Raw genomic sequence first — 57,671 nt, forward strand, 5'->3', positions numbered from 1 at the left:
GCACAGTCTACCGCAGGCGAGTACACCAGTAACATGTTCTGGATTGTCGGTATCGCCCTGATCGCATCCTGGGTGGTTGCGGTGATCTTTACGCCTTATCTGGGGGTGAAGATGTTGCCGAACATCAAACAGGTCAAGGGGGGACACGCGGCTATCTATAACACCCGCCACTATAACCGCTTTCGTCGGTTGTTGACCCGTGTTATCACCCGCAAGTGGACAGTGGCCGCTACGGTGATTGCCGCCTTTATCCTGGCAGTTGTCGGCATGGGGCTGGTCAAGAAGCAGTTTTTCCCTACCTCCGATCGTCCTGAAGTACTGGTCGAGGTACAAATGCCCTATGGAACCGCAATTGAGCAGACCAGCGCCGCCACCGCCAAGGTTGAAACCTGGCTGAAGAAACAGCCTGAGGCCAGGATCGTCACATCGTATATTGGTCAGGGTTCGCCGCGTTTTTATCTGGCCATGGCGCCAGAGCTACCCGATCCTTCGTTCGCCAAGATAGTGATACTCACGGACAGCCAGCAAGCCCGTGAAGCCCTTAAGTTCCGTCTTCGCGAAGCCGCAGCTGAAGGGCTGGCCCCAGAGGCTCGTATCCGGGTCACTCAATTGGTATTTGGTCCGTACTCGCCATTCCCTGTGGCTTATTACCGTTATTCCCGATCATGATCGCATTGACGCTGTTGATTATCATTTTGCAGGTCCGCTCAATGTCCGCGATGGTCATGGTATTCCTCACGGCCCCATTGGGACTGATCGGTGTAGTGCCCACTTTGCTGCTGTTCCAACAGCCGTTTGGAATCAACGCTCTGGTCGGGCTGATCGCGCTATCGGGTATTTTAATGCGGAATACCCTAATCCTGATCGGGCAAATCGATCACAATCAGCAGGCGGGGATGGATCCGTTCCATGCGGTAATCGAAGCCACGGTGCAGCGTGCCCGGCCAGTGTTGCTTACCGCGTTGGCGGCCATTTTGGCCTTTATCCCGCTGACCCATTCGGTATTCTGGGGCACTCTGGCCTACACCTTGATTGGCGGCACCTTCGGAGGAACCCTGATGACATTGGTGTTCCTGCCGGCGATGTATGCCATCTGGTTTAAAATCCGTCCTGGCAAAGTGTAATTAATCTGACTGCGCAGGTTGGAAGCCGCAAAAGGCGGCATCCAACCTGTCAGTTCGCCTGGAGGGGGCCAGAGACAAAATAGTGCTAACAAAATAAATGATGATTGACATCTATTATAGATGACATGCATCATTCAATGAATGAAGTATGAATCATTTCCCATCACAGAGAGGCAAGCATGACAGACATCAGTTCGGTATTGATCACCGGTGCCTCCACCGGTATTGGCGCAGTTTATGCAGATCGTTTCGCCCGCCGCGGGCATAACCTTATCCTGGTTGCGCGGGATGTTGCCCGTATGGAAGTGCTGGCCGGTCGCCTGCGCGCAGATTATGGCGTGGCCGTGGACATCCTGCCGGCAGACCTCACGCAGCGAGCGGATGTGCAAGCCGTGGCGCAGCGGCTTCGTGACGATGAGAACATAACGGTGCTGGTGAATAACGCCGGGATGAGCCTGTCCGGTTCGTTTGCGTCTCAGGAGGCGGCGGATATTGACCGACTGATAGCCCTGAATCTGTCAGCGGTTGCCAGTCTGGCCCACGCGGTGGCTCCACGCCTGGCCGCGGCCGGGAAGGGTGCCATTATCAACATCAGTTCAGTGGTCGGGTTGGCGCCGGAATTCGGCCTGACCATTTATGGTGCCACCAAAGCGTTTGTACTTTATCTGTCTCAGGGGATGAGTATCGAGCTCGCGCCGCAGGGCGTGTATGTACAAGCCGTATTGCCTGCCGCAACGCGCACCGAAATCTGGCAGCGTTCGGGGACGGACATTAATACCGTGAGCGGCGTGATGGAAGTCGATGAGCTGGTAGATGCAGCGCTTGTCGGCTTTGACCGCCGCGAGGTGGTGACCATCCCGCCTCTGCATAACGAACAGCAGTGGCTAAACTATAATCAAGCTCGCCAAGCGATGCTGCCGGAGTTTCGGCAGGAACATCCAGCAGCGCGCTACATTAGTGAGTAACTTGCTCCTCCCGTCCCACCTGCGGACGGGATCTTTACCTTTAAAAACAGCGAATAGCACCATGAAAGCTTTACTACTGCAAGACTATGGTAAAACAGGCCGACTGAGCTTTGAAAATATCCCACGACCGGGGATCAGAGACGATGAAGTCCTTGTCAAAGTGTATGCCGTGGGGCTAAACCCGATCGACAATATGATCCCAAAGGGAACATTCAAACCGATACTTAGATTTACTCTGCCAGCGGTCATCGGCAGCGACCTGGCCGGCGTGGTGGAAAATATCGGAAAAAACGTCACGCGTTTTCGGCCCGGCGATGCAGTGTTTACCAGCGTATTTGATATGGACAGAGGAGCACTGTCTGAATATGTGGCGGTCCCAGAGAGTGCGGCAGCCCTGAAGCCAATGAGCCTCAGCTTTACGGAAGCAGCCTCGCTCCCGATGGTAGCGCTTACCTCATGGCAAGCTTTTGAGCATGCCAAGCTGAAGCCGGGTCAGAAAGTCTTTATCCCTGCAGGTTCTGGCGGGATTGGTACCTTCGCCATCCAACTGGCAAAATATTTGGGGGCCAGCGTCACCACCACCACGAGCGCGGCGAATACCGGGCTTGTGACATCTCTGGGAGCCGATCACGTCATCGATTATCGACGTCAGAACGTTGAACAGACCCCGGCTGACTACGATCTGGTTCTGGGCACAGTTCGTGGCGACAGCCTTGAAAAGTCCCTTAAGATCCTTAAACCTCATGGCGAGATCGTGTCGCTCATCGGACCTCCGGACCTTGCATTCGCCCGTAAAAGAGGGATGAATATTATGATGAAGGCTGTTTTTTGGCTGCTCAGCAGAAAAATAATCTCTCGTGCGGCCGATCGGCAGGTTAATTATTCGTTTTTTTTCGTTCGTCCTGATGGGAGCCAGCTGACGCAAATAGCGACACTAATTGATGCCGGGAAACTGAAACCGGTGATCGACAGGACATTTCCGTTTGATGACAGCCTAAGCGCACTGGCTTATCTGGCAGACGGACACGCGAAAGGGAAAGTTGTGGTACAAATTGTGGAGCCCTGATTTAGTGACATTGTCACTAATTTTTTGAGTATTAGGACTTCAACGTGAAAGAACAATCCCCAGGTTAACTCATCGATGGAGTCAGTTCAGATGATGACGAATATATTCAAACACTTTCCTGAAGCCGCACTTCAGGCAGAAGCTGAAACCTTCGAAACATTGCTATCACAGCCTAATGTGAAAATTGAACGTATCATTTCTACCGGACAATCGAGCCCGCCGGATTTCTGGTATTGCCAGCCGCAAAGTGAGTGGATCATGGTATTGCAGGGTTCCGCGGGGTTAAGGTTTGATAATGAGTCTGATATCCGGGTGTTAAACAGCGGTGACTTTGTGAATATTCCCGCACAATGCCGCCATAGAGTTGAATGGACCGATCCCAACGGGCCGACTGTGTGGTTGGCTGTTCATTACGGGGTATTTAATGGTGCGTTTTGACGAAATCTGCAGGGTGATTACTGCCAATTGTTTTCAGATTTCACGTAGCGCGATCAAAAAAAGGAGGGCGTTTTGACCCATTCGACAGAGTTGTTGGCGGTGATCCAATCGCGGGAAGTTAAACTGCATCAGCCGGCAACGCGCGGTGACTTAGCTGCAGTCAGTGAATTGCTGCATGAAGAGTTTGAAGAAATTGGGCGTTCTGGCCAACGCTATGACAAACCGCAAACTCTGGCAGCTTTGCAGATGGAAAGTGACCCGACAGAAATTTTTGCTGACGGGTTTAAGTTAGCTGCAATTGCCGAAGGTATAGTGTTGCTGACATACCGAAGTTATCAGCGTAGTGCCGATGGCGGTGTTGCTCGTTGTACATTGCGATCGTCGATCTGGTTGTTAACCTCAGAAGAGAATGGCAGTCGATGGCAGATGCGTTTTCATCAGGGCACGCCGACTGATGATTGAAGCCAGCGATGTTGAGCAAACGCTGATAGGTCTTGGTGACGAGACCGGTAATGATTGAAGGTGAGGTGAGTTATAGCCAGGATGGCCAGCCCGGTGCGTAACCACCAATGTAATTTAACATAATATACATTATGCGCACCTAGGTAGGTTTACGTAGAATCTGAGGTTCTGGCCTTTGTCATGGGACGTTATACATATGCGTTATATCAAGCTTTTTGCCAGCCACACCGTACGTCCCCGGCATTCAGGATCTTCAACGACCATCTTCACAACGGTAAAACCATTTTCATACAACAGCTGTTTATATTCTTCCTGCGCCAGACTTGAATGATACAACGCCTCACCTTGGAACTCCCCAATGGCTTCACCATCACTTGTCCCGCTGGTAAACATCAATGCGGCTTTGCTCCTGGCATGCTCTCGAAAAGTTTTGAACATGCGACGTTGGTCATCACGTGTCAGGTGAAAAAAACTGTCCCATGCAAGTAAACCATTGTACGTTTCATGCAGCGCTAATTTGCGCATATCCATTACGCGCCACTGTTGATGTATGAATTTTTTCTGGCATGCATTAATCATCTGTTTTGAGCTATCAATCCCCATAACATCAAATCCACGTTGAATGAAATACGCAGCGATGGGTATTCCATTACCACATCCGATATCCAACAGCCTCCCATTATCCGGCACCAAACCCAGGAATCGGTCCAACCAAACCTGTTCAAAAAGATCCGTGGGTCGCAACCTTTCCCAGGCTTCAGCGTGCTGTTCATATAAACTGATAATCTTCTCAGCTGATGAATGCGTCATTTTCTCCTCACTGTTTGTCATTATTCATTGGTTTAGGGAGTTTGAAATCAATTCATCCCCCCTTTTTTGATCGCGCTACGCGAAATCTATAGAGAGGTTTGGCTGTCATGGGCCTTGCAGAACACACCAAAACACGCCTTAATTGTGACAATGTCACCTCTAATTATCCCGATATCGCTCTATCCCATAAACTTATTGTACTCAAATAACATATGAAAGCAGGAAGGTCATGCCCAGCGCCAGCACCGAGGCGATAAAGGTGGCCGTAGTGTAATACTTGAAGGTTTCATTCAGCGTAGCCCCGCAATACTGCTTCACCAACCAGAACAGGGAATCCGTCACAATGGTGCAGCCGATGGCGCCAGAACCGATGGCAATGGTCACGATCTCCGGGCTCACATTAGGATAAAGCGACAACATCGGCGCGACTATTGCCGTAGCCCCCATCATGGCTACGGTGGCGGAACCCACGGCAGCATGCAGGATCAGGGCGACCAGCCAGGCCAACAGGATTGGGTGCATATGCAGGTTGGACAGCATCAGTGCCAGGGTATCGGCCAGGCCGCTGGTCTTCAGAATACTGTTGAATGCCCCGCCTGCACCGATAATCAGCAAGATATTGGCGATGGAGGAAAAACCGGACTCTGTGTGGCTTAGCAGAGCGCTCATCCCCATATGTCGGCGCAGCCCCAGCACGTAATAAGCCACAAACACGGCGATAAACATGGCGATGATCGGGTTACCGATAAACTCCATAACGGTAAACAAGCGCCCTTCTTTATCCAGGTTCAGCTCTGCCAGCGTTTTGGCCAGCATCAGCACGATGGGTAGCAAAACGGTAAACAACGTTGCCCCCAGTGATGGCAGTGAACGCTCTTCCCGCACGGCCAGATTAGAAAACTCGGGCGGGACTGCCTTAAACGGCAAACGCTTGCCGACTAATTTCAGGAACAGCGGCCCCCCTACCAGTGATGCCGTCAACCCGACGAGAAGACCATAAACAATCACCGTGCCCACGTCTGCGCCCAGCTTGTTGGTAACAAACAACGCTGCTGGATGAGGAGGAACCACGCAGTGCACTGCCATCAATGCAGTACACAGAGGAATGGCCAACTTGAGCAAGGAGGTCCCGGTTTTTCTGGCAATGGAAAAAGCCAATGGGATCAATAGCACCACGCCCACTTCAACAAACAGCGTGATGCCGCAAACCAAACCGACCAGCACCATAATCACGTCAACGGACAGCCAGCGGCAACGCTGGAGCGCAATACCAATACGCTCTGCCGCGCCGGAAACCTCCATCATCTTGCCCAGAATGGTACCCAGCCCGATGACGGCGGCTAAAAACCCTAGCGTACTGCCAATGCCGTTTTCTATGGCATTAACCATATCAATCGGGCCCATGCCCATCATGCCGCCGACAAAGAAGCTCGCCAACAGTAATGCTAAAAAAGGGTGAAACTTAAACTTCACGATGGTCAAAATGATGATCGCGATACTGGCGATCAGCGTGCCGGCAACCCAAATCTGCGAATCCATAGCCCATACTCCCCGCAATTAACTTACCTTCATTGGACAGGAAAACGACGATCGGTGACAAACGATAAAAATCCGCTCTCACATGAGTGAAACAGAATCAAACGAGTGACTTACGCCAAGAAATGGTGCAATTTAGCGACATGGGTCAACTTTGCTCACCAAACTGGTGCGAAGAACGCCGTTTTTTTTAAATCTCAGGGGGAGTTTATGGCAGTGAATCATCTGTTGGCGGGTCCACACCGGTCGCTGAATGGCTGGCAGTTATCGCGGTTATTTACCTTTGAAGTTGCTGCACGGCATGAGTCTTTCGCCATGGCCGCCGATGAGCTGTCTGTCAGCCCCAGCGCCGTCAGCCATAACATTAATCAGCTTGAGGCCAATCTGGGGATCCAGCTGTTTGTCCGCTCTCATCGCAAGGTGGAGCTCACGACCGAAGGCAAACGGGTTTTTTGGGCGTTAAAATCCTCTCTCGGCACCCTGAACCAGGAAATTCTGGATATCAAGAATCAGGCGCTATCCGGCTCGTTAACCATTTACTCACGGCCTTCCATTGCTCAGTGTTGGATTGTCCCGGCGCTGGCGGATTTCTCCCGCCGTTATCCCGCCATTAATCTGACCATTCTGACCGGCAATGAAAATGTGAATTTCCAGCGGGCGGGTATCGATCTGGCGGTTTACTTTGACGCCACGCCGTCGTCGCAACTTCATTATCAATACCTGATGGACGAGTCGATCATTCCGGTATGCAGCCCGGAATACGCCAGGCAATTTGAGCTGGTCAACTTTCCCGGCAACCTCTCCCACTGCACCCTGCTCCACGATCGACAAGCCTGGAGTTATGACTCAGGAACAGACGAATGGCACAGTTGGGCACAGCATTTCGGCGTGAATCTGGATACCTCGCCGGGAATTGGCTTTGATCGTTCCGATCTGGCCGTCACGGCAGCCATCAATCATGTCGGCGTGGCTATGGGCCGCAAACGGCTGATCCGCAAGCAGCTTGATTCCGGCGAACTGGTAGCTCCCTTCCCGAAGATGGAGCTGAAATGCGACCAGCACTATTATGTATCGACGCTTTCCGATCGCCAGTGGCCGAAGATTGACGCCTTCATCGTTTGGTTAAAAGCCCTGGGAGAACAACCCGCGTAAGCACCGATTCTACATGGATTAGGATCCCATACGTTGCCCCCGCCGCCACCGTCCCGGTGTCTGTCCCATGATTTTGTGAAATGCTTTACCGAAGGCCGCTTCGGATTGATACCCGACGGCCTCGCCAATATCTGCCTGACCCAGAGCGGTGTTAGACAGTAGTTCACACGCGCGCATTATCCTGATTTGGGTAAGAAATCCCCCCACCGTCATGCCAGATCTATCCTGAAACTGCCGGGCATAGGTGGCACGCGACATAGCAACCATTTTACCGAGCGATGAAATCGTCCATGGCTGCGCTGGAGATTCCAGGATGGCCTGAATCGAAGGGCCTAACCTTCTGTCCGCGGCTAACGCCAGTAAGTTAGGCGATATATTTGTGCCTTGGCTATAAGTGCGCAACGCAAAAATGAGAAGAACCTGCCCAAGTGTATTCACAATGGAGTGAGCACCGGGCTGAGCATCATCGGTTTCTGTGCGTAATAGAGAGATCAGGGCTTCCAACTGATCCACCCCGGAAGAATCTCGCAAACAGACATGCAGTACTTGGGGTAATGACTGCATCAACAGTGTCCCTGCACCACGAGTAAAAACAAATCGTCCACAAAGCAAATCCACGTCAGCCAGGTTGGCTGCATCCTGGTTGCATTTGATCGGCAGAGACTTGCCTGTTTGTATGCGTATATCGCGGGTTATCTTCCGAACTGAATGGGTATCCTTGGTCACGTTTAGTAATTCGTGGGCGGAGCCATGGGGCAATAAAACAAAATCCCCTGCATTCATCTTCAGTGTCAGGCCTTTGCTCAGGCGCAATTGGCACTCACCGGAAAGCAGGAAATGGAAAGCCGCTTCCCCCGGACACATGATCTCATGAGGGATAGAAAATGCCCCGTCCAGCAAGCAGCGTACATCTAAGCTGACCTGCGTTTGGCTAAGTGAAAGTAGTTGACTTAAAGTATCCATGAGACGAATGAGCTAAAAATAGAGACTCCACATCATGCATCAAATCACGAGCAAAGACTATTATCTAGACAAGTTTTTATGCGATCTGGCTTTGCGCAATGATCGCCCTATCAAAGAAAGGAGAGACCATGTTGGATTGGAATGAATACCGCAAGCAGTTGATGAGCCGCGTCGGCGAATTGGGCAAGCTGGCCCCTGATACCGTTTCTGGCTATCAGGCGTTGTCGCTAGCGGGGAAAAAAACCTCTCATCTGGATGCCAAAACTCGTGAGTTGATCGCACTGGCTGTCGCTGTTACGACACATTGCGATGGCTGTATCGCGGTACATACCGCAGAAGCTGTGAAACACGGCGCGACCAGAGAAGAGATAGCGGAAGCACTGGGCGTAGCGGTGGCTTTGAATGCGGGGGCCGCGATGGTGTACTCAGCTCGTGTGATGGATGCTTTGGCTGCAACGCAGCCAAACTAAAGTGAGGCTTGAATATGATCTCCGTTTCTTCTGCCCGGCTGTCCTGGTTACCCGTAGCTTTGTTTGGTTCCGTCATGGGATTGGCCGGTTTAGGGCAGGCCTGGCGAATGGCTCATACACAGTGGGGGACACCCTTGTGGATTGCGCAAATAATTAGTGGTGTTGCGGTGATCGTATTTGCGCTGCTGGTTGTGGCATATGCCATTAAAGCGGCGACGGGATTTGAACACGTCAAAGCCGAGTTTACTCACCCTATCGCGGGTGCGCTATTTGGGACGCCGCTCATTAGCGCATTGCTGTTGCCCGCTATACTGGCCGAAATCAGTATGCCCCTGGCTCGCACGCTATGGATATTGGGGGCAATAGGCATGACGGTATTTGCGTGGTTAATGGCCGGTCGCTGGATTGGCATTCGCCAACAAAGGGTTCATGCCGTACCGGCCTGGATCGTGCCATTGGTGGGAATGCTGGATATCCCCCTGGCAGTCCCCGCATTGCATTTTACCGAACCGCCACATGCCTTGATGGTGTTAGGGGTGTCGGTTGGGTTATTTTTTGCAATCCCCCTGTTTACGATCATTCTTTCGCGATTGATGTTTGAAGAGCCGATGCCTGCGGCCATGAGCCCGTCACTGTTGATTATGCTGGCCCCTTTTGCCGTAGGGTTTTCTGCCTACGTGATAACAGTAGGACACGTAGATTTGTTCGCAGAAGGATTGTTTGCTCTGACACTGCTGCTGCTGACAGTCCTGCTTTCACGCCTGCGTGACCTCAGACACTGCTGCCCGTTTAGGGTCTCCTGGTGGGCCGTCAGTTTTCCGCTATCCGCCGCCGCAGGTGCCGGTCTACGTTATGCCGCCTTTGCTCAGGCAATTTGGGCCGATGCCATCGCCGTTGCGTTACTGGCTCTGGCAACCACGGTGATAGCTGCGTTATTCATCCGCACTATTACAGGGATTGTGCGTGGTGAGATGCAAAAGCTGGCAGGTTGAGGTTTTCTGGGCACTTCGGCGAACGGATCTACCCAATGCTTTTAGCCTGTCCATGATATTTACGCTGGAATATTCAGCCGTCGGGATATAACACTACCTTTACTGCCAGTATTATTTCACAGCGAGGCCAAGATATATCCTAAAGGTTAAATGGGTTGAGAATGTGAGACAAACGGCAATTCACTTTAGCAATAGGCTAACCCTGAATAAAATGTTTTAACATTTGCCGTATAAAACAGTACAATTCCGTCCGTTAATTTCGCACTATTTTAGGATATATGTGTCGTTAATTCGGACTGCTACATCGCGAAGCCGTCTCCCTGCCTGTCTGGGGATTTTTGCGATCCTGATGTTGTTCATTGCCCCGGTGATCTCACGGTCGCTGGAGCATGCGCGCGTCGGGCAGTCTGAACCTGCCAGCATGGCAGACTGCGGTATGGATATGTCGATGCATAGCCATCACCAGCCGCCGTCAGAGCCATCCGGCAAGGCCAGCATGCCGGGCATGTCAATGCCCATGCAGACCGGCAGCCACAATATGGCGATGATGATGGATGACAGCGCCTGCGGGTACTGCGTCTTGCTGATCCATGTCCCGCTGCTGGATCTGGCCTACTCGCCATTATTCTGGTCAGGTTCATTGCTGTCCCGCGCCCCACCAGCACATTATATCTTCCCGTTATTCGCTCATGTGATCCACTCTGAGTCACAGCCCCGCGCTCCACCAGCATCACTTCCTCTGATTTAAAAATTAATAGACTGCAGCCAAATTATTCCTGTTGAGATGATTCAACCAGGAGGTTGACGCACGCCTGTCATATTTACGGCTGCAGAACATTATTCATCGCAACCCGATTGGCGTTATTGATTCGTCATGACGGAACCCAACCCCTATTTACGGCGGCATGATGCTCCGGGTGTTACTGCGCCTAAATAATAGCCGGTTGCGATGTGAACATATTTTTAGCGTCAAAATTTGCATTAAGGAACGATGATGTTTGGTACAACCAAGAATTATAAAAAACGCCCTTTGCCACTGCATATTACTGCGGCGATGCCACTGTTTGTCCTGGCCACCTTCAGCGCTCATGCCACTGAATCGCACCAGCATGAGGTTGCAGTCAAAGCCAATGATGGCGACGTGATCACCGTAACGGCACCACTCTATTCACCAATGACCATTGTGACATCACCGAAAACGCCGCGTCAGCCGGTGCCGGCCAGTGACGGTTCGGATTACCTGAAAACCATTCCAGGCTTCTCGCAGATCCGTAACGGTGGCACCAATGGCGATCCGGTGTTTCGCGGCATGTTTGGCTCACGACTGAAGATCCTGACCGACGGCGGCGAAATGCTAGGTGCCTGTCCTGCAAGAATGGACGCCCCTACCTCGTACATTTCACCAGAAAGCTACGATCTGTTGACCATCACCAAAGGCCCGCAAACGGTGCTCTGGGGGGCCGGTTCTTCGGCAGGCACGGTGCGCTTTGAACGTGAACGCCCTCGCTTTGAACAGCCCGGTATCAAGGGAAATGCCAGTCTGCTGGCCGGTTCTAACGGGCGCTGGGATGAAAACATCGATGCCAGCCTGGGTGGCGAACAAGGCTATCTGCGTCTGATGGGCAATAAATCGCGTTCCAATGATTATCAGGACGGCGATAGCCAACGCGTCCCTTCGCGCTGGGATAAATGGAATGGCGATTTGGCGCTCGGCTGGACGCCAGACAGTGACACCCTGTTGGAGGTGACCATGGGCCGGGGTAATGGCGAAGCGCGCTATGCCGGACGCAGCATGGATGGCTCACAATTCAAACGTGAAAGCCTGGGTATGCGAGTAGAGAAATCCAACATCGGCGAGGTATTGGATAAGCTAGAAGCTCAGGTTTATTACAACTACGCCAACCATATTATGGATAACGTTACCCTTCGTTCCCCCGGTCAGGGCGGCATGGCGATGGGACATATGGGCATGGGACACATGAATATGGGCATGACGATGCAGTTGGATCGCCGCACCGTCGGCGGGCGCGTGATGGGCACCTTCCTATGGGACGATTTGAAGTTGGAAAGCGGTATGGATACCCAGACCAACACCCACCGTAATAAACAGGGGGATGCCTGGCAAAAAGATGCACAATTCCATAACTACGGCGCTTTTGGCGAGTTGACCTGGACCGCAACCGAACAAAGCAAAGTCATCAGTGGTGCACGCCTTGATCGTAGCCTGGTAGATAACTATAAATCCGCTAATGACAGCGAACGTTCCGACACCTTGCCGAGCGGGTTTACCCGTATAGAGCATACGCTTGCCGGCATGCCGTTAATGGTTTACGCCGGTATAGGCTATACCGAACGTTTCCCTGACTACTGGGAGTTGTTCTCCCCGACACTTGGGCCGGACGGCAGTAAGAGCCCGTTTGATAGTGTGAAGAGTGAAAAGACCACGCAGATCGATATCGGTGCTCAGTACACGGATAAACGTTTTAACAGTTGGGTTTCAGCGTATCTGGGTCATGTGAATGACTTTATCCTGTTCAAGTACGATCCCAACCACGCCCGCATCAGCCAGGCCGATAACGTCAACGCGACAATTATGGGCGGTGAGATGGGCATGGGTTATCAGCTGACCGAGCACTGGAAAACTGATGCCAGCCTGGCCTATGCCTGGGGTAAAAACACCACGGACCATCAACCACTGCCGCAAATTCCACCGCTGGAAGCGCGTTTGGGTTTAACTTACGAACGTGGGGACTGGAGCAGTACCGGCCTTTGGCGTTTGGTCAGCAGCCAGCACCGCGTGGCGATCAATCAGGGCAACGTGGTGGGTAAAGACTTTGCCGACAGCCCGGGCTTTGGCGTGCTTTCCGCCAATGTGGCGTACAAGGTGAGTCCGCAGGTCAAACTCAGTACCGGTCTGGACAACATTTTCAATAAAACCTACAGCGAGCACCTAAACCTGGCGGGTAACAGCACCTTTGGCTATTCCTCGAATACTTCGGTGAACGAACCGGGGCGCACTCTCTGGGCCAAGGTTAACGTCACCTTCTAACTAAAGGGGCCGGGTGGTGGAATATATCGCCCGGCAAAGTCCTTTCTGAGCCTGTCCTCACTCCCTAAGTATTATTGCTTCCGCCCGTCAAACTCGTTAAGATCGCTTAAAATAAATTTGAAAATATAAACAAAATGATTAAATCTGATTTGAATCCGGGTTCCCGTTACCTGAATTTGCCCGCAGGCTATTTTGGCATGGTATTGGGCATCATTGGCGCAGGTTTTGGCTGGCGTTATGCGGCCACCATCCTGCCTGTCCCCGCTGTCATCGGTGAGGCGTTAGTGGTCATCGCGATCACCCTGTGGTTTCTGCTGGCCTGCGCTTTTTTATACCGCCTGCTGCGCTTCCCCCAGAGTGTAAAAGCCGAAATCACCCACCCGCTGATGAGTAGCTATGTCAGTTTGTTCCCGGCAACCACCCTACTGGTCGCCATTGGCGTGGTGCCCTGGTGGCGTTCACTGGCCGTGGCACTGTTCGTGGTGGGCGCTCTGGCACAACTGAGCTATGCCGCCTGGCAAAGTGCCGGCCTGTGGCGTGGAACGCACCCTGGTGAGGCCACCACGCCCGGGCTCTACTTGCCAACGGTCGCCAACAACTTTATCAGTTGCATGGCCTGCGGCGCATTGGGGTATCAGGATCTGGGCCTGCTGTTTCTGGGCGCCGGTGTTCTTTCCTGGCTGAGCCTGGAACCGGCCATTTTACATCGCCTGCGCAGTCAGGGCGAAATGCCGGAACCGGTACGGATCTCTCTCGGTATCCAACTGGCCCCCGCACTGGTGGCTTGCAGTGCCTGGCTGGCCGTGAATGGCGGTGAGGCCGATGTGCTGGCCAAAATGCTTTTCGGCTATGGTCTGCTGCAGTTGTTATTTATGATCCGCCTGCTTCCCTGGTATCTGAAGGGGCCTTTTAATGCCTCATTCTGGAGCTTTTCGTTCGGCCTTTCTGCTCTGGCGACCACCGCTCTGCATCTGGGGCATGCGAGCCATGAAGGGATACTGTCTGCGCTCGCATTACCGCTTTTTGTCTTCAGTAATATCCTGATTGGCTTGTTGTTGGTTCGTACGCTGATTCTGTTGTTCCAGGGCGATCTGTTGAAATACACCCAGCAGCCCTGACTCCCTCAGCTTACCGCGGCGACGATATGCTCGCGCAACCATTGATGTGCCGGATCGCGGTGAGAACGCTCATGCCACAGCATGGTCATTTCGAACCCCGGCACCTCGACCGGCGGTTCGACTACCTGCAGCGAGCTATTGTTGCGTACCAGCCGTGAAGGCAGCATCGCCACCAGATCTGAATTTGCCAGCACCGACATCACAAACAGAAAATGCGGAACGGAAAGCACCACACGCCGGGTTAAGCCGGCTTCCGCCAGCACTTTGTCGGTAATACCGAAAAATCCCCCGCCGTCCGGTGAAACCATTACATGTTCCAGCTCGCAAAACTGGGCCAGCGACGGCGGTGTTTGCAATTCTGGGTGCCCTGCACGCCCGACCAGTACATAGCGTTCGCTAAATAGAATGCGCTGTCGCAAATTGGGCGGTGAACCTTCTCGAGTATGAAAGGCCAGATCGATTTCACCCTGTTCCGCCTGCCTGGCAATGCGTGAAGGCACGGTTTCGATCACCGCCAGTCGACTGTGCGGCGCGGCTGCCCGTAACCCGAGCAACGCCGGTTGAACAATGGTCGACTCACCGTAGTCGAAAGCCGCCACGCGCCAGGTATTGTCCGCCACCCTTGGGTCAAAGGGTTCCGACGGTGATACTGCACGTTCCAGAGCCTCAAGCGCCAGGCGTAATGGCTCACGCAGCTCGTCACCCCGGGCGGTCGGCCGCATGCCGCGTGGCCCCGGCATCAACAAGGGGTCGTTAAAAATATCCCTGAGTTTGGCAAGATGCACACTGACCGAAGGCTGCGAAAGGTGTAATCGCTGCGCCGTCCGGGTCACATTATGCTCGGCCAGCAAGGTGTCCAGCGTCACCAGCAGGTTGAGATCCAGGCGTCTGATATTATTCATGGTAATACCTGTAATATTAGAAATTCATTTCCAGTATACCTGACATCCGCCTACCCTGACCTTCATCAACCCATGGAGGTCACACTATGAATGTTTTACTGGTCTATGCTCACCCTGAACCGCAGTCATTGAATGGCTCACTGAAGGATTTTTCTGTCCAACGGCTTGAAGCTGCCGGCCACGAGGTACAAGTATCCGATCTGTATGCCATGCAGTGGAAAGCCACGCTTGATGCCGCCGACAGTACAGCGCAACCCGGGGATCGTTTTGATCCCTCGCGTGATTCCCAACATGCATTTGCCCATGGCTTACAGAGCAAAGACATTGAGCTGGAGCAGGAGAAATTACTGTGGGCCGATACGGTTATCCTGCAGTTTCCCCTGTGGTGGTTTTCTATGCCGGCAATCCTTAAAGGCTGGGTAGAACGCGTCTATGCCTACGGATTCGCCTATGGCGTGGGGGAGCACTCTGACTCACGCTGGGGTGACCGCTATGGCGAAGGTACCCTGGCCGGCAAACGCGCGATGCTGATTGTCACCACCGGCGGTTGGGAATCGCATTATGCCGAACGCGGCATCAATGGCCCGATCGATGACATTCTGTTCCCTATTCAGCATGGCATCCTGCATTACCCCGGTTTCGAGGTGTTGCCACCCTTTGTCATTTATCGCACCGGTCGGATTGATGAAACCCGGTTTGCCGAGATCGGCAGCGCTCTGGGCCAACGACTCGATGACCTGACGGACACCGCACCGATCCCCTTCCGTCGACAGAATGCGGGAGAATATGAGATCCCGGCATTAACCCTGAAACCGGCTATTGCCCCTGGGCAGTCTGGTTTTAGTGCACATATCGAATAATGTTCAGGCCCGGTAAACCGGGCCATCAGCCAAATCATTTTTCCAGCGGATAAATGGTGCCGGTGTTCATGATGCCGTTAGGATCGTAAACCTCTTTCAACGCCTTCAGGATGTAATAGGCACTGCCGTGCTCGTCTTTGGTCCAGTGGGTACGGTGCTTGCCGATACCGTGGTGATGCACCATTGAACCGCCCTGTTTAAGGGTTTCCTCGACGATAATCTTGTTCAAAGGATTGTGGTACTTGTCGATCTCCTCTTCCGGCTTACAACCCACTACGTTGTAATCGTAAACGAAGTACATATTGGTGCCATTGATATAGCTGTGGGACGAGTGCCCACCCAGCATGGTGATGTCAGCAATAGGGGGGAATTCGGCCCGTATCCGACGGATCACGTTTTCATAGATGGTATGGATACTCGCCCAGTCGCTGGAAACCTCGGTGGTGAAGCCCATATTGTTGGTTTTCATGATCTGCACGCGTTCGGCTTCTACCTTCTCCGGCCCCCAGTTCAGGTTATTGAACCAGGCTTCAATCAGTTTACTGTCCACCTTATGGCATTCGGCATGGCGTTGTACGATCGCCTCAATGCCCGCGCCGGTCGCCTGTGCTATCCCTTTTGCCCCTTCAGCCATAAAGATCAGCACACATTTCCCTTTGGCAAAATGGGTAAAATGCTGGGTGCCGTCCTCGGCATCGTAGAGCCGGGCGATCGACGGGCGATAACCCTCAACCATGACCTCTCGCAGGATGTCGAAACCGGTTTGCATGTTATCGAGGGTATAGCCGTAAAACAGGTTGTTCTCCGGCGTGTATTTGAAGATTTTCACCGTCACTTCGGTTATGAAGCACAGCGCCCCTTCATTGCCGATAATCACGTGACGAATATCCGGCCCGGCCGCCCGGCGCGGCACATTTTTGATCCGGGTAATGGTACCGTTAGGGAAGACTGCCTCCAGTCCAACCACCATGTCCTCTATTGCCCCGTATAACGTAGACAGCTGGCCAATGCTGCGTGTCGCGACCAGCCCGCCCATTTGCGCCAGCGGTTTGGACTGCGGTGAATGCCCGGTGGTGTAACCCTGAGCCCGCAACTGATCCTCCAGCACTTCCAGCGGGACGCCGCACTGGGCCGTGGCTTGCATGTTGCGAATATCAATCTTGACCACCTGGTTCAGCCCTGAACCATCCAGCACCACCGAGTTTTTCACCACCGTCTCCAGCCCACCCTCAGTGGCGGACGCGCCAGTCCGTGGTACGCAGTTGATGTGATTTTCATTCATAAACTTCAATACGTCTGACACCTGCTGGGTATTCTCCAGTTTGACTACCGCGGCGGGTAACGGCTGGGTGAAGACACCGTGGATATCAGCATATTTGCGGAAGCGGTCTACGCTGTTTTTTTTCAGCACTTCTTCATCAGTAATCACCCGTGCCGGGCCAACGATTTCTTTTAAATGAGCGATAATAGCTTCACGAGTCAGAGACATGATTATTCCTTCCTGATAATAAGAATATAAATTTTGTTGCTTGAGATGAAATGGGAAGTCCCGCTTATTTAACGAACCAGATAACCACCGTCTACCACCAGCAAATGGCCGTTAACATAATTAGACGCCCTGCTGGCTAAAAATACCATGGCCCCCATTAAATCCTGAGTATCACCCCATCGATTGGCGGGAATATGCTCCAGTACCCGGCGATTGGTTTCCGGATTACTACGGGTCTCAGCGGTGATATCTGTAGCATAATAACCAGGAGCAATACCGTTGACCTGAATATTATATTGGCCCAGCTCGTCACAATAGGCTTTGGTAAATCCGGCCAGGGCGTGTTTGGTGGCGGCATAAGCCGGTGACCACTGCCCGCCAAGATAAGAGAACAGCGAACAAATATTGATGATCTTGCCCTGCTGGTTGGGGATCATTACTTTGGCGGCTTCATAGCTCATTTCAAAGGCGGCAGTCAGATTGATGTCGATCATCGGATCCCAGTCACCACGACCAAAATCCAGCACCTTGTTCAATTTACAGATGCCTGCATTGTTGACCAGAATATCTACACCACCGAACTTCGCCAGACATTGGGCAATAACCCTTGCGGGAGCGCCTTTCTCGGTAATATCGACCTGCATGAACTCAACCCGAACGCCCTGCTGCTCAATGATTTCGCGGGTTTGTCCCTGATCCATCACAAAGCTGGGAATAAACAGATTGGCGCCTGCCTTGGCCAGTGCTATGGCAAATGCCTGCCCCAGGCCGCTGTTGCCGCCGGTGACAATTGCCGTTTTCCCCTTCAGTGAAAAGAAATCCAGTGAGAACGCATTCAATTTATCCAGTGACATGTACTAACTCCTTAGCCTGAAAAAAATGCAAAAAAAATGAGAAAAGTAAGCTCCTCTGCGTGTAGCAAAGAAGTTACTTTTCTCATCGGCTCTAGTAACTGAGGAGCAAGCTAACATGGCCCACCTGGACTATTCAGTGACTTACATCACAAAATCATTTCATGCCTAAAATACAGTGTCTAACATCATTCCAAACAATTAATTTATTAAAAACCGGGCAAACCAACTTTAATCTTTTGTGATGGTGGTCGCTTTTATTATTAGTATCACCGTGCTATTTCTTAGTGTAGTTACTGAATGAGCCGAAGAGAAAAGTAACTTCCCGTAATGCGGGGAGCTTGCTTTTCTCTTTTTTATTTTATTTTTTAACAGGGTGCCGCATGAAAAAAACCAATCCCCACCGCTGGTTAACGCTGGCGATAATAAGCGTCAGTGGCGGCGTGAGCTTTGACCTGGCCTATCTGCGTTATATTTATCAAATCCCCATGGCGAAATTTATGGGGTTTTCCAATACCGAAATAGGGTTAATCATGAGCACCTTTGGTATTGCCGCGATTATTCTTTATGCCCCCAGCGGTATTATCGCCGACAAACTCTCCCATCGGAAAACAATGACTTTTGCCATGATCGCTACCGGGTTACTGGGCGGATTGATGGCGTTATACCCTCCCTTCTGGATGATGATCCTGATCCAGGTGGCATTCGCCATTACCACCATTCTGTTGCTGTGGTCCGTTTCCATCAAGGCAGCATCGCTGCTTGGCGACCACCAGGAACAGGGGAAAATCATGGGTTGGATGGAAGGTTTACGCGGTGTCGGCGTCATGACATTGGCGGTCTTCACCATGTGGGTATTCTCCATGTTCAGCCCCGAAGACCCTGACAGTCTCAAAGCGGTGATCCTGATCTACAGCGGCGTGTATATTCTGCTCGGCATCCTGTGCTGGTTCTTTGTCAACGATGGTTCAACCCAGGTGGCGGACAGTGCTGAGCCTGCACGCCGCTTTAGCCTCGGCGATATCCTTAAGGTGCTGAAAGTCAGTACCACCTGGTATTGCAGCATGATCATTTTCGGCGTTTACACCATCTACGCCATCCTGAGTTATTCAACCAACTATCTGACCGAAATGTACGGTATGACCTTGGTCGCCGCCAGCTATATGGGCATTGTCATTAACAAGATATTTCGTGCGGTATGCGGTCCGCTTGGGGGGTTGATCACCAGCCACAGCCGGCTGAAATCACCTACCCGGGTGATCCAGTTGCTGGCATTGGTCAGCCTGATCACCCTGGGTGCATTGCTGCTCACCAATCAACAGCCGGTTTCGGTCGCTGTAGGCATCGGGTTGATTCTACTGCTGGCCTTTGCCTGTTATGCCTCGCGTGGGTTGTATTTCGCCTGCATTGGCGAGGCCCGTACGCCCAAATTCATTATGGGTACCACCGTCGGTATCTGTTCGGTGATCGGCTTCCTGCCTGATGTCTTTGTCTATCCGTTAGTCGGGCATTGGCAAGATACCCTGCCCGCCGCCGAGGCTTACCGCAATATGTGGCTGATGGGCCTGACGGCCACCGGTTTGGTGGTGGTGTTTACTTATCTGTTGTTCAACAAAATCAAAACTGCCGACGCGAAAACCATAACCACAAAACCGGCGATCGGATAATGCCTTTTCCTTAAGGAGTCATAACATGAAGAAGAAGTATCTGATGGGTGTGGATGTGGGCACCCAGAGCGCCAAAGTGGTTATTTTTGATTTGGACGGCAAGGTGATTTGCGAAGGCAAGCAGCCACTGCGCAGGCTGGATATACCGGCACCGCTGCTGGCGGAGCACCCGGATGACGATCTGTGGGATACCTTAAAAGTGGCCTTCCGTCGGGTCATGCAGCGCTTTGCCGATCATGGCGGCCAGCCGGAGGATATTATTTCGATGGGGATCTGCATCATCCGTTGTTGCCGCGCGCTGTTAAAAGAAAACGGAGAGTTGGCCTACCCGGTGATCAACTGGATGGATAAGCGCTTGAATAAACCCTATGAGTATATTGATGCCTATCGGGGCGTGCGCTATATCACTACCACCTCCGGCTATATCACCCACAGGCTAACCGGCGAGTTCAAAGATACCTGTGCCAACTACATTGGTTGGTGGCCGATGGACAATGACCGACTCGACTGGAGCACCGACTCGGCCGTCTGGCAAAGTTGTAACCTGACACGCGACCAGGTGTTTGAGGTGGTCAAACCGGGTGAAATTCTCGGTCGGCTCAGCGAACGCGCAGCCCAACAAATCGGTTTACCTGCCGGTATCCCGGTGGTGGCCACCGCACACGATAAAGCGGTAGAAGCCCTGGGGGCCGGTTCGCTGGAACCCGGCGTCGCACTGATCTCTCTGGGGACCTATATTGGCGCTATGGTGCATGGCCATGCCAATGTGAAAGACGCACAGCATTTCTGGCCGTTCCAGGCATCGATCCCTGGCCGCTATTTGTATGAATGTATGGGCGTGCGGCGCGGTATGTGGACCGTAAGCTGGTTTCGCGATCAGTTTGGTGCAGCCGCGCTGTCTGCCGCTGACGACGCCGGAGTCAGCATTGAGGAATTGCTGAACCAGGAGGCAGAACGGGTGCCTGCCGGCTGTGAAGGATTAATCACCGTGCATGACTGGGCGCCACCACCTGAAGCAGAGTTCCGCAAAGGCGCGATGATCGGCTTCGACGGCCGTCATACCCGGGCGCATCTGTATCGTTCCATTCTGGAAGGGATTGCCTTCACCATGAAGAACCATATGGATCCGATGGCCCAGGAACTGCATACGCCGTTCCGCAGCCTGATCATTTCCGGCGGCGGTGCCAACAGCGATCTGTTTATGCAGATTTTTGCCGACGTTTTTGGCATCCCTACACGGCGTAACCTGATGAGTGGCTCGGCGGCGGTGGGTTGTGCCATCAATGCCGGCATGGCGGTAGGCGCATTCGACAGTTATCAGCAGGCAACCGACAGGCTGGTGAAGGTAGGCGACAGCTTTATGCCGGATAGCGCCAATCACGCCTTTTATCAGCAACTCAACCAACAGGTTTATCAGCGGGTAAACGCACATCTCGATCCCTTGTTACGTGCGCTCAGCCCTTTGGTGGATTAACTAAAGCTTTAATTTCCAAACGTCATGGTTAGTGGTGGAGACGGCAATCGCCCCGGCTTTTAATGCCGTCTGGGCATCGTCTTCATCACACACCAAACCACCAGCAATGATCGGCAGATCAATCTTTTCGGCCACCCAACCCAACACTTTCGGCATACAACCCGGCAGGATCTCAATGCAGTCCGGCGTCGACTGCGCCACCTGTTTGTCGACGTTATGAAAGGAGATGGAGTCGAGGATAAATAACCGATGAATGGCATAGAACCCCTGCTGACGCGCGGCTTTTACCATCGAGGTTTTGGTGCTGATAATGCCGTCGGCGGCGGTCACGATCTTTAGAAAATTGATCACAATTTCTTTGTTGGAGCTGCCTTCCAGCAGATCAACATGAACGAAGGCATATTTCCCGGCGTCTTTAATCTGCTGCACGATGCGCCCAATGTTGCAGATGTTGCCATACAGCACCGAAATAATCCGGCAATCCGACTTCACCGCCGCCTGCAGGCTTTCATTATCTTTTACCGCGGCAATCACCGGATGCAGTTTTAATAATTCAACGATTGAAGACACGTTTTTCCCCTGGTAGGCCCGCCAGGATAGGTTACGGGCATTGTTCATTAACAACAGGGTAACACACCCCTACCAGTGGTATCCCCACCCGTGCTCACACCCTGCCAACATGCCAACCGCCGTAGCCAATACGTCAATCTCGGGCAGCCTGACGGCGAATAAACAGCTGCTCAGTCATGGGCTGCCCCCATTGTTTCATCAAACCCGCGTTCGTCGCAGAAACGCTACTCAGCCTCATGGCTACGTTGGTAAAACACGTAGTTTTCCTGCGTCAGGCTATTTTTAACTCTGAAACGCCACACCAGCGCCAGAGCGATAAACCACAGCGGCATACTGCACAACGCAATCAGCGTATCTCGGTCGAAAATCATCAGTACCAGCGTAAAAGCGAAGAACGCTAACGTCAGCCAGGTCATGATCACCCCACCCGGCATCTTAAAGGTAGAACGCGCGTGCAGTTCGGGCTGCTGCTTACGGTAGACCAGATAAGCCACCAGGATCATGCCCCAGCTGTAGACCACCAGTATCGCCGCCACGGTCGAGACAATGGTAAACAGCGTCATAACATCCGGCATCAGGATCAACAGCATGGTGCCCACCACCATGCAAAAGCAGGAGAACATCAGGCTGCGGATCGGGATCGCCGTGGTGCGGGACAGTATTTTGAACTGCCCGTGAGCGTGTTTCTCCATCGACAGGCCATACAGCATGCGGGTACTGGAATAAACGCCGCTATTGGCCGAAGACATCGCCGAGGTCAACGCCACAAAGTTAATCACCGCCGCTGCCGCGGGCAAACCGGCCTGGTCGAACAACATGACGAACGGGCTGCTGTCCGGTGACACGTGGCTCCATGAGGTCACAGCGATAATCGCCAGCATTGAGAACACGTAGAAGATGATAATCCGCACCGGGATAACGTTGATGGCCTTCGGCAGAACCTTTTGCGGATCCTTGGTTTCGGCCGACATGGTGCCCAGCAGCTCAATACCGGTGCAGGAGAAAATGGCAATCTGGAAGCCGGCAAAGAAACCGAAAATACCGTGCGGCATAAAGATATTGGGGTCGGTGATATTGCTCACCGAGGCTTTAACACCGTCCGGCGAGGTCCAGCCGATAAACACCATCCAGGCGCCAGTCAGGATCAACGCGATAATGGCTATCACTTTGATGATGGCAAACCAAAACTCCGCCTCGCCGAACATCTTCACCGACAGCATATTAAACAGACACAGCAGGCCCAGGGTCAGTAACGCCGGTAGCCAGGGGGAAACCTCGGGGTACCAATACTGCACGTAACCACCGCACACCACCACGTCGGCGATACAAGTCACCACCCAGCTCAACCAGTAGGACCAACCGAGAAAAAAGCTGGCTTTGGGCCCCAGGTACTCGGAAACGAAATCGGCAAACGAGCGATAGTCGAGCTTGGTCAGTAATAACTCCCCCATTGCTCGCATCACCATAAACATAAAGAAGCCGACAATCACATAGGTCAATACAATAGAGGTGCCGGAAAGCGCAATGGTTTTGCCAGAGCCCATAAACAGCCCGGTACCAATCGCGCCGCCAATGGAAATAAGTTGAATATGGCGTTCGCTCAGGCCACGTTGCAATGTTTGGGCGCAGTCGTGCCCCTCGGTTGAAGGAGTATTCAACCGATGTTGCTTACTTTTTGTCATGGTGTTACCTGTCCGTCATCAAGGCGATTAAGCAGCTTGTTGTCGCTGCAGCAGGAGTGAAACGCCGCTGGCGTTCTACCGGCAAAAAAGAAATTCAGGCCAAACGCTGCCTGCCCTTTTGTTAAAGGGAAGTAAATATCTGTACGTCTCAGAAAACCACTGTTCGAACTGAGCGGTAGCCCACATTGAGCATGCGAAGCATGAGCGTGGAAATTAAAGGTCTTTATATCAGTGGGTTGTAATTATTCCCGGTTAAGAAAAAAACGCGACCAACGCAGATTTTACATGAATTTAACTCTGGCGTCAGGAAACGGCATTGTCAACACGACACTTAAATAAAATGAAACTTTTTGATCACATTCAAGCTTCTGAAAAATAGATAAAAACGAGTTTTATGCATTTTTTATGCATAAAGAATGCTTACTCAGGGCAACCTCCAAACAAAAGTAATTAACTATTCATTTTTACCCCTCGAAACCTGCTGGAAACCGGCCCGCAGCCCGATGAGGGGGGGCTAACAAGCTGCGTTTTTAATGGTAAATTTAGCGTCGCAAAAGTGTTATGCACTTAGTAATCCACGGTTAAACAAAATAAATACCTCTATATAAAAAAGGTTGGTTATGGAAAAGCTATCCTACGCTTCAGAAAGCAGCACAACGGCCTGGGCCACCTATCTGCAACAAATCGACCGCGTTGCACCTTACCTGGGTGATCTGTCGCGTTGGGTTGATACCCTGCGTCACCCTAAGCGTGCGCTGATCGTTGATATCCCACTGCAGATGGACGACGGTTCAATCCGCCATTTCGAAGGCTTCCGCGTTCAGCACAACCTGTCGCGCGGCCCAGGTAAAGGCGGCATCCGTTATCACCCGGACGTTGATCTCGATGAAGTCATGGCGCTGTCGGCTTGGATGACTATCAAATGTGCGGCAGTCAATCTGCCTTACGGTGGTGCCAAGGGGGGGATCCGCGTCGATCCTTTCAAACTGTCTGAAGGCGAGCTGGAAAGATTGACCCGTCGCTACACCAGCGAAATCGGTTTTATCATCGGGCCACAGAAAGACATCCCGGCACCGGACGTCGGTACCAACTCCAAAGTGATGGCCTGGATGATGGATACCTACTCCATGAACCACGGCACTACCATCACCGGCGTGGTTACCGGTAAGCCTATTCATCTGGGCGGTTCTCTGGGTCGTGAGAAAGCAACCGGTCGCGGTGTGTTCGTGACGGGCTGTGAAGTGGCGAAACGTCTGGGCGTGCAAATCGAAGGTGCCAAAGTTGCGGTTCAGGGCTTTGGTAACGTCGGCAGCGAAGCCGCCCGCCTGTTTGTGGGCATCGGCGCGCGTGTGGTGGTGATTCAGGACCACTCCGCTACCCTGTTCAACGCCAACGGCATCGATCTGGTTGCACTGACCGAATGGCAAGCCAAGAACAAGATGATTGCCGGTTTCCCTGGCGCCAGCGAAATCGAAAGCGAAGCTTTCTGGTCTGTTGACATGGATATCCTGATCCCAGCCGCGCTGGAAGGTCAGATTACCCGTCAACGCGCAGAAATCCTCAGCGCCAAACTGGTTCTGGAAGGCGCCAACGGCCCAACCTACCCAGATGCGGACGACGTGCTGCGTTCACGCAACATCACCGTAGTACCTGACGTAATCTGTAACGCCGGCGGCGTGACCGTCAGTTACTTCGAGTGGGTACAGGACATGGCCAGCTACTTCTGGAGCGAAAGCGAGATCAACGAGCGTATGGACAAGATCATGACCGACGCTATGGTTCACGTTTGGAACAAAGCCGAAGAGAAAGAGTGCAGCCTGCGCACAGCGGCTTATATCGTCGCCTGTGAGCGTATCCTGACCGCACGTAAAGAGCGTGGCATTTACCCAGGTTAATGCGTTATCTCTCCCGGCTTGCGTTGCAGGCCGGGAGTCTTTCAAAGTGATCCCTTTAGCGCAGCAGCCGCTTCATCACCTTGCCGGTACTGGTCATCGGTAACCGTTCAACAAATTCAACGATACGCGGATATTTAAACGCCGCCAGCCGCTCTCTGGTCCAGGCTATCAACTGATCTTCACTCACCGTTTCATCCACATCCTTTAACACCACCACCGCTTTGATCTCTTCGCCGAGTGACGGATGCGCTACACCAATCACCGCCACAAATGACACCGCCGGATGACGGATCATCAGTTCTTCAACTTCACGTGGGTAGACGTTAAATCCGCCGCGGATAATCACATCCTTCGATCTGTCGACGATAAAATAGAAGCCATCGGCATCACGGCGGGCCAGGTCACCGGTCCTGAACCAGCCCTTTTCCAGCACCTCGGCCGTCGCTTCCGGGCGGTTAAGGTAGCCTTTCATCACGTTGTGGCCACGCACCGCAATCTCGCCTACCTGATCTATCTCCGTCAGTGTTTTACCGGTGACATCGACCAGACGAACTTCAATGCCCCAAATGGGCTGGCCAATAGAGCCGACTTTATTGACTCGGCCCGGGTGGTTAAAGGTCGCAACCGGGCTGGTTTCCGATAAGCCGTAACCTTCCAGAATATTCACGCCGAAGCGCTGGGCAAAGTCCTCGATAATTTGTACCGGCAAACTGGCGCCACCGGATACCGCCATGCGCAGATTTTTACGTAACAGGACAAGGTCCGCGGTGTCATCCAGCGCATTCAGTAACGCCCAGTACATGGTGGGCACCCCGGCAAAAAAGGTGATGGCGTGTGTTTGCATCAGCGCGATGGCCTGCTTCGCATCAAAACGCGGCACCAGAACCAGCGTCGCCGCCAGGGCAAAGCCGGCATTCATCTGTACGGTGGAACCAAAAGTATGGAATAGCGGCAGCGTCACTAAATGGCGATCGGGCTGTTCTACCGAGCTATTGAACAACTGTACCGAACCCAGCGCGTTCAGCACCAGATTGGCGTGCGTCAGTTCAGCCCCCTTGGCGCGTCCGGTGGTCCCGCTGGTGTAGAGGATCACGGCGGTGTCCGACTCCAGCGTGGTGGCACTGTCAAAATCGGTGGGCTGGGTGCTGATAACCTGGCTGAAACGGTCACCTGCCAGCGGCAGGCTGTCGCCGATAATGATAAAATCACGGCACTGTTCAGCAGTGTCAAACGCACGTCGCGCCTCTTCCCCCAGCGTTAATCCGTTACCGCCCTCAAAGCAAAAGAAGAGCACCGCCTGCGAATCCTGCAGATAGTATTCAAACTCCCCCGCCTTTAACAATGTGTTCAGCGGCACCACCACTGCGCCGGCTTTTAGCACGCCATAATAGATAGCCGGAAACTCCCAAATATTGGGGCAGGCCAGCGCCACCCTTTCGCCCGGTTGTACTCCCCGGGCAATCAGCAGGTTGGCGACCTGATTGGCCCGTTGATTCAGCGTGGCGTAGTTAAACTGAGTCTCCTCCTGCACCAACGCCAGACGATCCGGAAATGAACGCGCACTCTCTTCAAGCAATGTAGCCAGATTTAGCATGGGTTTTCTCTAAAGCAGAGACCGGGCAAGCCCGGTGAGTCATCGACTGAGATACTGCGCTACCTCGCTGAGGTTGCTCTACCTGAACAGCCTGAGGCGAAAAAGCCACGGCAATGAAAAGTATAGACCAGGTCATACCAGCGTACAGGTTCGCGTTCCACCGCTCGATCGACTATATGTTAGGGATCATTCCCCCTCCGGAGAGCCCCTGATGAGCAAAAAAAAGATCCTGATGTTGGTCGGCGATTACGCCGAAGATTATGAAACCATGGTGCCGTTCCAGGCGTTGCAAATGATTGGCCACCAGGTGGATGCGGTGTGCCCTGATAAGGTCAAAGGTGACTACATCATGACCGCCATCCATGATTTTGATGGCGCGCAGACTTACAGCGAGAAACCCGGCCACCGCTTCACCCTCAACGCGGACTTTGCGGCGGCAAAAGAAGAAGACTATGACGCCCTGTTGATCCCCGGCGGCAGAGCGCCCGAGTATCTGCGCCTCAACCCGCAGGTCATCAAGCTGGTGCAGGCCTTTGACGCGGTACGCAAACCGATCGCCGCCGTCTGTCACGGCCCACAGCTGCTGGCCGCCGCCGGCGTGTTGAAAGGCAGAACCTGCAGCGCCTACCCGGCCTGCGCCCCTGAAGTACAATTGGCGGGTGGGCACTTTGCCGACATCGGTATCGATCAGGCCCACGTCGATGGCAATCTGGTAACGGCTCCTGCGTGGCCGGCACACCCGCAATGGCTGGCGAAATTTGCCGAGCTGCTGGCTGAATAACGTCATTAAAAGGCCCGCAATCAAGCTGCGGGCCAATATTTTACTTTGTCTGTCCATGGGTTAATTATTCCGCCAACAACCCAGTTTTACTTTAATTGTTCAATCAGAAAATGGATGTCATAGAGCCAACGCCTGGCGCGTGCAGATCGCACCAGCATATAAACATACAGCGGTCGGATCCTTTCCATCTCAAGATCCCAGTAATTTCCACGTCGGTTTGAAGATGAAAATAATAACGTCGACTTTGACTCCTGACGGAAATACAGCTCATGATTGTAATTACTGCTGTCAATTCGGAAGAGATCGAAGTAGACGCGCATCAGCGTCTCCGAGCTGGGTAAAGACAGATTTAGCTCTTTGTTTATTTCTGTTTCAAGCGTTACGTCTATCCCCTTTTTAAGGAGACCGGGCACATTATACTTATCAACCACCGAAATAACCTGTTGCTGAATATCACTATCCATTTCAACCTCAATGTATTTGGCCGCGGGAATGATGCGATAACATTCAGACCCTGCTTCAGGTGGCGAGTTCTGCCACCGGCGGCTATTTTCCTTTTCTTTACAATTTCACCACAGAATGAATATAAAAATACGCAGAGTGTTGTCACCACACTGCGTAATAAGATGATTACTCGTGGTCAATTTTATTGGGTCAGGGAGCTATTATTGGCAATAACGCCATCGCCCTGCTTCTCTGCCGTAATACCGCCACCCAGCACCTTATACAGCGTAATCAGGTTTTGATACTCGGTTTGTTGGGTGGTAATCAACGACTGCCGAGCGGTATACAGCGTGCGTTGCGCGTCCAGCATCACCAGATAGGTATCCACCCCATGGCGATAACGCAGTTCCGCCAGACGGTAATACTCCTGCGAGGCCGCCACATAGCCGGTTTGCGCCGCAAGCTGTTCCTGAATAGTCCCTTTGCGCGCCAATGCATCGGCGGTTTCCTGGAACGCCGTCTGCACCGCTTTCTCGTAGGTGGCGACGTAAAGGTCTTTCTGCGCCTTGGTGTAGTTCAACTGAGCGGTGTTATAGCCGCCGGTGAAGATCGGCAGGCTAATGCTCGGCGCAAACGACCAGACCCCCGCCCCCTTGCTGAACAGCGATGACAGTTCCCCGCTGCCTATTCCGCCACTGGCGGTCAGGCTGATCGACGGGAAGAACGCTGCACGAGCGGAACCGATGTTGGCGTTGGCCGCCTTCAGGTTATGTTCGGCCTCCAGCACGTCCGGCCGGTTCAGCAGCACCTGCGAAGATACATTTGCCGGCAGGTCTTTCATGATGCCGGACAGCGCCGCGATATCCGTGGGTAACAGGCTCTCCGGCACGCCTTGCCCCACAACCAGATCCAGCGCGTTTTTCGCCTGCGCCACACTGGTGGTGTAGCTGGCTACGTCCGAACGCGCCTGCTGATATACCGTGTCCGCCGAAGCCACATCGACCATCGACAAAATGCCGTTTTGCTGATTTTTACGCGTCACGTCCAGCGACAATTTGGCGCTGTCCATGGTGCCTTTGGCGGCGGCCAGGTTGCTGCGCTCAGCCGCTACGTTTACCCAATCGGTCACGATATCGGCGATCAGCGTCAGGCGGGTGCTTTTTGCCGCCTCCGACTCGGCAAGATAGGTTTCAAAGGTCGAGCGCGACAGGCTGCGGTTCTTGCCGAACAAGTCCAGCTCAAACGCGCTGGTGCCGGCCGTGGCTTCGTAACTCTGGCTGATCGCCGTGGCGTTGCCATTGCCGGTCAGTGCCCGGCCACGACTGCCGTCCACACCGGCGTTAATGGTGGGGAACAGATCGGAACGCTGCTCGCCATAGAGCGCTCTTGCCGATTCAATATTGGCAATGGCCTCCCGCAGGTCACGGCTGCTGCTCAGCCCCATCTCGACCACCTGCCGCAGTTTGGCATCGACCACATAGTCGTGCCAGGGAATATCCGGATAACTCAATGACAACTTACCGGAGGGGGCAGCATAAGCGGCTCCCTGTGGCAACGTGGATGGTACCGGTGCCTGTGGGCGCTGATAGTCCGGAGCCAGCGAGAGACATCCCGTCAGCAATAACGGAAATGTCAGAGTAATTAAACGTTGCAGCACATTATTCTCCTGCCTGTGGCGCCGTATTTTCTGTCGGTTTGGCGGCGGCGGTTTTGCGTGAAAACATCCGGCGTACCAAGACGTAGAACAAAGGAACAAAGAAGATCGCCAGTATCGTTGCCGTGATGGTGCCGCCAATAATCCCGGTGCCGATGGCGATACGGCTGTTGGCTCCGGCGCCGCTGGACACCGCCAGGGGTAACACACCGGCGGTAAACGCCAGCGAGGTCATCAGAATCGGCCGCAACCGCATGCGGGAAGCCTCGACCGCCGCGGCGATCAGCGTTTCGCCCCGCTGGTATTTCTCTTCGGCGAATTCAACGATCAGGATGGCGTTCTTGGCCGACAGGCCGATGATGGTTAACAGCGCCACCTGGAAGTAAATATCGTTTTCCAGTCCGCGCAGGGTGATCGCCAACAGCGAGCCGACCACGCCCATCGGCACCACCATCATCACCGCAAACGGAATTGACCAGCTCTCATACAGCGCGGCCAGACACAGGAACACCACCACCAGTGAAATGGCATACAGCGAGGCTGCCTGCCCGCTGGTCAAGCGCTCCTGATAAGACAGCCCGCTCCAGGAGAAGCTGCTGGCGGAGGAGTATTTCGCCGCCAGTTTTTCCATCTCATCCATCGCCGTACCGGAACTGGCACCGGCTGCGCCCTCACCGGTGATCTCAAACGATGACAGACCGTTGTAGCGTGACAAGTTTTCCGGCCCGTAGATCCAGTGGGAAGAGGCAAAGGCCGAGAACGGTGTCATGCTGGTAGTGTCGGTACTGGAAGTCCCTCGCACAAACCATTTATCGAGATCTTCCGGCTTTGAACGGTATTCCACATCACCCTGCATATAGACTTTTTTCACCCGGTTACGGTCAATAAAGTCGTTGACGTAGGTGCTGCCGAAGGCGCTGGTGAGAGTACGGCTGACGTCGCTGGCACTCAGCCCCAACGCCTGCAGTTTGTCATTGTCGATCTCCACCTGCAGTTGCGGGGTATCCGGTAAGGTATTGGCCCGCACCGCACTCAGGCTCGAATTTTTCCCCGCCGCCGCGATAATCTGGTCACGCATCACCTGCAATTGCGCGCGGGTGGTCGCCCCTTTGGCCTGCAGTTCAAAGGTGAAACCGTCGGACTGGCCAAAGCCATCAATCGCCGGTGGGCTCATCGAGAACACCTGGGCGTCGCGGATCTTGGCAAAGTGCGCCATCGCACGTTTGGCAATCGCATCGGCGGTATTGGCACTGCCGGCGCGCAGACTCCAGTCTTTCAGACTGACGAAGGCCATACCGGCGTTTTGTCCGCTGCCACTGAAACCAAAACCGTTAATGGTGAAGATAGTGCTGACGTTGGCCTTCTCGTCGTTGAGGAAGTAATCCTTCACCTCGTCGCTGACCGCAGAGGTACGGGCATTGGTCGCCCCGGCCGGCAGCGTGTACTGCACCATCACCACGCCCTGATCTTCATTGGGCAAGAAGCCGGTCGGCAGCCGCATGTACATCACGGCGGCGGCAATCAGCAACAGGCCGTACAGCAACAGATAGCGCATCGGGCTGTGGATCACCCGGCCGACCTTGTCGGCATACTTCTCCTGCAGGCGGTTATAACCACGGTTAAATTTGCCCAACAGGCCTTTGTTGGTCAGTTCCCCATGTGCGGGTTTCAGCAAAGTGGCACACAGCGCCGGTGCCAGCGTCAACGCGAGGATCACCGACAGCACCATAGAAGCGACGATAGTCACCGAGAACTGGCGGTAGATCACCCCGGTGGAGCCACCAAAAAACGCCATTGGCAGGAAGACCGCCGACAGCACCATGGCAATACCCACCAGTGCGCCGGTGATCTCCTTCATCGACTTTTCCGTCGCCTCGCGCGGTGATAGTTTCTCTTCCCGCATCACACGTTCGACGTTCTCCACTACCACGATGGCATCATCCACCAACAACCCGATCGCCAGCACCATGCCAAATAGCGTCAGGGTATTGATCGAATAGCCGAAGGCAGCGAGTACGCCAAAGGTCCCCAACAGCACCACCGGCACGGTAATGGTCGGGATCAGCGTGGTGCGCAAATTCTGCAGGAACACAAACATAACGATCACCACCAACACCACCGCCTCGACCAGCGTTTTCACCACTTCTTCGATCGAGATATTAATAAAGTCGGTGCTGTCTTTCGGATAGGCCACCTTGTATCCGTTTGGCATCGAGCTTTGGTATTCCGCCACCTTGGCCTTGACCAGTTTTGCGGTATTCAGCGCATTGGCCCCGGCGGCCAGCTTGACCGCAATACCGGATGCCGGATGGCCATTCAAGCGGGCACTGGAGGAGTAATCCTCATTGCCCAGCTCAACTCGCGCCACATCCCCCAGACGCACCAGAGCACCGCTGCTGTCACTTTTCAGGATGATATTACGGAACTGCTCCGGCGTTTGCAGCCGCGACTGCGCCTTCACCGTGGCGGTCAATTGCTGATCGGCACCGGACGGCAAATCGCCGACCTTACCGGCAGAAACCTGGGTATTTTGCGCCTCAATGGCCGTTTCGACATCGGACGGCATCAGTGAATAGGACGCCAGTTTGGTCGGGTTCAGCCAGATGCGCATCGCGTATTCTGACCCGAACACCTGTACGTCACCGACACCGTCGATGCGCGACAGCGGATCCTGAATATTACTGACCAGATAGTCGGATATGTCCGCCATGCTGGCCTTGTCGGTTTCGTCATACAGCCCGACGATCAACAAAAAACTGCTCTGGGATTTTTTGACCGTCACCCCTTGGGCCGTCACCTCGGTCGGCAAACGGCTTTCCGCCTGCTGTACCTTGTTCTGCACCTGTACCTGAGCGATGTCCGGGTCAGTGCCCTGATCAAAGGTGACGTTGATACTTACCGAGCCGTCAGAGCTGCTGGTCGCCGAGAAATAAAGTAGCCCGTCCAGACCGGTGAGCTGCTGCTCAATCACCTGGGTGACGCTGTTTTCAAGAGTCTCCGCATCGGCCCCTGGATAGGTGGCGGAAATGGAAATCTGCGGTGGCGAGACGTCCGGATATTGAGAAATGGGCAGCGAATTGATCGACATCAGGCCGCACAGCATGATGATGATCGCAATCACCCAGGCAAACACCGGGCGGCGAATAAAGAACTGCGCCATGGTTACTGCTCCCCGCCGTTAGCTGCGGCGCTATCCGCCGTTTTTTTCACTTCAACCGCCTTGACCTCAACGCCGGCAGCCACTTTATTGGTGCCTTCGACGATTAACCGATCGCCGGCATTCAAGCCTTTGCTAACCAACCAGTTGCTGCCGATAACCTGCTCGGTGGTGACCGTGCGTTGCTCCACCTTGTTTTGCGCGTTAACCACCAGTGCGGTCGCTTCGCCCTTGGCATTGCGGGTAATACCCTGCTGCGGCGCCAAAATCCCTTTGGGATCGACGCCGTTGTCTACCCTGGCGTGCACATACATCCCCGGCAGTAATTCATGCTCAGGGTTAGGGAACACGGCGCGCAGCGTGACAGAACCGGTAGACTCGTCCACCGACACTTCCGTCAGTTCCAGCTTGCCGGGGTGGGTATAGGGCGTACCGTCTTCGAGTTTGATCGCCACTGGCGTGACATCGTCACGTTGCAATGAAGCCTGTTGTTTACGCAGCTTCAGCAGTTGGCTGCTGGACTGGGTGAGATCGACATAGACCGGATCAAGTGCACGAATGGTTGCCAGTGCATCAGTCTGGCTGGCGGTCACCAGCGCCCCCGGCGTGACCGAAGAAATACCGATACGGCCGGAAATCGGCGCGCGTACCTGGGTATAGGCGAGATTGATTTTAGTGGTTTCCAGCGCGGCCTGATATTGCGCGACGGCGGCTACCGCTTCCAGATAGGTCGCCATAGCGTCATCCGCATCCTGTTTGGAGACGCCATTCTCTTTCACCAGTGCGGCATAGCGCTGGGCCTTCAGGCGGCTTGAATTGACCGTGGCCTGGGCGCTTTTCAACTGGGCGGCGGCCTGATCGTAACTGGCCTGGTAAGTCGCGGGGTCGATTTGATACAACACCTGACCGGCTTTGACCTCCGCACCTTCGGTAAACAGGCGTTTCTTGATGATGCCCTCCACCTGCGGACGAACATCTGAGGTCATGGTGGCGTTTACCCGGCCAGTCAGGTCACTGCTCAGCGTGACCGCTTGCGGCTGCAGCGTTGCCACGCCCACCTCCTGTACGCTGCCTGCCCCGGTAGGTGCACTACCGGTTTGGCCATCACAGGCGGCCAGTATCAGCGACAGGCTGACCAGTAAAACCTTTTTCCTTTGCATCAACTTTCTATCCTATTGAGAACGTTTATTCTCAATATATAGAAAGCGATGTTTTTAGTCTGACAGGGTTACGTAAGGATTGAGTAAAAGTGCATCGCAGAGCATGGGGAAACCGGTACGCCTGCCTTTCACGTACCGGCTCAGGGGTTATTTCTTGCGCAGAGGCACATCTTTCAACAGCCAGGTCAGGGCGAAGGCCAGCGCCATCACCCCCGCCGCAATCTGATACACTGAGTGGATCGCCCCGCCGAAGGCCTGTAAATAGTCGTGTTGCAGTTCCGCCGGCAGATGGTGCACGGCATCGGCGCCCAGTGAACGAGGCAGCTCCGCACCTTCCGGCAGCAAGGTGGTCAGGCGGCTGTGCAGTACATTGGTAAAGATCGCGCCGAACACCGCCACGCCGATGGAACCGCCTATCGAACGGAACAGCGTGGCGCTGGAGGTCGCGACCCCCATATGTTTTGGCTCAACGCTATTTTGCGCCGCCAGGATCATCACCTGCATTACCATACCCAGTCCCAACCCCAGCAGGCTGATGTAGAGATACAGCAAATGCACCGGGGTCGAGTTTTTCAGCGTCCCCAACAACACCATCCCCGCCAGTGCACACAGGGTGCCAATAATAGGGAAAATACGGTATTTACCGCGCTTGCTGATTAACCGACCGCTGACGATCGAACTGAGCATGATCCCTCCCATCAGCGGCAGCAGTTGCATCCCGGCCTGGGTCGGCGTTGAGTCCTTCACCACCTGCAAATACAGCGGCAGGAAGGTCACCGAGCCAAACAACGACATGCCAACGATAAAACCGATCAGCGCACAGAGCACAAAGGTGCGGTTGCGGAACAACCCTAGCGGAATGATCGGCTCGCTCGCCAACCGTTCTTCGTAGATAAAACCGCCCAACGACACCAACGCAAAGGTCAAAATGCACCACAGTTGGCCATCCGACCAGGCCATGACCGTACCGCCCTGGCTGGTAAACAGGATGATGCAGGTCAACGCGGCAGCCAGATAACTGGCACCCAGAAAGTCAATTTCGTGCTTCACCCGGTTAACCTTGGACTGGAACACCGCACCGATCACCAACAGCGCGAAGATCCCCAGCGGCAGGTTGATATAGAAGATCCAACGCCAGGAGAAATGCTGTACCAGTACCCCGCCGATCAGCGGGCCGACTACCGTCGCCAGACCAAACACCCCGCCAAACAGCCCCTGATATCGCCCGCGATCGGCCGGTGGAATAACATCACCGACCACCGCCATGGTCACCACCAGTAACCCACCGCCACCCAGTCCCTGCAGCGCACGCATCAGGATTAACTGTGTCATGTTCTGCGCCAGCCCGCATAACACCGAGCCGAGTAAAAACACCACAATGGCGATCTGCAGCACGATCTTGCGACCGAACAGATCGCCGAACTTGCCATACAGTGGCACCACAATGGTTGATGCCAACAGATAGGCCGTCACTACCCACGAAAGATTCTCCAGTCCGCCGAATTCGCCAACGATGGTTGGCAGCGCGGTGGAGACAATGGTCTGATCGAGCGCCGCCAGCAGCATCACCAGCAGCAGTGCGGAGAACAGCAAACGGATCGAGGGTGCCTGTTCAGATGCCCTGCCGTTATCTTCGTTGCCCGCCAGATTATCAATACCCATTTAGCTGAGCCTGCTTGTAATTAATTAATCGAGTAATTAATATATGAGTTATTCATTTCTCCGGTCAATGGATCTCACCGCGATGACAGCACAAAACGTTCAAAAACCGCGCCGCCCCGGTCGCCCTAGCGGCAGCGCTAATGGCGCAGAAAAACGCGAGCACCTGCTCAACACGGCGCTTAATATGTTTGCCCGTCAAGGCATTGCCGATACTTCGTTGAACGCCATCGCCCGTGAGGCTGGTGTCACTCCAGCCATGCTGCACTACTACTTTCACAACCGTGAACAGTTGCTGGATGTATTGATCGACGAACGTTTTCTGCCGGTGAGGCTCGCTGCCAGCAGCGTTTTTGACGCCAATGCGGACGACCCGGTGGCTGCCATTACCCAACTGGCGCAGCGGTTTATCGATATATCCAGCGAACATCCGTGGTTCCCCCCGCTGTGGCTGCGTGAGGTGATGAGTGATAACGGCGTATTGAAGCAGCGCATGAACGAGCGTTTTGGTGATACCCAACGTAAATCTGCACTGCAATCGATCATCCGTTGGCAAGCGGAAGGCAAACTGCATGCCGGGCTGGAGCCCTCGTTATTGTTTATCACCCTGTTTGGCATGACGTTGCTGCCGCTGGCCACCGCGCCCAAATGGCAGCGTGATGACAGCAACCCATTGAGCGCCGATGTCATCGCCCGCCATGCCATTACGCTGCTGACCCACGGCCTGGGACCAAAGCGCTGAGGTATTGAAAACGGGCATTAATGATTTTACGTTCGCTCGGAGAAATGAGAGATTATGACCTCACCTCTTTAGGATAAAAGGTTTAGCTATGAAGCAGGAAAGGCTCAAAAGATTAAAGCTGGTCGCGGGTGTCTCTTTTAGCGTCTTTTAGTCTACGATTTCATGAGTATTCTGAGATAGGAAATCTAAAGATTTTTTCGATGGAAGCGCCTGAATTTATAGCCTGTGAAATAGCGAACCAGCTTGGCCGACGGCCTGCCCACTGAGTAATAATAGGCAGGGCCAAAGCTGGCCCTGCGCTGTTGGCGGGTTTAAACGGCCGGCAGTTGGTTGGTCACACAGTGAATACCGCCGCCGCCAGCGGCGATGGCATCAATATCCAATTGCACCACTTCACGATCCGGATAAAGCTCGTTCAATAACCGCAACGCTTCAGCATCTGCCTCCGGGTCGCCAAACTCGGGGGCGATGACCGCACCGTTGATCACAAAGTAATTGATGTATCCCGCAGCAAAATCCGGGTTCCCTTTGCTGAAACGGCTGCGGCGCGGTTCCAGCGGGGGCGACATGGTGTGCACCTGTAGCTTGCGGCCATCGGCATCGGTCGCTTGTTTGAGGATCGCCAAATGCGCCTGGGTGACTTTATGGTCGTAAGAGTCGGGATCGGTGTCCAGATTGGCCACCACCACTCCCGGACTGGCAAAGCGGGCATAGAAATCGACGTGGGCATCGGTAATATCCTTACCTTTAATCCCCGGTAGCCAGATGATTTTGCGCAGGCCGAGCATCTCTTTCAACTCTTGTTCTACCCGGTCACGGCTCCAGCCTGGGTTGCGGTTATTGTTGACCCAACTGCTCTCGGTCATGATTCCGGTGCCATGACCATCCACTTCTATGCCGCCGCCTTCGCCTACCAGTCCACTGCGCCGTATATTGGCGACGCCGTAATGATTAGCTTCAAACGCTGCCAGCCGCGCATCATAGGTGTGCTGCTGTTTGTTGCCCCAGCCGTTAAAGTTAAAGTCCACTGCCCCCAGTTTGCCCGTATCGTTGATGACAAAATTGGCGCCAATATCACGCATCCAAATATCATCGAGTTCGGTAACAATATAGGTCACATTGTGGCTGCCGCATTTCTCCTCTGCCAACCGACGCTCGCTCTCGCGGCAGAATACTGTTAACGGCTGATATTGAGCGATGGCGCGAGCTATCCGTCCCAGGGCACTCTGCACACCCGAAGTATAATCAGCCCAAATAGCCCGCTGGGCCCCGAAGGCGATAAACGCGCGTTGTTGCTCCTCGCCTTCATCCGGCATGCGCCAACCCTCTCCGCGCCCGGCCTGCGCTGCATGGGCGGGTAACGTCAGCCCCATGGATGCCGTTAGACTCATGCCGGCAATCAGGGATGCCTGCTTAATAAATTCACGACGCGTTGACATGTTTTGCTCCTGTATTGCCGTCATTGAGATAAGGTATTCTGTTCAGTGAAAGACGGCGTGATTTCGATGTGATACATGTTAAGGCTTCCAATACGGCCATAACAAACGATACATTTAGCGGACACCTGATTAGATAGGCTTATCAATAATGCTAAAACACTGGCCCCCGATGAACGCGTTACGTGGGTTTGAAGCCGCAGCCCGCCTGGGCAGTTTCCACCAGGCCGCCGATGAACTGCACCTCACTCAGTCGGCCATCAGTCAACAGATACGCAGCCTGGAAGCCTTTCTGGAACAACCGTTATTTTTCCGCAGCGGTCGCAGCGTCAGCCTGACCGACGCCGGGCACGATCTCTACAGCACTGCCCAGGTGATGCTGCAACAACTGGCGGTCGGCATCCGCCGCCTGGATCAATACCGCAAACCCAACCAACTGATCGTCAATACCACTCCGGCATTTGCCCGCCACTGGCTGGTACCGCACCTGAAGAGCTTTAATCGGCTGCACCCGGATATCGACCTTTGGCTGTTCACCAGCTTTGATCCCCCGGATATGGTGACGGAAACCGTCGATCTGGCGATCCGTGACGATCTCAGCGCGCAGGCTGAATGCAGCTTCCAGATACTGCATCAGGATCGGCTCTATCCGGCTTGCCATCCTGACCAGCTAAAACTTGACGCTGAGCACCGCACCACCCTGCATGGCGAGCGTGAGATGGACTGGAGCCATTGGGCCGTTCAGGGCGGCGTCAATCTGGGGCAAAGCAGCCATGGGTTGAATTTCTCAGACCCGGGCCTGCTATTGGACGCCGCCTGCGATGGTCTGGGTATAGCGCTGGTCAGCCAATTGCTGGCACAGCAGGCGCTGGCAAAAGGGGTGTTACAACCGCTGACGGAACAAAGCGTGCGCGGCCCCAACTGGGCCTGGCTTGTCCATCATGACAGTGAAAGCAGCCCGCATACTCGGCAGTTTTGTGAGTGGTTGCTAACTCAATTGCCGCCGCCAATTTAACGTTCCAGCTCACGGATCCAGGCGGCAGATAAAGCAGGTCGGATTGAGCGGTGCTACCTTCAATCAGGCGCCCTTAAAACCTCATAGAATGGCGCTAAGTGATTGTTGAAATTGAATTCACCTGTCATCGTTCAATTCGAAAAGGAACCGCTATGCATTCTGGCTTATTGAAAACCTTAGCACTCAGCGTGGCGATTGCCACCCTCAGCCCTTCAGCCTGGGCCGCAAATCTGAACGCTGGTGCTGTGGCAGCACCGGACCAATACGGCGCCAAAGTGGCCGCACAAATTTTACAGGCCGGCGGCAACGCGGTCGATGCGGCAGTCGCTACCGCTTTTACCCTGGCGGTGACCTATCCCGAAGCCGGTAACATTGGCGGCGGCGGTTTTATGACGCTGTACGTCGACGGCAAGCCCTACTTCCTCGATTACCGTGAAATCGCCCCCAAAGCCGCCACCAAAACCATGTACCTGAACGATAAAGGCGAGGTGATTGAAAACCTCAGCCTGGTGGGCACCAAAGCGGCCGGCGTGCCGGGCACGGTGCTGGGGCTGTGGGAAGCGCACAAACGCTTCGGCAAATTGCCTTGGGCCGAGTTGCTGACCCCGGCGATCGGTTACGCACATCAGGGCTTTAAGGTGGCCGATCAGCAATATCAGTACCGTGAAGACGCCAACAAGCTGTTCGCCGGTCAAACCAACTTCGGCGATTATTTTGGCAGCATGAAACCCGGCGCGGTGTTTAAACAGCCGGAACTGGCCAAAACGCTGGAGCGTATCGCCAATAAAGGCGCGGACGATTTCTATCAGGGGGAAACGGCCAAACTGCTGGTGGCCCAAATGCAGCATGATGGCGGCCTGATCACCCAGGCGGACCTGACGGACTATCGGGTGAAATGGCGCGATCCGATGCAGATTTCCTGGCGTGGCAACACCCTTTACACCGCCCCGCTGCCCAGCTCTGGCGGCATCGCGCTGGCTCAGTTACTGGGCATCAAAGAGGATCGCGCTGCCGATTTCAAAGGAGTGGAACTGAACTCGGCGCGTTATATTCACCTGCTGTCGGAAATTGAAAAACGCGTATTTGCCGATCGTGCCGATTATCTCGGCGACCCGGACTTCGCCAAGGTCCCGGTTGCCCAGTTAATCGCCCCAGACTACCTGCAAAAACGCGCGGCGGAAATCAACCCGACGGCCATTTCACCGACCGAAAAAGTACGGCCGGGCCTGGAGCCGCACCAAACTACCCATTTCTCGATTGTTGATGCACAGGGCAACGCCGTCAGCAACACCTACACGCTGAACTGGGACTTCGGCAGCGGCGTGGTGGTGAAAGGCGCCGGCTTCCTGCTGAATGATGAAATGGACGACTTCAGCGCCAAACCGGGCGTGGCTAACGCCTTCGGCGTGGTCGGTAGCGACGCCAATGCCATTGAGCCGGGCAAACGCATGCTCTCTTCCATGAGCCCGACCATTATCACCCGCGACGGTAACGTCAGTCTGGTGATCGGCACTCCCGGCGGCTCGCGCATTTTCACCTCGATTTTCCAGGTGATAAACAATATCTATGATTATCAGTTGCCATTGGACAAAGCGGTGGCCGCCCAGCGCGTTCATCACCAACTGCTGCCGAAAGACACCATCTTCTACGATGGCTTTGCCCCGCTGACCGGCAAAGTGGCCGAACAGTTGAAAGCGATGGGCTATAAGCAGGAAGATCAGGGCTGGTACATGGGGGATATTCAGGTGATCCGCGTCAATGGCGACACGCCAGAGACGGCATCTGATCCGCGTGGTCGTGGTGTGGGCCTGGTGGTGAAGAAGTAATTGAAAATGGCCGGCCCGGTTAAAGCAACCGGCCGGCCAACATGACGCTATTGCTTACGCGTCCAACCGTCCCTTTGGTCATTCTTCACCACTTCAATGAAGGACTCAGGCAGCAGGTTGCGGAACAAGCCATTCTCTTCTTCGATAACGCTGACCATTTTGTCCACCATCTCCTGCGGATCGAACTGATCGAAAGGGAACTTGAGCTTGCTGTGGTCAATAAAGTTCACCTTAGGGTCGTACCACACTTTGAAACTTTCCATCATGCGGTCATTGAAGCCGGTCAGATAAGGGCCGGGGTTGACCGTGGCCACCTTCACGCCAAAATCGGCCAGTTCCATGCGCAAGGATTCGGCAATTGCCTCCAGTGCATGTTTGGACGCACAATAAGCGCCGGTAAATGCACCGGTCAACAAACCGGCAACGGAAGAAACGAACACTATCTTGCCGCTCTTACGCCCCACCATTTGTTTAATAAACCCCTGAGTCAGCGCCATACTGGAAAACACGTTGGTCTCAAACTGGGATCGCAGCACGTCAATAGGCATTTCTGCCACCGCACCCGCTTCGGCAATACCGGCATTGTTGAACAACACGTCAATATTCCATTTCCACGCATACTCCCGATCGCGTGGGTCCAAAATATCCAGCTTTTCAACCTGCAGCGTAACGCCGCGCTGTTTGGCAGCCTCAAGCAACTGGGTGACCTGCGGCGTGAGCTGGACACCGGCGATCACCTTATGCCCGCGCGCTGCCAGTGCCAGTGAAACTTCCCGGCCAAAACCGGACCCTGCGCCTGTCACTAATATTGTTTTATTAACCATCTGATGATTTCCTTTGTTCACATTAATGGGGTTGGCACTCACGGCCATCGCGGGTAATACCGACGTTGCCGCCACCACACCGCTGCTGATAATAAATTTCCTGCGGGTTATTTCAGGCATAAAGCCTCCTTCTGCCAGAGGCAGAATGGTCTATTTTATTAAATGGCGTTTTATTTAATTAATGCAATTAAATACGGGCGCTGCGTTTATTTCAAACAGCTCTCTGCAATATAAGCATCCTCATGGGATTTGGCGCCGGAAATGCCAATTGCGCCAATAAATTCATTCGCAGATGAATAGACTGGCAGTCCGCCGGCAAAAGAGGCCAGCCCCTGATTGCTGTGTTCAATCGACCACAACTCTTGTCCTGAGCCTGATAGCCGGCCCAGGTCGGCACTGGGAATACGAAATAGTGCCGATGTTTTCGCTTTCCTTTGGGCTAAATCAGTGGCCCCCAGCGGGGTATTATCCATGCGGGCAAAGGCGATCATATTGGCGCCGTCATCATAGACACAAATACAGACCGCCAGCCCCTGCTGCTGCGCGGTGCTGATCCCTTTGGCAATAATCTGCCGGGCATAATCCAGCGAGAACGATCCTGACATGGCAAGTAACCCCGTTAATATGAAACTGGGGAAAACTATAAAGTTGCGCTAGGATGTGAACAATACCCACTCACCTGACAACAGTTGTTAGTTTATCTTATGAATAGACAAGATCCGCTTAACGGCATTCACCTGTTTTTGACCGTGGTCGAAGCCGGCAATTTCTCCAGGGCAGCCGCCATGCTCAGCGTCACGCCAGCCGCAGTCAGCCTGAGGATCGGGCAGTTGGAAACCGAGTTGGCGGTGAAGCTGTTTCATCGCTCGACGCGTAGCGTTAGCCTCAGTGAGGCCGGTGAGTGGTTCTATCAAAGTGTGGCGCCTTTTTATCAACATATACTTAATGCCCGCGAAGGCCTGCATCAGAGCCAGGACCTGCCTTCTGGCCATCTGCGCATCACCGCCGTACAAATGGCGAAAGAACTGCTCAAGGCGCCGTTCCTGGCAGAATTTAACCGTCTTTATGCGCAGATCACCCTGGAAATAAATTACGAAGACCATTTGATAGACATTATTCAGGAACGGATCGATGTGGGTATTCGGCTGGCGGATAAATTACAGCCCGGCATGGTTGGCGTACAAATAACTCCGGCATTGCCTTGCGCCCTTATCGCCTCACGAGATTATATTGAAAAATATTCGGCCCCAATGAATATTGCTGAGTTGCAACAACATCGTTGCATACGTTTTCGTTTCCCCGACCGTGGCATATTGCATAAGTGGTCGCTGACCGATGGCGAGCAAGATCATGACATTGACCTGCCGGGCGTTTTTATTACCGACAACACCGAGGCTATTATTGAGGCCGCTCGGGCGGGAATTGGCATTGCTCATGTGTTTTTACGTCACAGGATCAAGCAAGAACTTGAGGCGGGAACCTTGATCGAAATAATGCCGGGGTATTGCCGCCCACTGCCACCGATGTGGGTCTATTATGCCAACCGCAAATACGTGCCCAAAAAAGTCAGGGTATTTATTGATGAATTAAAACGCCACAGCCAGACGCTGAGGTGGTGAAGCATGCCCCGTCATTACGGGGCATGCTCGGGGTTATCCGCCGGCTTTATTCAGCGTAGCATTCGACAATTCGCCGTAAACCACCTGGCCACGGAAACCACGACGTACTTGCTGGAACAGGGCTCGGAATGCCGGATAATCCTGTGGCTGGCAGAGCGCGTCCTTGCCGCGAATGGCATTCATCTGCAACCGATGGTTGACGACCACCTGCTGCCCCTTGAGTTGCCATTCCACCTGGTATTGACCGGCCGCATTGCTGAATTTCTGGTTCTTGGGAATGGCGATAATCGGCACTCCGGCAGGCAATTGCAGGCGATAGGTTTCATCATAGTGCTGTGCGGTGCAGTAAAACGGCGTCTCGTTGGTCGGCGCTGACGTGGTTGAATAAAGCGTTCTGAAAGACTTGCCGCCGGGCGGTGTTGGCACAGGCATGCCCCCTACCACGCTAAAATCGACATAGTCCTCGGCCTTGAAACGATAGCTGTAACCAAACTGCTTTTTGAGATTGAGGGGATCGCCTTGCATCACAATTTTCCCACGCCCATCAATGCCGGAAGAGGCCATGATGGTTTCTTCAACCCGCGCCTGATTCTGCTGATTGATTTGGGAAAAATACCCTCTCAGGTCGATCTCATCCACCTCACCCAAGTTACGTTCGGTTTGTCCGCGCATATTGCCCGATTTATCGAATTCGAAATCCACGCTGAGTGAGGTGTTATTGCGCAGTTCATCATTGTCTGGGGTACGTGCCAGTTTCGCTTCGCGAGTGAGCAACACCGGTGCCCCAAGATCGGCCCCCGGCAGTTGACCAAAACGGGCCCAGGGATTGGTGGAATCCAGATACAGCTTGAACTCCGGCACATAGGTAATGGCATGGTTAAAACGGCCCAACAGCGGTACCGTCGGCAGAACCGGCCCTTCATCCATGCCAATCAGCACCGGTGAGCTGACAATGCCCTTGGCGGCTAACAGCGCCTCCAGCAGCACCACGTGATCCTTGCAGTCACCGTAATGGTTATCAAGGATGCTCTGTGCCGGATTCGGCTCCAGCCCGCCGTTACCCAAATACACGGCAACGTAACGAATATTCTGTGCCACCCAACGGTAGAGAGCCGCCGTCTGCTCACGGCGATCGCTGATACCACTGGTGATTTGATCCGCCAGCGTTTGGATCGCCGGGGTGACTTTCGCCGCTTCGCCGGCTTTCAATTGGTAGGCTTTGGCCAGCTGCGGCCATTCACGGTAGGTACTGGCCATGATGGTAGGGCTGAATGTCCAACTGTTGGCCGACCAGTTCTGTGCCTTCAGCGGGTCGCTGCGTTGATAACGCCAGCGCCAATGCGCCTGACCGTCGCGGACCTGCGGCGTATTTCCGCCCTCAACTCCCCGGGTAAAGACATGCATCGGCAAGTCAGCCGGCGCATGCAAGTTAACTTCCGCGTCATCAAATTGGTCGAATACGCTAAAGGTTTCCCACAGGCCGAAGTAGTCCGGGAAATACGGCGTATTTTGCGTGCGGCGCAGCTCATACACCACGCGCGATCCCGGAGCCAGGTTGGAGAACACGATAACCCGCACCTTGCGATCGGCATACAGCGGTGCCGAGGCGCTGGAATAACTTTCCTGGGTATAGATACGATCGGGTGCCACGTCATGGCGCTGTCCATCGGCCGTCAGCGTATAGGCCGAGACCACCTCCAGCGTTTCCATTTTCTCGCTGTAACTCAGGCGGATTTGGCTAAATTTCTCGACGGCAGCTTTGGTTTTAAGCAGAACTTCATAGCTTTCGGTTTTCACATTACTGGCATTGGCCCGCACTTGATAATCGGCGCGGTAGCGCACAAAGCTAAAATCATTGCGCACGGCCGCTTCCTGCGCGCTAGCCGTCGTAGGGGTGTCAGCGGCCAGCAACATGGCCGGTTGTGCTGCCGTCAGGCCGGCGAGCACCAGTATTGAGGGGATAGCGATTTGCATCTTCAATCCTTGAAGGTTTATTTAACCATAATGGTGGCCTTAATCAGGCGCAGACCACCGTCGCAACAGGCAGGCACACTAGTATAAATGAGAAGCGTTTTCAATAAAATACCGGTTCCACTGACAGGATCCGATGTATCATTCGGGACAGCAAGTTTCAACACGCCAAAGACCACGTTTCAAAAGGAAGGCTATTCATGGAAAATATCATTATCGAAAAAGCGAAAAAAACGGATGCCGCAGAAATTGTAAGGCTGATATCCCTGGCAGATAAAGATGCCGTACTGGCCCTTTCCGGTAAAAATGATATTGATGATGCTCTGCGTCAGTATGAAATAAACTTCGGTCGTGAGGATATCTACTTCAGCTACAAGAATATCTTTGTGGCACGCAGCAACAGCCGCATTCTTGGCTGCATCCTCTACTTCCGGGGCGAAGATGAGTCCAGTTTCCAACCCATCTCGGAACGTCCGCTTGAAATGGAAATGGAAAATGAATCTGATCCCGATGAAATCTACATTGATTCACTGGCGGTGCTGCCGGAGTGCCGGGGAAAGGGAATCGCTAAACGGCTGGTTAAACAGGTCACTCTTGAAGCCAGGAAACAGGGTTTTCAAAAGGTAGGCCTGCTGGCCGACAAGAGCAAAGCCTATCTGGGTAGCATGTATCAAACGCTGGGATTTAACGTCACGGCCGAAGTGAGTCTGCTTAACGACCATTACGAAAAGATGACCTTCTACACAGAACCATCATGTTCCTGAAACTGTCCCTCTCCCAAAGGAGAGGGAACAATCTCGCTGCGTGACGATTGAGCTAGCCTTGCTCTATCAGCATCACCGCCGTGGTATCCGCTGCCAGGGCTTCGAAAATGTGCTCCCGATCGGCGGAGTAACTGATGTAATCCCCCGGACTCAACTCTACCGCCTGGTCTTTCGGTCCCACTAACGCCCTGCCACTGCTGATAATCACGTGCTCAATGGTCCCCGGCATATGCGGCCGCGAGATGCGCGTTTCGCCCGGTTGAACGCTCAGACGGTAAATATCGCGCTGGGCTCCCGGAGGACAGGTCGCCAATAAGGTGGCGGCGTAATTGGCCTGCTCGGAAACGGTAGTGACCCCTTCATTAGCGCGGATCACCTGAACGTGCTGGCGCGGCTGGGAAATTAACCGGCTGACCGGTACATCCAGCGCCATCGCCAACGCCCACAGCGTTTCCAGGCTAGGGTTGCCGCTGCCGGTTTCCAGCTGTGAAAGCGTCGATTTGGCTATCCCAGCCCGACGTGCCAGTTCGGTGACCGATAGCCCCAACCGCTCACGTTCCCGGCGAATGGCGGTAGAAAGCAGGCCGATCGGCGTGGCGTTATTGCAGATGTCATCGCTCATTGTTCACCATACCATCCATTTGTTCGACTTGACGAACGCTCGCGAGCTGTTCATCATAATGTTCAATTGTTCATTTTAATGGTAACCGCATCAGTCGGCAAGTGCTGAGCACCATCAGGGAGAAGGGATATGAAGGTAAAAACCAGTGGCGTCATGCAGATGACTCTCGCCATGGTCATTTCCGGCACCGTGGGGTGGCCGGTAGTGATGCTGGGGCAACCGGCCACCACGGTAGTTTTCTGGCGCTGTGCGTTTGGTGCGCTGGCAATGTTGGTGGTCTGTGCCCTGCTCGGTCTGCTGAAAAAAGGCCTGCTGACCCGACGACAGGCCGCAATAGCGGTGCTGGGTGGTATCGCGTTGGTGTTGAACTGGACGCTGCTGTTCGCTGCCTATTCCTACGCCTCTATCGCCGTGGCTACGGTCACCTACCACGTTCAGCCCTTTATGTTGGTCGGGCTGGGGGTGCTGTTTTTTGGTGAAAAACTGACGGCGACCAAGCTCGGCTGGTTGTTATTGGCCTTTGTCGGCATGTTGTTGATCATCACCGGCAAGCAAAATGCCGGCGACGCCAGTTCTCATTACTTCACCGGCGTATTACTGGCGCTGGGCGCCGCCTTTATGTATGCGGTTGCGGCGGCGATCGTCAAACAATTGAAAGGAGTGCCGCCGCATCTGATTGTGTTGATCCAGCTCTCCGTTGGTGCGCTGCTGTTGGCTCCCTTCGCCGGTCTTGGCTCTCTGCCGTCAACGGCCAATACCTGGTTGTTGCTGGCGACCCTGGGCCTGGTACATACCGGGTTGATGTCCTCACTGCTGTACAGCGCGATCCAGAAAATCCCTACCAGCCTGGTGGGTGCCTTGTCCTTCATCTATCCATTGGTAGCAATTATTGTCGACTGGAGGGTGTTCGGTCACCGCCTTAGCCTGCTGCAACTGCTGGGCGCTGCCGCGATCCTGCTGGCTGCGGCGGGCATGAACTTTGGCTGGCGCTTGATGCGCGCGAAGAAAACTCCCCATCCGGCGGACGGGATCTAAACGCCTTAAAGATCGTCCTGATCACTGATACATCTGCGGCAGGGTTATCCCGAAAATATCAAAAGCTCAGCAAATTAACGTATTCGCCCTGGCCGACAATAGCTGTTATTTATTGAGTCAGACACGGCGGAGGAATCAACGATGACGCTTTATGTGTGGAATAACCGGCTGAAACAGCGCGTCCGTTTCAGTTACTGGAATGAGCTGTGCGTGATTAACTAAATCGGGGGCCTGTAATGGCCCCCACCAATTTTAAAACCCTACCTGTCCTCAGTCTCACTGCGTATATGACTGATCTGCTCTTGCAGGTCGGGCCACGGTGCTTTCCCCGCATAGTTTTGCCGCAGGTAGTTAAGCAACGCCGCTATCTGCCCATCATTCAGGTTATGACGGAATGCCGGCATGTAACCCAGATTGATATTGGCCGGTTGCTGAATACCGTCCAATACCACCCGAATGGCGTTGTCCGGCGTATCGGCAAACAGGTTGGTGTTCAGCGCCAGCGAAGGCCGGATCCCGGCCATGTGCGCGCCCTTTTCCTGAGCATGGCAAGCCATACAGGCCCCGGAGAAAATACGTGCCCCCTCGGTGGTTAACGGCTCGGTCTTTAATTCGGCCCAGTCATTCAACCGCTGTGCCTGCGCCACCTTGGCTTGCGCCGGGTGGTAGCTGCGAAGATAGGTGGTGATGGCCTGCAAGTCTTGTTCCGGCAGGCGTGAAAGCCCCTCTTCGATCACCGGTGCCATCGGCCCCGCCGCGACACCGTGATTGGCCGAATACCCGCTGCGCATAAAGCTGAGCAGATCCTGCCGGGTCCAGTCCAGCGGGGCCAAAGAACTGCCGGTGAGTGACGGTGCCGTCCAGGCTTCCGCCACGCCGCCGGTCAAATGCGCAGTGCCGCCTTTTTCGCCAAACATCAGATTGCGCGGGGAGTGACAGGCGCTGCAATGCCCAAGACCTTCGGTCAGATAGGCCCCCCGGTTCCACTCGGCACTTTGCTCAGGATCCGTTTTCATCGCGCCCGGCGTCAGGAACAGCCAGTTCCAGGTCACTATGCCCTGGCGAATGTTAAACGGAAAACTCAGCGCGGTGACCGGCGGCTGGTAGCTCACCGCCGGCTGCGACATCAGATAGGCGTACAACGCCTGCAAATCTTCGTCACTGGTACGGGTAAAGGCGGTATAGGGGAAAGCCGGGTAGAGATAATGCCCTTCGCGATCCACCCCATGACGCATCGCCCGTTCAAAGGCAGCATAGGACCATTTGCCAATGCCGGTTTCGTTATCCGGCGTAATGTTGGTGGTGTAGATAGTGCCAAACGGGATCTCCATCGCCAACCCGCCAGTATCGCGTTTACCGCCCGGCCGGGTATGGCAGACCGAACAATCGCCGAGGTCGGCCAGCATTTTGCCACGGGCGATCTGTTGCTGACTAAAAGCGTGGGTCTCGTTCGCATCGCGTGGCGCAATTTCCGGCTGCCAACTGACAATCACACCGGCGACCACCACGGCAATGACCGCCAGACTGCCCCATCCGGCAACTTTCTTTAACTTGCCCATTATGAGTTATCCCTTTCTGCGTTGGTGGAAGCCTGCTGTTTTAACGCCTTCAGCACCTGCTCCGGGGTGAATGGCACTTCTCGCAGTCGCACACCCAGCGCGTCGAATAATGCATTGGCGATTGCTGCCGCACTCGGTACCGAGGCCGATTCCCCCGCGCCCATCGACGGCTCATCCGGGTAGTCCAGCAGTTGCACATCCACCTGTGGCAATTCATCAAAACGCAGGATCGGATAGCCCCCCCAGTCCAGTGACGTCACCGCTGACGCATCAAAGGTGACAAACTCCTTCAGCACCCGGCTGGCGGACTGGAGGATATTGCCATGCACCTGATGACGAACCCCGGCCGGATTGATGATGCGTCCGCAGTCATGGGCCACGAAGATTTTGTCGAGTTTAATCTGGCCGCTGTGGCGGTTAACGCTGAGGTCACACACCCAGGCTGCCCAGGCCGCGCCGAACCCCGGGAATTTGCTGTGGAAGTAACGGGCATAGGCAAAGCCACGGCCACTTACCCACGCCTGTCCGCTCGTTGCCGGGTTGCGATGCGCCGGGCCATCCTGCCAACCGGCCTGTTTTTTCAATGCGTTGATCAACGCCACGGCGCGCGGGTCTTTCAGATATTGCAGGCGGAAAGCGATCGGATCCTGCCCTGCGTGCCACGCCAGCTCATCAATCCACGATTCATGGGCAAACACATTGGGCAACGCCGAAACCCCGCGCATCCACGAAGCCCGCACGATCGGCGCAGCATCCTGACAAATCACCCGCATATTTGGATATTCGTACTGGGGGATGGCAGTTCTGTCGCCCATCTGCTGTACATCAGCCCGATTGGCCACCTTACCGGTCAACACCAGTGACAATGTCACGGCGTTATTGGAGGGATAGCTGGTTTTCAACTCGTAGGCCGCCACCTGCCGGTGTTGATCCAACCCACCGCGCACCCGCATCAACTGCCCGGTGCCCTTGGGTTCCCAACCCGACTCTTGCTCGCGCATCAACTGCACTCTGACCGGTTTGCCGGTGGCCTGCGATAGCAGCGCGGCGTCTGCCGACACGTCATCGGCACAGTTGCGGCCATAACAACCGGAGGCCTCCATGCGATTGATATGCACCTGTTCAGGCTGTCGATCGAGCAAATGGGCGATGTCTTTGCGCAGGTCATGAGGGTTTTGCGTGCCCGACCAGATTTCTGCGTGCTCACTGCTGACATCGGCCACCGCACAGGAAGGGCCAATGGAGGCATGCTGATGATAAGGCCAGACGTAATCGGCATTGACCTCGGTGTGCAGCGAAGCCAGCGCGGCATCGACGCCCGCATCATCACGCAGCACGCGATCGCTTTTCGGGTTAGCCGCCAGCGCCGCCTGCAATCCCTGCACCGAAAGATCCGGCAGCCCGGTCCAGGGACGCCATACGGTCTTCAATTGCCGCATGGCTGCGATCGCCTGCTCTTCACGCTCGGCAACGATGCCGATAAAATCGTTAATCACCACCAGTTTCACGATGCCTGGCAGATGAGAGATAGAAGCTCGGTCCACCGACAGCAGCCCACTGCCCAGGGGCGCACTGCTGTCCGCGCCGGTATAAGGCGGGCGTACCACTCTGCCGTGTAACATGCCCGGCAGCCGCAGATCGTGCACATAGGTCAGTTGACCGGTGACCTTGGCCGGGATATCTACCCGCGGCACGGCCTTACCGACGTAGCGGCTGTCCGCCACGCTTTTCAGCTTGACCGTTTTATCCAGCGCAACCTGCAAGTTTTGCCCGTTGGCCAGGTCGCCATAGCTCAGGCTGACATGGGGTTTGTCCGCTGCAAATACCCGGCCATTCTCGGTCCGTAACCTGTCCACCGGTAGCGCGAAGGCGCGTGCGGCCAACCCCAGCAACAACTGCCGCACCTGCGCCGCCGCCTGACGCAGCGGAATTGAGGTTACCTGAATAGTGGCACTGGCGATGGTCGGCCCCTGATCCGGCGTGCGCTGGGTATCCCCCAGAATGACCGTGACATGGTCAAAGGGCACGCTGATTTCATCGGCAACAATTTGTGCCAATGCCGTACGAATACCGGTACCGAGATCCACATGGCCATTAAAGGCAGTAACCCGACCGTCGGCGGTCAGACCAATAAAGCTGTCCACACGATCCAGCGGCAGGTCACCCACGGCGGCAGGCGTATCGGCAAGGGCATTGAGTGAAACCGGCAGCAGACTGCTGACCATCACCAATCCCCCTGCCTGTAACAGGCGGCGTCGGGTGAGTTCCAGGCGGCTCATGACTGCCCCCTTTCGGCCAACAGCTGTCGGGCTTTGGCTGCCGCGCGCAAGATCTCAATATGGGTGCCGCAGCGACACAGGTTATAGGCCAGTTCATTTTTGATTTGTTGTTCATCGGCCTGCGGATTGCGCTCAAACAGCGCAACCAGCGTCATGATCATACCGTTGGTGCAATAACCGCACTGCGCGGCCTGCTCATCGATAAAGCCCTGTTGAACCGGGTGCAGTTGCCCCGCTTCGCTGAGCCCTTCCAGCGTGGTAACAGATTTATTGATGGCACCGCTCAGTGGGATAGAACAGGAACGAGCGGCAACGCCGTCGATCAATACCGTACAGGCACCACACTCCCCCAGGCCACAACCATATTTGGGGCCGTTGAGGCCCAGATCATTGCGTAATACGTACAGTAAAGGCGTCTCGGGCGAAACGTCGTCGAGTGCGACCATCCGGCCGTTTATTTTAATTTCCATGGTGAAATATATCCTTAACCAAACGGATTTCTCCGTAATATCACTGTGATGAATGATTCGCAGCATGCTAATTATAATCATTAAAAGACTTAGCAATGTTAAGGTGATGTAGCGTGAATTGCTTTACCGAAAAATGGGTATTTATTATAAATTTCCGATAGATACTCATAATATTCTTGGTAGACACCCCTCCCAGGCTAAAAAGTCACCGTTTGCTCTCCGCCAAATACGGCTAAATAAAGCGCCTGTTTATTTCCCCCGAACCCGCATGTTACGACTGCCTGTTACCGGTTTTACTCCGTCGGTCACATTACCGGTAACACCTTTTTTTAACATCCTTCAGCGTGATATCTGTCGCAAAACCGCCTGCGGAAAACCGCTTTGATAGCTCTATCGAAGCGACTTTTTTTAAACAGGTGAAACCATGACAACCCCAACGCCCAATGAAGTACTGCTAATTGCCCCCGTGATGGAAAACCTGCAGGCCCGCCTTGAGGCGGCCTTTGTGGTGCACCGGCTGTATGAACAAGCGGACCCGGTGGCGTTTCTCGCCGCCAAGGGAGAAGCCTTTCAGGCGATCGTTACCCGTGGCGATATCGGCGTCACCACGCCGGTTCTCGAGCAATTACCGCAGTTGGGGCTGATTGCGGTATTTGGTGTGGGCACCGACGCGATAGACCTGGAGTACACCCGCCAACGTGGCATTGCCGTCACCATCACCTCCGGCGCGTTGACCGAAGACGTGGCGGATATGGCGTTGGGGTTGCTGTTGGCCACCGCTCGTCAGCTCTGCCATAACGACCGTTTTGTCCGTGAAGGCCGCTGGCTGCAGGAGGCACCTGGCCTGTCGGTGCAGGTCAGCGGGAAGCGTCTGGGGATTTTTGGCATGGGTAACATCGGCCGTGCCATCGCCCAGCGCGCCGCCGGCTTCAACATGCGCATCCAATACGCCAGCCACCGGCAGGACAGTACGCTGCCCTATGCCTATTACCCGGATCTGCTGGCGTTGGCGCGGGAAAGTGACTTTTTTGTGATTGCCATTTCGGGCGGAAAGGACAGTGCCGGTTTGGTAGACAAGGCCGTGTTTGACGCGCTGCCGTCGCACGCACTGGTGATCAACATTGCCCGTGGCAGCATCGTCAACCAAGCGGATCTGATTGCCGCGCTGCAAAACGGTGACATCGCCGGGGCCGGGCTGGACGTTTACGCCCAGGAGCCGCAGGTGCCTGCCGAGCTGATCGCGATGGATAACGTGGTGCTGCAACCGCATATCGCCAGCGCCACCCAGGAAACCCGGCAAAAAATGAGCGACATCGTCTTCACCAACGTTGAAGCCTTTTTCAACCAGGCGCCGCTGCCCCACGCCATCGAGTAATTAACCCGCTTTAGTTCGATTTTATTCTTGCCGAATAACAGAACCTCCCGTTCTGGAGGTTCTCCCTGCGTCCTGTAAAGAGAGATCGCCATGGATAATAAAATACCCAACACCCGCTGGCTGCGGGTCATTGCCCCGATCCTGATCGCCTGCATTATTTCCTTTATGGACCGGGTTAATATCAGTTTTGCCTTGCCCGGTGGTATGGAAAGTGATTTGGGCATTACCAGCCAGATGGCGGGTTTGGCCAGCGGCATCTTCTTTATCGGTTATCTGTTTTTGCAGGTTCCCGGCGGCCGCATCGCGGTTAACGGCAGCGGCAAACGCTTTATCGCCTGGTCACTCTGTGCCTGGGCGGTGGTTTCGGTGGCCACCGGCTTTGTCACCAACCACTACCAACTGCTGGTGTTACGTTTTGTATTAGGCATTTCCGAAGGTGGCATGTTGCCGGTGGTGCTGACCATGATCAGCAATTGGTTCCCGGAAAAAGAATTGGGCCGCGCCAATGCCTTCGTCATGATGTTCGCCCCGCTGGGTGGCATGCTTACCGCCCCCATTTCGGGTGCCATCATTAACCAGCTCGACTGGCGCTGGCTGTTTATCCTCGAAGGTTTGCTGTCACTGGTGGTGTTGGCCGTTTGGTGGCTGTTGATCAGCGATCGTCCGCAGGAGGCGCGCTGGCTGCCGGCCCGCGAGCGCGAATATCTGATAACAGAACTGACACGCGAGCGTCAGGCTCGCAGCAGAACCCAGCCGGTCAGCAACGCACCGTTGAAGGACGTGTTCCGCAATAAGGGGCTGATGAAACTGGTACTGCTGAACTTCTTCTACCAGACCGGTGACTATGGCTACACCCTGTGGCTGCCGACCATTCTGAAAAACCTCACCGGCGGCAATATGGCCTCGGTCGGCTTCCTGGCGATCTTGCCGTTCGTCGCCACCCTGCTGGGGATTTACCTGATATCGGTGCTGACCGACAAAACCGGCAAGCGTCGGCTGTGGGTGATGGTCTCCCTGTTCTGCTTTGCCGCCGCACTGTTGGCCTCGGTGGTGTTGCGCCATAACGTGGTGGCGGCCTATATCGCATTGGTGGTTTGTGGCTTCTTCCTGAAGGCGGCGACCAGCCCATTCTGGTCGATGCCAGGGCGTATCGCCTCGGCGGAAGTGGCCGGTGGCGCACGCGGCGTGATTAATGGCCTCGGCAATCTGGGCGGTTTCTGTGGCCCCTATCTGGTCGGCGTGATGATCTACCTGTACGGTCAGAACGTCGCGGTTTGCGCTTTGGCGGTCTCGCTGATCATCGCCGGTATCATCGCCTGGCGCTTGCCGAAGGAATGCGATCTGACCGGCAGCGAACCGGCGCATGACGTGCTGCTGGAGAAGGCCAAACGCGCCTGAATAACAACGAAAACCACGAGCGGGCTACGGCAAAATTTGCTATGTTAGCCCGCTGATTAAGGTCTGTTGTTACTCGCCGGATAGGTCTATGTTTACCCATAAAGCAATTGCCGAACTCAATGCGCTGGAGTTGATGGTTTATAACTACGTCATCAAAAACAACAACCCGGTGATGTATATGACCATCCGCGAACTGGCCGAGGCCGCCGGGGTGTCCACCACTACCGTGCTGCGTTTTTGCAAGAAAATGGGTTGCGAAGGTTATTCCGAATTCCGTATCCGCTTTAAACTGCATCTTGAGCAAACTGAAGCGCCACCGGTAGATTTTGGCACCAGCGAAATCATCAACTTCTTTAAAAGCATCAATAACGACGAATTTAATCAGCTGATTGACCAGGCGGTGCAGCATATTGCCGCCGCCGAACGCATTATTTTTGTCGGGGTAAGTACCTCAGGGGCATTGGGGAAATATGGTGCGCGTTTCTTTTCCAACGTGGGGAAATTCAGCACCCATATTGATGACCCTTATTATCCGATCAATAGCGACATGTATAAAAGCGCGGTAGCAATTATGCTTTCCGTCTCCGGTGAGACCGAAGAGATCCTGCGCCTCGCCAGCCAGTTCAGCCTGCACCACTGCAAAATCGTCAGCATCACCAACAACGAAACCTCCTCATTGGCGCGTATGGCGGACTTCAACCTCTCCTACCACGTTCCCCCGCAGTTGATTGCCGGGCAACATAACATCACCACCCAGATCCCGGTTATTTACATTATTGAAACTATCGGCAAGCGGCTGGGCCATATTAACGCCAGTAAATAAAACAGCCTGTTTTTTTAATGTGACAAATTACCAAATCGGTATTTTGTTATATCGTGACATTCAATCCCAGCTTGCTAGTATATTCTCAGAACCTTTCATTAATAAGCGAATGAGAAACCAACGATGAAACAGCAACAGTTACCGAAAGATTTTCTGTGGGGTGGCGCGGTCGCCGCGCACCAGGTTGAAGGCGGTTGGGATCAGGGCGGCAAAGGCCCAAGCATTGCTGACGTGCTGTCAGGCGGCGCACACGGTGTGGATCGCGTAATGACCGACGGCGTACTGGAAGGCTATCGCTACCCTAACCATGAAGCCGTGGATTTCTACGGCCGCTACAAACAGGATATCGCGCTGTTCGCCGAGATGGGCTTCAAATGCTTCCGCACCTCCATCGCCTGGACGCGCATCTTCCCTAAAGGTGATGAGCTGGAACCAAACGAAGCCGGTCTGCAATTCTATGACGATCTGTTCGATGAACTGCTGAAATACAATATCCAGCCGGTGATCACCCTGTCGCACTTCGAAATGCCCTATCACCTGGTGAAAGAGTATGGCGGCTGGAAAAACCGTCAGGTGGTCGATTTCTTCGTGCGTTTCAGCGAAGTGGTGCTGCGCCGCTATCAGCATAAAGTTAAATACTGGATGACCTTTAACGAGATCAACAACCAGAGCAACTACCAGTATCCACTGTTCGGCTACTGCTGCTCCGGCGTGGTGTACAGCGAAGAACAGAACCCGGAACAGACGCTGTATCAGGTGCTGCATCATCAGTTCGTTGCCAGCGCCCAGGTGGTGAAACTGGGTCACCAGATTAACCCGGAGTTCAAAATCGGCTGCATGCTGGCCTGCGTGCCCTTCTACCCGTTCTCCTGTAAGCCGGATGACGTGATGTACAGCGTTGAAGCCATGCACCAGCGTTATCTCTACACCGACGTCCAGGTGCGCGGTTACTATCCGTCGTACCTGCTGCGCGACTGGCAACGCAAGGGCTTGCAGATCGAAATGCAGCCACAGGACGAGCAAACTCTACGTGAAGGCTGCGCGGATTACATCGGTTTCAGCTACTACATGAGTAACGCCCTGCAGGCCGATGCAGTGAGCAGCAGTGACCCGATGTTCGGCTTCCCCGGCAACGTGCCAAACCCACACGTTAAAGCCTCCGACTGGGGCTGGCAGATTGACCCGGTTGGTCTGCGTTATTCGCTGAACGTGCTGTACGAGCGTTACCAGAAGCCGCTGTTTATCGTTGAGAACGGCTTTGGCGCGTTCGATAAGGTCGAGGCCGACGGTCAAATCAACGATGACTACCGTATCGACTACCTGAGTGCGCATATCGAACAGATGAAAAAAGCGGTGATCGAAGACGGCGTGGATCTGATCGGTTACACCCCGTGGGGCTGCATCGACTGCGTTTCCTTCACTACCGGTGAATACGGCAAGCGCTACGGCTTTATCTACGTCGACAAACACGACGATGGCACCGGCACCCTCGAGCGCTCGCGCAAAAAGAGCTTCGACTGGTACCGCCGCGTGATCGCCAGCAACGGCGAACAGCTTTAATCCCCATGATGTTCCCAAAGGGCGGATAATCCGCTCTTTCTCATTCTTATTACATAACCTCAGGTTATGCAAAACACCGCTAAATTTCACTTTATCGTAACACTCTGTCTTGCGAGACTCAGGTGAGGGAAAGCGATTTTCCCCTTCGTGCTGACATTAAATCAAAACAGATCAGCCCTCTGCACCCTGCCTACGCCATGAGGATTTCCGCATGAGCCAGATAGATGAACTCTACCAACGTAACTATGAGCGGCATCCGCCGGTGCTGGTACCGGAATACAAGACCAGCGTGCTGCGCTCACCGAAAAATGCGCTGATATCGCTGCAAAATTCACTGTCCGAAATCACCGGCCCGGTGTTTGGCCAACA

The 57,671-nt window shown here is 54.2% G+C and carries 48 protein-coding genes and 1 pseudogene (2 of these 49 running past the window's edge); 27 read left to right on the forward strand and 22 right to left on the reverse strand.

The annotated features are described in order from the left end of the window. The 5 genes and pseudogenes from QOT07_RS12590 to QOT07_RS12610 form a co-directional block, all read left to right on the forward strand. Positions 1–1,124 (forward strand): annotated as a pseudogene (locus QOT07_RS12590) (efflux RND transporter permease subunit); it begins 1,365 nt to the left of the window's first position. A gap of 179 nt (positions 1,125–1,303) precedes the next feature. Further along, the gene (locus QOT07_RS12595; protein WP_283603271.1) at positions 1,304–2,089 is read left to right on the forward strand and encodes an SDR family NAD(P)-dependent oxidoreductase; all 786 of its coding nucleotides are present in this window, start codon (positions 1,304–1,306) and stop codon (positions 2,087–2,089) included. Between the two features lie 61 nt (positions 2,090–2,150). Next, complete coding sequence (locus QOT07_RS12600; protein WP_283603272.1) at positions 2,151–3,155, forward strand: NADP-dependent oxidoreductase; 1,005 nt, start codon at positions 2,151–2,153, stop codon at positions 3,153–3,155. Between the two features lie 90 nt (positions 3,156–3,245). Next, positions 3,246–3,593 (forward strand): cupin domain-containing protein, encoded by a 348-nt coding sequence (locus QOT07_RS12605; protein ID WP_207976786.1) that lies wholly within the window; start codon positions 3,246–3,248, stop codon positions 3,591–3,593. Between the two features lie 72 nt (positions 3,594–3,665). Beyond that, positions 3,666–4,055, forward strand: a complete 390-nt coding sequence (locus QOT07_RS12610) for a nuclear transport factor 2 family protein (protein ID WP_219016214.1) — start codon at positions 3,666–3,668, stop codon at positions 4,053–4,055. A 201-nt stretch (positions 4,056–4,256) separates the two neighbouring features. Here the strand turns inward: QOT07_RS12610 and QOT07_RS12615 are convergent, their stop codons facing one another. Both QOT07_RS12615 and dsdX read right to left on the reverse strand, forming a co-directional pair. Then, entirely contained in the window at positions 4,257–4,865 is a 609-nt protein-coding gene (locus tag QOT07_RS12615) for a class I SAM-dependent DNA methyltransferase (RefSeq protein WP_207976782.1), read from the reverse strand. 201 nt (positions 4,866–5,066) lie between these two features. Continuing rightward, positions 5,067–6,404 (reverse strand): D-serine transporter DsdX, encoded by a 1,338-nt coding sequence (gene dsdX / locus QOT07_RS12620; protein WP_099062053.1) that lies wholly within the window; start codon positions 6,402–6,404, stop codon positions 5,067–5,069. A 207-nt stretch (positions 6,405–6,611) separates the two neighbouring features. Between dsdX and dsdC the strand changes: the two genes are divergently transcribed. Further along, positions 6,612–7,553: a DNA-binding transcriptional regulator DsdC gene (gene dsdC, locus QOT07_RS12625; RefSeq protein ID WP_207976780.1), complete on the forward strand. Its 942-nt coding sequence runs from the start codon at positions 6,612–6,614 to the stop codon at positions 7,551–7,553. 18 nt (positions 7,554–7,571) lie between these two features. Here the strand turns inward: dsdC and QOT07_RS12630 are convergent, their stop codons facing one another. After that, positions 7,572–8,516: a cupin domain-containing protein gene (locus QOT07_RS12630; RefSeq protein ID WP_283603275.1), complete on the reverse strand. Its 945-nt coding sequence runs from the start codon at positions 8,514–8,516 to the stop codon at positions 7,572–7,574. Positions 8,517–8,644: 128 nt separating this feature from the next. On the opposite strand from QOT07_RS12630, the gene QOT07_RS12635 reads away from it, so the two are divergent. From QOT07_RS12635 to tehA, 5 genes are all read left to right on the forward strand, one after another. Then, entirely contained in the window at positions 8,645–8,986 is a 342-nt protein-coding gene (locus QOT07_RS12635) for a carboxymuconolactone decarboxylase family protein (RefSeq protein ID WP_283603277.1), read from the forward strand. 14 nt (positions 8,987–9,000) lie between these two features. Further along, entirely contained in the window at positions 9,001–9,978 is a 978-nt protein-coding gene (locus tag QOT07_RS12640; RefSeq protein ID WP_283603278.1) for an SLAC1 anion channel family protein, read from the forward strand. Between the two features lie 280 nt (positions 9,979–10,258). Then, positions 10,259–10,726, forward strand: a complete 468-nt coding sequence (locus tag QOT07_RS12645; protein WP_283603279.1) for a DUF2946 domain-containing protein — start codon at positions 10,259–10,261, stop codon at positions 10,724–10,726. Between the two features lie 246 nt (positions 10,727–10,972). Next, the gene (locus QOT07_RS12650; RefSeq protein ID WP_283603280.1) at positions 10,973–13,027 is read left to right on the forward strand and encodes a TonB-dependent copper receptor; all 2,055 of its coding nucleotides are present in this window, start codon (positions 10,973–10,975) and stop codon (positions 13,025–13,027) included. Positions 13,028–13,161: 134 nt separating this feature from the next. Further along, a complete protein-coding gene (tehA, locus tag QOT07_RS12655) occupies positions 13,162–14,145 on the forward strand; it encodes a dicarboxylate transporter/tellurite-resistance protein TehA (protein WP_283603281.1) in 984 nt (327 codons plus the stop codon). A gap of 5 nt (positions 14,146–14,150) precedes the next feature. On the opposite strand, the gene QOT07_RS12660 is transcribed toward tehA, so the two are convergent. Then, entirely contained in the window at positions 14,151–15,047 is an 897-nt protein-coding gene (locus QOT07_RS12660; RefSeq protein ID WP_099062061.1) for a LysR family transcriptional regulator, read from the reverse strand. A gap of 86 nt (positions 15,048–15,133) precedes the next feature. Between QOT07_RS12660 and QOT07_RS12665 the strand changes: the two genes are divergently transcribed. Further along, positions 15,134–15,907, forward strand: coding sequence for an NAD(P)H-dependent oxidoreductase (locus QOT07_RS12665; RefSeq protein WP_283603282.1), 774 nt, complete (start codon positions 15,134–15,136; stop codon positions 15,905–15,907). Positions 15,908–15,941: 34 nt separating this feature from the next. On the opposite strand, the gene QOT07_RS12670 is transcribed toward QOT07_RS12665, so the two are convergent. Both QOT07_RS12670 and QOT07_RS12675 read right to left on the reverse strand, forming a co-directional pair. Continuing rightward, positions 15,942–17,396, reverse strand: a complete 1,455-nt coding sequence (locus tag QOT07_RS12670) for an FAD-binding oxidoreductase (protein WP_283603283.1) — start codon at positions 17,394–17,396, stop codon at positions 15,942–15,944. A gap of 68 nt (positions 17,397–17,464) precedes the next feature. Next, positions 17,465–18,250 (reverse strand): SDR family oxidoreductase, encoded by a 786-nt coding sequence (locus tag QOT07_RS12675; RefSeq protein ID WP_283603284.1) that lies wholly within the window; start codon positions 18,248–18,250, stop codon positions 17,465–17,467. A 380-nt stretch (positions 18,251–18,630) separates the two neighbouring features. Here QOT07_RS12675 and QOT07_RS12680 point away from each other — a divergent pair, with 380 nt between their 5' ends. Together QOT07_RS12680 and QOT07_RS12685 are read left to right on the forward strand one after the other, a co-directional pair. Continuing rightward, positions 18,631–19,914 carry an MFS transporter gene (locus tag QOT07_RS12680; protein ID WP_283603285.1) on the forward strand — a complete coding sequence of 428 codons (1,284 nt, stop codon included), beginning with the start codon at positions 18,631–18,633 and terminating at the stop codon, positions 19,912–19,914. A gap of 25 nt (positions 19,915–19,939) precedes the next feature. Further along, entirely contained in the window at positions 19,940–21,388 is a 1,449-nt protein-coding gene (locus tag QOT07_RS12685) for an FGGY-family carbohydrate kinase (protein WP_283603286.1), read from the forward strand. On the opposite strand, the gene QOT07_RS12690 is transcribed toward QOT07_RS12685, so the two are convergent. Further along, entirely contained in the window at positions 21,389–21,958 is a 570-nt protein-coding gene (locus QOT07_RS12690) for a glycerol-3-phosphate responsive antiterminator (protein WP_232518967.1), read from the reverse strand. A gap of 224 nt (positions 21,959–22,182) precedes the next feature. Continuing rightward, positions 22,183–23,640 (reverse strand): amino acid permease, encoded by a 1,458-nt coding sequence (locus tag QOT07_RS12695; RefSeq protein ID WP_099062073.1) that lies wholly within the window; start codon positions 23,638–23,640, stop codon positions 22,183–22,185. Between the two features lie 620 nt (positions 23,641–24,260). Here QOT07_RS12695 and QOT07_RS12700 point away from each other — a divergent pair. Beyond that, positions 24,261–25,535: a Glu/Leu/Phe/Val family dehydrogenase gene (locus QOT07_RS12700; protein ID WP_099062074.1), complete on the forward strand. Its 1,275-nt coding sequence runs from the start codon at positions 24,261–24,263 to the stop codon at positions 25,533–25,535. 55 nt (positions 25,536–25,590) lie between these two features. Here the strand turns inward: QOT07_RS12700 and QOT07_RS12705 are convergent, their stop codons facing one another. After that, entirely contained in the window at positions 25,591–27,129 is a 1,539-nt protein-coding gene (locus QOT07_RS12705) for a long-chain-fatty-acid--CoA ligase (RefSeq protein ID WP_283603288.1), read from the reverse strand. 211 nt (positions 27,130–27,340) lie between these two features. Between QOT07_RS12705 and QOT07_RS12710 the strand changes: the two genes are divergently transcribed. Further along, complete coding sequence (locus tag QOT07_RS12710) at positions 27,341–27,910, forward strand: DJ-1/PfpI family protein (RefSeq protein WP_283603289.1); 570 nt, start codon at positions 27,341–27,343, stop codon at positions 27,908–27,910. A gap of 86 nt (positions 27,911–27,996) precedes the next feature. Here QOT07_RS12710 and QOT07_RS12715 read toward each other — a convergent pair whose 3' ends face one another. From QOT07_RS12715 to QOT07_RS12735, 5 genes are all read right to left on the reverse strand, one after another. Then, positions 27,997–28,374 (reverse strand): DUF1493 family protein, encoded by a 378-nt coding sequence (locus QOT07_RS12715; protein WP_099063033.1) that lies wholly within the window; start codon positions 28,372–28,374, stop codon positions 27,997–27,999. A gap of 182 nt (positions 28,375–28,556) precedes the next feature. After that, the gene (locus tag QOT07_RS12720; RefSeq protein WP_283603291.1) at positions 28,557–30,011 is read right to left on the reverse strand and encodes an efflux transporter outer membrane subunit; all 1,455 of its coding nucleotides are present in this window, start codon (positions 30,009–30,011) and stop codon (positions 28,557–28,559) included. Position 30,012: 1 nt separating this feature from the next. Beyond that, the gene (locus tag QOT07_RS12725; RefSeq protein WP_283603293.1) at positions 30,013–33,168 is read right to left on the reverse strand and encodes an efflux RND transporter permease subunit; all 3,156 of its coding nucleotides are present in this window, start codon (positions 33,166–33,168) and stop codon (positions 30,013–30,015) included. A 2-nt stretch (positions 33,169–33,170) separates the two neighbouring features. Then, the gene (locus QOT07_RS12730) at positions 33,171–34,325 is read right to left on the reverse strand and encodes an efflux RND transporter periplasmic adaptor subunit (RefSeq protein ID WP_283603294.1); all 1,155 of its coding nucleotides are present in this window, start codon (positions 34,323–34,325) and stop codon (positions 33,171–33,173) included. 147 nt (positions 34,326–34,472) lie between these two features. Further along, positions 34,473–35,987 (reverse strand): MDR family MFS transporter, encoded by a 1,515-nt coding sequence (locus tag QOT07_RS12735; RefSeq protein WP_283603296.1) that lies wholly within the window; start codon positions 35,985–35,987, stop codon positions 34,473–34,475. A 43-nt stretch (positions 35,988–36,030) separates the two neighbouring features. On the opposite strand from QOT07_RS12735, the gene QOT07_RS12740 reads away from it, so the two are divergent. Then, positions 36,031–36,726 carry a TetR/AcrR family transcriptional regulator gene (locus tag QOT07_RS12740; RefSeq protein ID WP_099063029.1) on the forward strand — a complete coding sequence of 232 codons (696 nt, stop codon included), beginning with the start codon at positions 36,031–36,033 and terminating at the stop codon, positions 36,724–36,726. Between the two features lie 311 nt (positions 36,727–37,037). On the opposite strand, the gene QOT07_RS12745 is transcribed toward QOT07_RS12740, so the two are convergent. Then, positions 37,038–38,165 (reverse strand): agmatine deiminase family protein, encoded by a 1,128-nt coding sequence (locus QOT07_RS12745; protein WP_099063026.1) that lies wholly within the window; start codon positions 38,163–38,165, stop codon positions 37,038–37,040. 148 nt (positions 38,166–38,313) lie between these two features. Here QOT07_RS12745 and QOT07_RS12750 point away from each other — a divergent pair, with 148 nt between their 5' ends. Together QOT07_RS12750 and ggt are read left to right on the forward strand one after the other, a co-directional pair. Next, positions 38,314–39,177: a LysR substrate-binding domain-containing protein gene (locus QOT07_RS12750; RefSeq protein WP_261417326.1), complete on the forward strand. Its 864-nt coding sequence runs from the start codon at positions 38,314–38,316 to the stop codon at positions 39,175–39,177. Positions 39,178–39,329: 152 nt separating this feature from the next. Next, positions 39,330–41,003: a gamma-glutamyltransferase gene (gene ggt, locus QOT07_RS12755; protein WP_283603298.1), complete on the forward strand. Its 1,674-nt coding sequence runs from the start codon at positions 39,330–39,332 to the stop codon at positions 41,001–41,003. A gap of 47 nt (positions 41,004–41,050) precedes the next feature. Here the strand turns inward: ggt and QOT07_RS12760 are convergent, their stop codons facing one another. Together QOT07_RS12760 and QOT07_RS12765 are read right to left on the reverse strand one after the other, a co-directional pair. Then, positions 41,051–41,947, reverse strand: a complete 897-nt coding sequence (locus tag QOT07_RS12760; protein ID WP_283603299.1) for an SDR family oxidoreductase — start codon at positions 41,945–41,947, stop codon at positions 41,051–41,053. Positions 41,948–42,033: 86 nt separating this feature from the next. Continuing rightward, positions 42,034–42,432, reverse strand: coding sequence for a GlcG/HbpS family heme-binding protein (locus tag QOT07_RS12765; protein WP_283603300.1), 399 nt, complete (start codon positions 42,430–42,432; stop codon positions 42,034–42,036). Between the two features lie 99 nt (positions 42,433–42,531). Between QOT07_RS12765 and QOT07_RS12770 the strand changes: the two genes are divergently transcribed. After that, positions 42,532–43,446 carry a LysR family transcriptional regulator gene (locus QOT07_RS12770; RefSeq protein ID WP_099063022.1) on the forward strand — a complete coding sequence of 305 codons (915 nt, stop codon included), beginning with the start codon at positions 42,532–42,534 and terminating at the stop codon, positions 43,444–43,446. A 33-nt stretch (positions 43,447–43,479) separates the two neighbouring features. On the opposite strand, the gene QOT07_RS12775 is transcribed toward QOT07_RS12770, so the two are convergent. Continuing rightward, positions 43,480–45,420 carry a DUF3857 domain-containing protein gene (locus tag QOT07_RS12775; RefSeq protein WP_283603301.1) on the reverse strand — a complete coding sequence of 647 codons (1,941 nt, stop codon included), beginning with the start codon at positions 45,418–45,420 and terminating at the stop codon, positions 43,480–43,482. Positions 45,421–45,617: 197 nt separating this feature from the next. On the opposite strand from QOT07_RS12775, the gene QOT07_RS12780 reads away from it, so the two are divergent. Next, positions 45,618–46,181 (forward strand): GNAT family N-acetyltransferase, encoded by a 564-nt coding sequence (locus QOT07_RS12780; protein ID WP_099063020.1) that lies wholly within the window; start codon positions 45,618–45,620, stop codon positions 46,179–46,181. Between the two features lie 52 nt (positions 46,182–46,233). Here the strand turns inward: QOT07_RS12780 and QOT07_RS12785 are convergent, their stop codons facing one another. After that, on the reverse strand, positions 46,234–46,803 hold the full coding sequence (locus tag QOT07_RS12785) for a helix-turn-helix domain-containing protein (protein WP_261254146.1): 570 nt from the start codon (positions 46,801–46,803) through the stop codon (positions 46,234–46,236). A 129-nt stretch (positions 46,804–46,932) separates the two neighbouring features. On the opposite strand from QOT07_RS12785, the gene QOT07_RS12790 reads away from it, so the two are divergent. Beyond that, positions 46,933–47,838: a DMT family transporter gene (locus QOT07_RS12790; RefSeq protein WP_219016290.1), complete on the forward strand. Its 906-nt coding sequence runs from the start codon at positions 46,933–46,935 to the stop codon at positions 47,836–47,838. Between the two features lie 260 nt (positions 47,839–48,098). On the opposite strand, the gene QOT07_RS12795 is transcribed toward QOT07_RS12790, so the two are convergent. From QOT07_RS12795 to QOT07_RS12805, 3 genes are read right to left on the reverse strand one after another with little or no spacing between them, the layout of a single operon-like run. Further along, entirely contained in the window at positions 48,099–49,397 is a 1,299-nt protein-coding gene (locus QOT07_RS12795; protein WP_283603302.1) for a cytochrome c, read from the reverse strand. Next, on the reverse strand, positions 49,397–51,676 hold the full coding sequence (locus QOT07_RS12800; RefSeq protein ID WP_283603303.1) for a xanthine dehydrogenase family protein molybdopterin-binding subunit: 2,280 nt from the start codon (positions 51,674–51,676) through the stop codon (positions 49,397–49,399). The genes QOT07_RS12795 and QOT07_RS12800 overlap by 1 nt, the downstream gene beginning before the upstream one ends. Beyond that, complete coding sequence (locus QOT07_RS12805; protein WP_099063015.1) at positions 51,673–52,146, reverse strand: (2Fe-2S)-binding protein; 474 nt, start codon at positions 52,144–52,146, stop codon at positions 51,673–51,675. Before QOT07_RS12805 ends, QOT07_RS12800 begins: the two co-directional genes overlap by 4 nt. A 424-nt stretch (positions 52,147–52,570) precedes the next feature. On the opposite strand from QOT07_RS12805, the gene QOT07_RS12810 reads away from it, so the two are divergent. From QOT07_RS12810 to pcaH, 5 genes are all read left to right on the forward strand, one after another. Then, a complete protein-coding gene (locus tag QOT07_RS12810) occupies positions 52,571–53,521 on the forward strand; it encodes a 2-hydroxyacid dehydrogenase (RefSeq protein ID WP_261426558.1) in 951 nt (316 codons plus the stop codon). Positions 53,522–53,611: 90 nt separating this feature from the next. Continuing rightward, positions 53,612–54,919, forward strand: coding sequence for an MFS transporter (locus QOT07_RS12815; RefSeq protein ID WP_112349876.1), 1,308 nt, complete (start codon positions 53,612–53,614; stop codon positions 54,917–54,919). An 88-nt stretch (positions 54,920–55,007) separates the two neighbouring features. Then, on the forward strand, positions 55,008–55,742 hold the full coding sequence (locus QOT07_RS12820) for a MurR/RpiR family transcriptional regulator (RefSeq protein ID WP_219016294.1): 735 nt from the start codon (positions 55,008–55,010) through the stop codon (positions 55,740–55,742). Between the two features lie 123 nt (positions 55,743–55,865). Then, entirely contained in the window at positions 55,866–57,302 is a 1,437-nt protein-coding gene (locus QOT07_RS12825) for a 6-phospho-beta-glucosidase (protein ID WP_099063011.1), read from the forward strand. Between the two features lie 211 nt (positions 57,303–57,513). Then, positions 57,514–57,671, forward strand: the 5' end (the start) of a protein-coding gene (gene pcaH, locus QOT07_RS12830; RefSeq protein WP_283603304.1) for a protocatechuate 3,4-dioxygenase subunit beta. Its footprint extends 571 nt past the window's final position; only the first 158 of its 729 coding nucleotides appear in the window; its start codon is at positions 57,514–57,516; the stop codon falls past the right edge of the window.

The organism is Serratia proteamaculans (assembly GCF_949794035.1).
GTDB classification, from domain to species: domain Bacteria; phylum Pseudomonadota; class Gammaproteobacteria; order Enterobacterales; family Enterobacteriaceae; genus Serratia; species Serratia proteamaculans.

Bases quoted from the DNA above. Each gene is read 5' to 3' on its own strand.
- QOT07_RS12595 (WP_283603271.1), top strand. From the start codon at position 1,304: ATGACAGACATCAGTTCGGTATTGATCACCGGTGCCTCCACCGGTATT.
- QOT07_RS12600 (WP_283603272.1), top strand. From the start codon at position 2,151: ATGAAAGCTTTACTACTGCAAGACTATGGTAAAACAGGCCGACTGAGC.
- QOT07_RS12605 (WP_207976786.1), top strand. From the start codon at position 3,246: ATGATGACGAATATATTCAAACACTTTCCTGAAGCCGCACTTCAGGCA.
- QOT07_RS12615 (WP_207976782.1), bottom strand. From the start codon at position 4,865: ATGACGCATTCATCAGCTGAGAAGATTATCAGTTTATATGAACAGCAC.
- dsdX (WP_099062053.1), bottom strand. From the start codon at position 6,404: ATGGATTCGCAGATTTGGGTTGCCGGCACGCTGATCGCCAGTATCGCG.
- dsdC (WP_207976780.1), top strand. From the start codon at position 6,612: ATGGCAGTGAATCATCTGTTGGCGGGTCCACACCGGTCGCTGAATGGC.
- QOT07_RS12630 (WP_283603275.1), bottom strand. From the start codon at position 8,516: ATGGATACTTTAAGTCAACTACTTTCACTTAGCCAAACGCAGGTCAGC.
- QOT07_RS12635 (WP_283603277.1), top strand. From the start codon at position 8,645: ATGTTGGATTGGAATGAATACCGCAAGCAGTTGATGAGCCGCGTCGGC.
- QOT07_RS12640 (WP_283603278.1), top strand. From the start codon at position 9,001: ATGATCTCCGTTTCTTCTGCCCGGCTGTCCTGGTTACCCGTAGCTTTG.
- QOT07_RS12650 (WP_283603280.1), top strand. From the start codon at position 10,973: ATGTTTGGTACAACCAAGAATTATAAAAAACGCCCTTTGCCACTGCAT.
- tehA (WP_283603281.1), top strand. From the start codon at position 13,162: ATGATTAAATCTGATTTGAATCCGGGTTCCCGTTACCTGAATTTGCCC.
- QOT07_RS12660 (WP_099062061.1), bottom strand. From the start codon at position 15,047: ATGAATAATATCAGACGCCTGGATCTCAACCTGCTGGTGACGCTGGAC.
- QOT07_RS12665 (WP_283603282.1), top strand. From the start codon at position 15,134: ATGAATGTTTTACTGGTCTATGCTCACCCTGAACCGCAGTCATTGAAT.
- QOT07_RS12670 (WP_283603283.1), bottom strand. From the start codon at position 17,396: ATGTCTCTGACTCGTGAAGCTATTATCGCTCATTTAAAAGAAATCGTT.
- QOT07_RS12675 (WP_283603284.1), bottom strand. From the start codon at position 18,250: ATGTCACTGGATAAATTGAATGCGTTCTCACTGGATTTCTTTTCACTG.
- QOT07_RS12680 (WP_283603285.1), top strand. From the start codon at position 18,631: ATGAAAAAAACCAATCCCCACCGCTGGTTAACGCTGGCGATAATAAGC.
- QOT07_RS12685 (WP_283603286.1), top strand. From the start codon at position 19,940: ATGAAGAAGAAGTATCTGATGGGTGTGGATGTGGGCACCCAGAGCGCC.
- QOT07_RS12695 (WP_099062073.1), bottom strand. From the start codon at position 23,640: ATGACAAAAAGTAAGCAACATCGGTTGAATACTCCTTCAACCGAGGGG.
- QOT07_RS12700 (WP_099062074.1), top strand. From the start codon at position 24,261: ATGGAAAAGCTATCCTACGCTTCAGAAAGCAGCACAACGGCCTGGGCC.
- QOT07_RS12705 (WP_283603288.1), bottom strand. From the start codon at position 27,129: ATGCTAAATCTGGCTACATTGCTTGAAGAGAGTGCGCGTTCATTTCCG.
- QOT07_RS12710 (WP_283603289.1), top strand. From the start codon at position 27,341: ATGAGCAAAAAAAAGATCCTGATGTTGGTCGGCGATTACGCCGAAGAT.
- QOT07_RS12715 (WP_099063033.1), bottom strand. From the start codon at position 28,374: ATGGATAGTGATATTCAGCAACAGGTTATTTCGGTGGTTGATAAGTAT.
- QOT07_RS12725 (WP_283603293.1), bottom strand. From the start codon at position 33,168: ATGGCGCAGTTCTTTATTCGCCGCCCGGTGTTTGCCTGGGTGATTGCG.
- QOT07_RS12730 (WP_283603294.1), bottom strand. From the start codon at position 34,325: ATGCAAAGGAAAAAGGTTTTACTGGTCAGCCTGTCGCTGATACTGGCC.
- QOT07_RS12735 (WP_283603296.1), bottom strand. From the start codon at position 35,987: ATGGGTATTGATAATCTGGCGGGCAACGAAGATAACGGCAGGGCATCT.
- QOT07_RS12740 (WP_099063029.1), top strand. From the start codon at position 36,031: ATGAGTTATTCATTTCTCCGGTCAATGGATCTCACCGCGATGACAGCA.
- QOT07_RS12745 (WP_099063026.1), bottom strand. From the start codon at position 38,165: ATGTCAACGCGTCGTGAATTTATTAAGCAGGCATCCCTGATTGCCGGC.
- QOT07_RS12750 (WP_261417326.1), top strand. From the start codon at position 38,314: ATGCTAAAACACTGGCCCCCGATGAACGCGTTACGTGGGTTTGAAGCC.
- ggt (WP_283603298.1), top strand. From the start codon at position 39,330: ATGCATTCTGGCTTATTGAAAACCTTAGCACTCAGCGTGGCGATTGCC.
- QOT07_RS12760 (WP_283603299.1), bottom strand. From the start codon at position 41,947: ATGCCTGAAATAACCCGCAGGAAATTTATTATCAGCAGCGGTGTGGTG.
- QOT07_RS12765 (WP_283603300.1), bottom strand. From the start codon at position 42,432: ATGTCAGGATCGTTCTCGCTGGATTATGCCCGGCAGATTATTGCCAAA.
- QOT07_RS12770 (WP_099063022.1), top strand. From the start codon at position 42,532: ATGAATAGACAAGATCCGCTTAACGGCATTCACCTGTTTTTGACCGTG.
- QOT07_RS12775 (WP_283603301.1), bottom strand. From the start codon at position 45,420: ATGCAAATCGCTATCCCCTCAATACTGGTGCTCGCCGGCCTGACGGCA.
- QOT07_RS12780 (WP_099063020.1), top strand. From the start codon at position 45,618: ATGGAAAATATCATTATCGAAAAAGCGAAAAAAACGGATGCCGCAGAA.
- QOT07_RS12785 (WP_261254146.1), bottom strand. From the start codon at position 46,803: ATGAGCGATGACATCTGCAATAACGCCACGCCGATCGGCCTGCTTTCT.
- QOT07_RS12790 (WP_219016290.1), top strand. From the start codon at position 46,933: ATGAAGGTAAAAACCAGTGGCGTCATGCAGATGACTCTCGCCATGGTC.
- QOT07_RS12795 (WP_283603302.1), bottom strand. From the start codon at position 49,397: ATGGGCAAGTTAAAGAAAGTTGCCGGATGGGGCAGTCTGGCGGTCATT.
- QOT07_RS12800 (WP_283603303.1), bottom strand. From the start codon at position 51,676: ATGAGCCGCCTGGAACTCACCCGACGCCGCCTGTTACAGGCAGGGGGA.
- QOT07_RS12805 (WP_099063015.1), bottom strand. From the start codon at position 52,146: ATGGAAATTAAAATAAACGGCCGGATGGTCGCACTCGACGACGTTTCG.
- QOT07_RS12810 (WP_261426558.1), top strand. From the start codon at position 52,571: ATGACAACCCCAACGCCCAATGAAGTACTGCTAATTGCCCCCGTGATG.
- QOT07_RS12815 (WP_112349876.1), top strand. From the start codon at position 53,612: ATGGATAATAAAATACCCAACACCCGCTGGCTGCGGGTCATTGCCCCG.
- QOT07_RS12820 (WP_219016294.1), top strand. From the start codon at position 55,008: ATGTTTACCCATAAAGCAATTGCCGAACTCAATGCGCTGGAGTTGATG.
- QOT07_RS12825 (WP_099063011.1), top strand. From the start codon at position 55,866: ATGAAACAGCAACAGTTACCGAAAGATTTTCTGTGGGGTGGCGCGGTC.